Consider the following 57,671-nt stretch of genomic DNA (forward strand, 5'->3'; position numbering starts at 1 on the left):
CGGGTGGACGAGCCCGGCACAACCCGTTCCGGGCGCGCCCCGATTCAGTACATCGAAGCGCTCCACCGGACGCCAAAGCCCGCCCCGAGCCCGACCACCCGCCGTCGATCCGTCACGCGAGATCGCCTGCCCGGAGCTTGCGGACCTGCCGCCGCATCCCGTCGAAGATCGCATCCGCCACGTCCACCGGAAATTCCGCCGGGATCTGCGCCGCCGCTTCCGCGATCGCGGGTTCCGTACGAGCGACGACGGCCGCCATCGCGGCGTGCACGTCGTCTTCGGTCAGGCCGACGCGTCGGCCCTGTGCGATCCAGTGGCGCGGCTGGATCTCGCCGATCACGTAGTGCCGGTTCTTCCCGCACACGGCCATCGCGAGCCGCGCGCGGCGCGGCGGAAGCTGGTTGCGGCGCGTGCCGATGATCGGATGCGCGGACAGCACGTCGTACAGCGGCGTGCTGCGGTACGTGTTGCCGGGCAGGTGCGCGATGCTGAAGTTCTTCGCATGCCCGTCGATCGCCGCCAGCACCCAGAACACGAGCTGCGCGACGAAGAAATTCATCCGGTCGGGCGCGGCGTCGGCCGAATTGGCGAGGATGCCCATGATCGTGTCGATGCCCGGGCCGCCGTCGGATTCGTATTTCGCGCCCGACGGCGTGCCGGTCGCCTGGCACATGTCCTCCTGCGGCAACCGCAGGATCCACGTGCGGTCGCGCGAAGCACGCCGGTCGAAGCGCTCGACGATCAACGCCTTCTGGTCGTCGAACCGGCCGATGTCGCACGCCGCGACCGGCAAGCCGTACGCGGCGACGAGCTTCGCGCACAGCCATTCGTTTTCGACGGACGTCCGCATGTCGGCCTGCATGTTCCCGACACGCCCGAGCGGCAGCTTGAAGATGTGCGTCGTCGGCGTGCTGCCCGACGGCCGCAGCCAGCGGTTTCCCTGGCGCAGCAATGCCGTCTTTTCCTGCGCGCCGGCAATCGACAGGCGCAGGTCGCCTTCCGGCTCCGCATGGCCGGGCAGCGGCGCGGCGGTCGCGTGACGCAGCACCTCGGCGACGGCCGCATCGTCGAGCGTCACGCCGTCGATCGTCTCGAGATCGATGGGCGTTTCGCCGGGCGGCAGCATCTGGATCGCGCCGACGCAATCGCGGCCGATCGACGCGAGCAGATCGAACGGCGCCGTCGACCGGAGCCGGTAACGCTGCGCGATGCGGCGCCGGATCGGCTCGCTGTCCGGCAGCAGGTTGTCGAAATAATCGGCGACGATCGCGCCCTGGTGCGGCTGGTTGCCGGGCGTGAAGGGCAGCGACAGCGACAGCGGCCGCCCCTGTGGATCGTCGAGCCAGGCCGGCAGGTAGACGAGACGCTCGACGCCGCGCCGGACTTCCCAGTAGCCCACCGGAATGCCGTTCATCCACAGGTCGAGCCGGTCGTGACGGGCACGCGTGGCCATCGTCACCAGTCCTCCCGCTTCGAAACCCGTGGCTTGCCGGGTGTTGCCGTCGCGGGCTGCTTGCGCGCGGCGCCGGCCGCAGGCCGGGCTGGATTTTTGGCGGCCGTGGTGCCGCGCGCCGCATCCGGCTTGCGTTTGCTCGCGGCGGGTTGGCGGACCGCCGGCGCGGCATCGGCATCGGCATCGGCATCGGGCGCAGGATCGGCCGATGCCGCCGAAGCGTCCTGCGTGCCCGGCGCGAGCGTCATGCGCACGCCGAGTGTGTTCAGCACCTTGAAGAGCCGCTCGATGCTGACCGCCGACGGGTTGGCTTCGAGCTGCGCGTAGGATTGCTGCGTGACGCCCAGGCGGGCGGCCAATTGCGCCTGCGTGAGCCCCGCGGATTTCCGGAAGCCGACGAGTATCGGGCGCAGCTGGGTCAGGGTCTGGACAGGAAAGGCCATCGGGCGCTCCGCGGAATGACAGGCGATCGTTTGTAATCGGAAAATACAATCTACAGCATGTATTGTCAAAATACAAACCAAAGACTGTATCCAACGAAAACAAACGATAGCCTGTCAAGCGGGCAACCCGCCGACCATTCCGCGGCAACGCATCACGCCGCCCGCAGCGGGTTCGCATGCGCGCTTCGCGCGCTTTCCGGATCGTCGTCGCCGAGCGGAATGAACGCCATGATCTCCAGGTCGTGTCCCGACAGCGCGGGCAACCGGAACGGGCTCGACAGCACGTTCAGCCGCCGCACGCCGAGCTCGCGCAGGATCTGCGAGCCGATTCCCGTCACGCGTCCGTCGCGGCGCGCATGGCCGGCCGGCATCCGCATCGCGTCGCGGCGCATATCGCAGTCGAGCAGCACCGCGACCCCGCAGCCGGCCGCGTCGATCCGTTGCAGCGCGGCATGCAGCGGCCACGAATGCGCGGACGGCTCCGCATCGAGCAGTTCGAGCAGCGAATGGCATTCGTGCACGCGCGTCAGCACCGGCGTCGACGGATCGGGCTCGCCGCGCACGAGCGCGAGATGCGGCGCGCCGTGCACGGTGTCGCGATACTCGATCGCACGGAATCGCCCCCACGGCGTATGCAGCGGCCGCTCGCCGACGCGTTCGACGAGCGATTCGTGTTCGCGCCGGTAATGGATCAGGTCGGCAATGGTGCCGATCTTCAGCCCGTGATGCGCGGCGAACGCCTTCAGCTCGGGCAGCCGCGCCATCGTGCCGTCGTCGTTCATCACCTCGCAGATCACCGATGCGGGCGTGAGCCCCGCGAGCGCCGCGAGATCGCAGCCGGCCTCGGTGTGCCCCGCGCGCACGAGCACGCCGCCCGGGCGCGCGACGATCGGGAACACGTGGCCCGGCTGGACGAGGTCGTCGGGGCGGGCGCCGGCCCGCACCGCCGCGCGAATCGTATGCGCGCGATCGGCCGCCGAAATGCCGGTCGTCACGCCTTCGGCCGCCTCGATGCTGACGGTGAACGCGGTGCCGAACGGCGTACCGTTGTGATCGGCCATCGGCGGCAGGCGCAACTGCTCGCAACGCTCGGCGGTCAGCGTCAGGCAGATCAGCCCGCGCCCGAAGCGCGCCATGAAATTGATCGCTTCCGGCGTCACGTGATCGGCCGCGATCACGAGATCGCCTTCGTTCTCGCGATCCTCTTCGTCGACGAGCAGGACCATGCGGCCCGCACGCAGCTCGTCGACGATCTCCCGCGTGCCGGCGATGCTCATGGCGCCTCCGTCGCGTCGAACGCGCGGCGCAGCGCGTCGGCGCCGAAGGTCAGCACGCGGTCGGCCGCATCGATCGCGCCGAGCATGCTGGCGAAACCGTGAAGCTGGCCCGGCCAGCGCACGACGGTCACCGGCGTGCCGGCCTGTGCGAGACGCAGCGCATACGCTTCGGCCTCGTCGCGCAGCGGATCGAATTCGGCGCTGACGATCGTCGCCGGCGCCGCGCCCGCGACGTCCGGCGCGGCAAGCGGGCTTGCAAGCGGCGATGCGCGATCGGCGCCGTCGTCGAAATAGTGGCGCTTGAACCAGCGCATCATGTCCGCCGTCAGGAAATAGCCGTTGCCGAGCGATTCGTACGACGGATGCTCGGTCGCGCAATCGACGACCGGATACAGCAGCAGCTGGTGCGCGATCGCGATGCCCGAGCCGCGCAACTGCAGCGCGGCGACTGCCGCAAGATTGCCGCCGGCGCTGTCGCCGGCGACCGCCAGCGCGCCGGTGCGTGCGCCGAGATCGCGCGCGCTGGCGGCGGCCCAGCGCACGGCGTCGCACGCATCGTGCGCGGCGGCCGGGAAACGCGCCTCGGGCGCGAGCCGGTAGTCGACCGACAGCACGAGCGTGCGCGCACGGGCCGCGAGGCTGCGGCACAGGTTCGCGTGCGAATCGATGCCGCACGCGACGAAGCCGCCGCCGTGGAAGAACACCGTCAGCGGCAACGGCCCGTCGGCAGCGGGCCGATACAGCCGTGCGGACAACTGACGGCCCGATGCGGGAATCTGCCAGTCCTCTTCGGCGGCGACGGCATCGCCCGGGGCGAACGCGCCGCCGGCGGCGAGACTCGCGCGATACGCGGGAACGGTGAGCTGCGCGAAATCGATCGCGGGTGCCTGGGCGAACGCGGCGAGCAGCGCCTGCGCCTGTGGGTCGAGCGGCATGGGGGCTCCTGTCTGAATCGGATGCGGTTTGAATCAGGTAAACCCGTGTCGCGGTTTTCCCTGAGTCCGTGCCGGACGCTTGCCGGCACGGCCTGACGGGCATTCCAGCGTAGCGGGCAGGGCGCCACATCATCCGATCGGACGATGGTTGGTTCGCCCGGATGGCCAATTCTCACCATTCAGTAAATCTCCCGATGACGCCGGAATTTAGACGCGTCTTAATCATGGCGGCGCGGTTGGGTCGCGTCGGAAACATGTCGTATGGAGGATGGAGCGTGCTGATGGAGACGAGATGGGCTCCGCAAGAGAGCCAGGCAACCAGTGACGAGGCCGACATCGGCGTCGCCGATTTCAGCGAGCTGATGGCGCGCATCTACCAGGGCCCGCTGGAAACGCCGCCGTGGGCGGGCGCGCTCGAACTGGTTCGCCGGTTGCTGCAGGCCAACTACGTGACGCTGATCCTGCGCGCGGCCGCGAGCGACCGCCGCGCGCCGCTGTCCGTGCACGCATCGGAATACGGCCCGGTCGTGCCGGGTGACGGCGAAGCGTCGTACAACAACTACTACTATTCGCTCGATCCGTTCGTCGGCCTGCCGGCCGATCGCGTGGTCACGGTCGACGACGTGTTCGGCGACACGGGCTGGCTGTCGAGCGAACTGTACAAGCAGTTCCTGAAGCCGCAGGACGTGCGCTACATCCTCGGCGCGGATCTCCGCACGCCGTCGGGCGTCGAGTGCCGGTTCCGCGTATGCCGCAACCATGCTTCGAAACAGTTCTCCGCGCGCGACAAGGCGATCTGCGCGCTGCTGCTGCCGCACCTGAAGCGTGCGGTCGAGCTGCATTCGCGGCTCGACACGGCCGAAGTCGAGCGCTCGATCTACGCGAACGCGATCAACCGGATGCAGATCGGCACGATCACGCTCGACGAGAACGGCACGATCATCGACATGAACAGCGTCGCCGACGAGATCCTGAAGCAGAACAACGGTCTGACGATTGCGCGCGGCACGATCGAGGCGACCGACGCGCAGGAGAACCGCACGCTCAAGCGGCTGATCCGCCACGCGGTGATGGGGCATCACGGCACGGCCGCGGCGACCGTCGAGGCGATGCCGATCACGCGCAGCTTCGACAAGCCGCGCCTCGGGCTGCTGGTGCGCACGGTGCTGCTGTCCGACTGGTCGGAGGACAACAAGCGGCGGCCGGCCGTCACGCTGTTCCTGCGCGACCCCGACCGCAAGCCGCAGGGCGCACAGGAAATCATCCGCAAGCTGTTCGACCTGACGCCGGCCGAGACGTCGCTCGCTCTGCTGCTGACGAACGGGCTGACGCTCGAGGAGGCCGCGGAGGAATCGGGGATCAGCAAGAACACGGCGCGCACGCACCTGCGCGCGATCTTCTCGAAGACGGGCGTCACGCGCCAGGCGACGCTCGTACGGATTCTGCTCGGGAGCGTCGTGCCGCTCGGGTAAGCGGCAGCCGACGCCGATTCATCGGAACCGGCCGCATTCGTCCGGCGATACATCGGCAACGATCGACGTGGCACGTGTCACGGTAGCGACGACATCACGCGAAAGAGGCTCGCACCCGCGCGAACCGCTCCTTCATTCAGCGCAGCCGCTCGCGGAGACCGGATGCCCGACGCCGGCGCTGCCGGGCGCGTTCACGACCCGCGCGTGGAACGACCCGCCCACGACGCCAGCGCCGGCCACTGCGCGCAACCGCGCCGGATGAAACCGGCGCCCGTGCGGATCACGAGCGCGCCGATCGCGAGCGCGGCCAGGTCGTCGAGACGGCCGAAGCCGATCCGTGCCGCGCCCATCGCGAGCGCCGCCAGCAGCGACGCCAGCGCATCGGTCCGGACATGCCAGCCGCTCGCCTCGAGCAGCGCGGAGCCCGTCTCGCGCGCCTTGCGCAGCATCCAGTGCGACAGCGCGGCCTTGCCGGCGAGCGTGACGGCGACGAGCGCGAGCGTCGTCATGCCCGGCTGTACGACGGGCGGCGCAACGAACCGGTTCGTCGCGTGCCAGATCATCTGCGCGCCGGTCGCCACGAGCAATGCGCCGAGGCCCGCGAGCGCAAGCGGCTCGCAGGTCGGGCGCCGTTCCGGCGGCAGGCGCGCGTCGAGCCGGCATGCAACGAGGATCAGCGCATCGGCTGCGAGATCGATCGCCGCGTGCGCGACGTCCGCGAGCAACCCCGACGAATGCGCGGACCATGCCGCGACCGTCTCGACGACGAGCAGCAGCAGGTTGATCGCAAGGCTGGCGGCGAGGGCACGGGACGTGGCCGCATAAACGTGGGGCGTGGCGCGCGACGTGCGCTGCATGGCGGATTCGTCTGTCGAAAGCGTGGGTCAGACCCGAACGCTACCGGGCGACGGTGGCAGATCAATGACAGGCGACGGTCGCGACGCGACCAGTCAGCGATGCGCATCCGGCGGTCTCCGCGGCCCACACAGATGCGAGACAAGTTGCCGGCGTGCGCCGGGTCGGCCGAACAGGCGCTCACCGGGCATCGCGATAGTGATCCCTGATGAATACGGGAAGATCGTTTGACGGTGGCGCGAAAGGCACCTGATACATCATGTCGCCGACAAATCCGCGGTGATAGGTGGCGTGATTGACGACATGCAGCACGATTTGCTCGCGGGTCATGACGCCTTCTCCTCCGCCAACAAACTCGAAATGAACGGCTTTCGCGAGATCCGCGTCCGACCAGGTGTCGACAAGATTGATGTACCAGCGGTCCATTTCCTGAACCGCTTTCCAAAGATCGGAAACGGCAGGCGTGTGGTCGGTGTTGCGCGAGGTGTAGGTGTGCTTCTTTCCTTGCAGATGATGTCTGAAAATGTCGTCGACCACGTAGACATGATTCAAGGTATGCACCATGTTTCCGAACCGCGTCGGTCTCTGCCGAAGGGCTTCGCCAGCCGGCAGGTCCATCACGCTCTTGAACGTCAGTCCATTCGCCCAGGACTTGTAGCGCACCAGCATTCTTAAGGTGTCTGCCGCCGAGGCGGGCAGTGTGATGCGATCGGTGGTTACGGATGGAGCAATCGGGTTCTGCGGGGGGGCAGACATGCTGAACTCCTTGCGTGTTTTCGAGCGTCAGAACAGTGCTCAGGTTGATCCGGTGCTGTCGCGTCACGCCGGCAAGCAGTCTTGCGAGCAAGCTGTTCAGCGTATGGGGCGACCCGGACAGGCGTTATGTGCGCCAGTTCGCCCGAACATCAGGTTGCAGCTTTCTCGTTTGCCTTTTCAAAGGCCGTGAAGCCGGCCTTCGACGTGCGTGCGAGTCTTGCCGCCGACCCAGATTTGGCCAGCCTCGTCGCGGGTCAAATGAATGCGGCCATGGCGGCCGAGGCGTGTCCCCTGGGCGGCGACATAGTCGTCCTCAACCACACCTGTCGCGAACAGCCACTGCGCCATTGAAGCATTGAGGCTTCCAGTAACTGGATCTTCGACGATAGCGCCCAGATGGTCGCTGAAGAAGGCGCGAACCTCGAAGGCCGCGTTGCCGCCTGTTGCATGAGGGCCAATAACGCCGACATCGATCCGGCCGGGCCAACTGCGGAGCGGATTGAGGGCAAGCACCGTCTCCGCCGACACCAGCCTGATGCCCAGCCATCCGGGGCCGTTATCGATCCAGGCGGCATCGAGGACATCGCCCGATTCGATCCCCAGCAGTCGCCGAGCCTGATCCAATTCATCCTGTGTTGGCGCACCGGAGCGGATCAGCGGCGGGGCGGCGAAGGAAAGCCGCTCGTGATTGCGTCGGATCGGAACCAGCCCGGCGCCGCATTCCTGGACGATTTCCGCTTCGCTCTTCGGCACGCGGCCCGTCGAGAGCCACGCATGACAACTGCCGAGCGTCGGGTGCCCGGCAAAAGGCATCTCCCTGTCCAGCGTGAAGATCCTGACCCGGTAGTCAGCCTCAGGATGCGTGGGTGGCAAGAGAAAAGCGGTCTCGGACAGGTTGAACCACCGCGTCAACCGCTGCATGTCATCCGTTGCCAGGGCATCGGCACCGATAACGACCGCCAGCGGATTGCCCGAAGACGGCCCGGCGCCGAAGACATCGATCATATGGATCGCAAAGGTCATGACATCGCTCTTTCAATTCAGATCAGTTCGTGAGGGCGCCGACAAGCCGGGATATCAACGTTGCCAGGCAAGCAGCCGGACTCCCGCAACGGCGAACACCGCGGATAGCGTGCCTTCAATCCAGCGCCGGGGGCGGGTATACAGGGCGATCATCCGAGCGGTCGAGAAGAGGACCGCATAACCACCAAACACGATGACGGCGAGGAACGCGCAACCACCGATGATCGCCGGCAAGGTACCGCCGGAGGCATGCTCCGGAAGCCCAAGTGACATGATTGCCATCCAGGCCAGAACCGCCTTCGGGTTTCCGATATGCATGAGAATGCCCTGGCGGTAGAGCCGCCGATAGCGAGGTGTCGAGCGTCCCGGTTCCATCTTCGCGAAGTCGGAGCCCGGTTTCAGCGCCGACCTCCCCGTGCGGAACGCCAGGTAGAGCAGGTAGACACCACCCACCATCTTGATGACGAAAAGCGCCTCGGCATAGGCCGCCAGCACGGCGGAAACACCGGTCGCCGCCAGGATCGCCCAGAAGAGTGAGCCCGTGATGACGCCTGCCGCCAGAACGAGGGCAGGCAGGCGGCCGTCACGCATCGCTGTTCCCATGATCGCCATGTTGCTCGGCCCGGGGCTGGCGGTGGCGATGAGATAGGTGCCGTAGGCGAGTGCGATCTGACTGGCGATCATTCGAGTTTCTCCAGAGATGCGGGGCGTCTCCAGCGTTATGGCTGGAGGTCTCCGCGATGAACGATATGGATCTTGTTCCCGTCAGGGTCGCGCAGATACGCGCCGAAGTAGCCGTCACCGTAGCGGGGGCGTAACCCGGGTGCACCGTCGTCCGTCCCGCCGTGCTCAAGACCCTTCGCGTAGGCCGTGTTCACGGCTTCTTGCGACGGGGCCAGAAAGGCGACCATGCTGCCGTTGCCGATGGTCGCCGGCTCTCCATCGTAAGGAATGTAGACATAGAAGCGCGGCAGCGGCGTTTGACCGGTTACCCAGCAAAGCGCCGGAGGCCCGCCATCGGACGTGACGACGCGACGCTTCAGTCCGAGCGGAGCGAGTACAGCGTCATAGAAACGGCCTGCCCGCCCAAGATCACGCGCCCCAACAGTTACATGGCTGAACATTTGACTCTCCACGCGCCCGTCGTGGCGATCAGGCGCCTCCAGAAATGCATGACTTCATCCAATCACATCGCACATGTTACGCTTGTTGTTTATATAAATAGTGTCACGTGACACTAATATCTAGGCGGCGAACATGCTCCTGCAATCTCCCTGGTCACCACGGCTTGCCGACATCGAGGCGAATACCGCCGAGCGGTTGGTCCTCGCCCTGGCCGACGACATCGTCGAGGGGCGGCTGACGGGAGGCGACCGCCTGCCCGCTCATCGCGATCTCGCGTTGAAACTGGGGATTGGCCTTGGTACGGTGACGAAAGCCTATGCCGCGCTTGAACGGCGCGGCCTGACGCGCAGCATCAAGGGCCGGGGAACCTTCGTGGCGATTCGCCAGGCGCATCAGGATCGACAGATCGACCTTTCGTCCAATGTGCCGCCAGCCATGCTCAACGCTCGCTTGCTGGCGCGAACATTGACGGGGATCGCACGCAAGATCGATGCGGACCACCTCAATCTCTATGCCCCGCCCGCTGGGCATATGGAGCACCGACGTGTGCTGGCTCGCTGGCTCGAAACGCTGGGCCTGATGGTGGAACCGTCTCATCTGGTGCTAACGAGCGGCGCCCGCCAGGCGCTATCGTTGGCGTTCGATCTTGCCTGCGGCTCGCAAGGGCTGCTTCTGACCGAGCGGATTACCTATCCGGGCGCGATCGCGCTGGCTCGGCGCAACGGATATCGGATGCAAGGCGTCGAGACCGACGCGCAAGGGATGGTGCCGGGGGCACTGGCGGACGCACTCGACGGCACCGCATCGACCGGCAGCAAGGCGGTCTATCTCACGCCGACGCTGCACAACCCGACCACTGCGACGATGGGCACGGAACGAAGGCAGGCCATCGTGGATATATGCCGCCGGGTGGGCGCGTGGATCATCGAGGACGGCGTCTATGCGTCGGCAGAGCAGGCTTCGCCACCGCTTGCGGCATTGGCGCCCGAGATCGCCTTTCATGTGAACGGACTGTCCAAATCGCTTGGCCCCGGTTTGCAGATCGGCGTGCTCGCGCTGCCGGCCGGACTCAACGACGCAGCGGAGGACGCGCTGCGGGACCTGCCAATGGCGCCGTCGCCGCTCTCTTGCGCAGTGGTTGAGGAATGGCTGGCCACCGACGTCATCTCCTCGATCCAGCGGGATCTGCACCATGAGGCGCGGCGTCGATCCAATCTGGCCATCTCTCTGCTCGGCGCGAGCGAACTGGTCTCGCATCCCGGCGCCTACAACGCCTGGCTGCCGATGGAGCGCGATGCTGCCAATCGTGTCGCATCCGTCGCTGCAGCGATGCATATCAAGTTGACCCCTCCGGAATCCATGATGGTGAACCCGGAAGATCGGGCGAGCGGAATCCGACTTTGCCTCGGCGGCCCGTCGTTCGACGATCTGACGGAAGCACTGACCCTTCTGGCAGGGCTGCTGAAGCAGCGCGCTTGACGCCACCGGGCGAGCACCGTACTGGCCGACGGCCGCGCGCCGCATACCGGCGGGGACATACCGATATTCCACGATCTCGACATTATAGAAATAATGTCAAATCCATAAATCGACATAATTGTATTTTTAACGGTTTACGTTATATTATTGACGAAATTGCCACCGAAACCCGCCATGTCCGATCTCGCCGCCGACGAATCCCGCCTGACCGCCGAAATCGAGCGCCTCAAGGCCGACTTCCCGAAAACCCGCGAGCTGTATCGCGAAGCCTGCGCGCTGCTGTTCTTCCGCTTCGGCATCACGCCCACCGCGAACCGCCTGTACCAGCTCGTTCGCAAGGGCAGCATGAGCACGCCGACGGCCGTGCTCGGCGAGTTCTGGGCCGAGCTGCGGGAAAAGAGCCGCGTCCGCATCGAGCATCCCGACCTGCCGGCCGATCTGCAGGCGGCCGCCGGCGAACTCGTCGCGGCGCTATGGAATCGGTCGAGCGCCGACGCGGCCGCCGCGCTCGACGCATTGCGCGCGGAAGTCGAAGCCGAACGAACGGCGGCGAAGGCGGAAGTCGCGGCACTGCAGGCTGAGCTGGCCCGCACCGAAACCGCGCTGGAGCAACGCACGGCCGCGCTGCTGGCCGCACAGGTGCGCATTCAGGAACTGGAGCAGACGAGGGCGGCCGACGAGGCATCGCGGCAAGCGCTGCAAGCGGACATCGAGCGCCTGACAGCCGACAACGCGGAAGGCGACCGTGCACTCGTGCAGGCCCGTGCGGATTTCACCACCCAGCTTGACCGGTTACGCGACGACGCCGGCCGGGCCGAGGAACGCTTGCGTGCGTCGGAGAAGCGGGCGCTCCAGGAGATCGATCGAGAGCGGCTCGCCGCCGCGCGACTGCAAAAGGAGCTCGATGCCGTGACATCGCGCACGGAGCAACGCGATGCGCAGCAGCGGAAAGATGTTGCCGCGCTGCAGGCGCAACTGGGCGACGCGCTGCATCGATGCGGCGTGCTTCAGGGGCAGCTCGATGCTGCGCAGGCGGCCGATGCGGCGCGCGGCAAGGAACTCGATGCACTGCGGCGCGAGATGACGGTGCTCGTGCGCCGCGCGCCGCTGCGTGGCGCGAAGGCGGCACCGGCCGCGCAACGGGACGAGCAACGGGCACGCACGAGAAAGCGTGCTGACGAAGCGCCGCGCTGACGGCGCGGCCGCGAGCGTGCATCAGCCGATGGCGATGCACGCCAACAGCCGGCAAGCAGGCAATCGAGACGGCTGCACGCCCGATCGCCCACCCACCCAACGTTACCGGTCAACTTGCCATATACCGCGACGGCAGCGTCGGCTCTGGTGGACAAAATCTGTTCATGGGAACAACAAAATCGTGGTCTGACCACTGGATTATTCCGGTAGAGAAATGAGTTTGAACATCATGGATCAGGATATTCGGAATATGCTCTGTCGCTACCGTAATCGAGATATCGGTTTGCAACAGCTTCGCGCGTGGTTGGACAGCCAGGGAGCGCGTGTCGAGGCCCAAATTCCACGAGTTATGCGGAAGCTCGATGAATCGCCCGCGACGAAACCGGGTCGTGCGCGTGACGCCGCGTGCGCGGCAACGCGGAGCGAGGAAAGGAAGGTCGGCGCAACGTTTGGGGGCCCGGCGCGGATCGGGTAAAGTGCCGCTCAACATACCGGATCGACGCCGCTAGACGACCGGTCTAATCGTTGCTAACATACGCCACCATGAATGCATCTTCAGGCGCCGAAGTCCGCCAGCACATCCTGAATATCGCCAAGCCGATCATGCTCCACAAGGGGTTTTCGGCGGTCGGCCTGAACGAGATTCTCGCTGCGGCGGGCATCCCGAAGGGCTCGTTCTACCATTACTTCGGCTCGAAAGAGGCATTCGGCGAAGCGCTGCTCGAAGCGTATTTCGACAGCTATCACGCGCATCTCGACAACCTGTTCAAGCATCAGGCCGGCACCGGCGCCGAGCGCCTGATGACGTACTGGCGCAACTGGCTGCACACGCAATGCGCGGACGATCCGCAAGGCAAGTGCCTCGCGGTGAAGCTCGGCGCGGAAGTGTCGGATCTGTCGGAAGCGATGCGCGCGGTGCTGCGGCAGGGCACGAGCCAGATCATCGAGCGGCTCGCAGGCGGCATCGAGGCCGGACTGGCCGATGGCTCGCTGAGCGGGATCGCCGATCCGTCGCACACGGCCGCGATCCTCTACGAAATGTGGCTGGGCGCGACGCTGCTGGAAAAGATTCACCGCGACCGCAAGCCGCTCGAAAGGGCGATGGTCGAAACGCGGCGCATGCTGAACCTGCCGCCGGCCGAGCATGGCGGCGCACAGTCGTAACCCGGGCGCGCATCGGCGCGCCTTGTTTTTGTCCTGACTCTAGACGACTGGTCTACTCAAGCAAGTATGACGAACGTGCCACGCCGCGTTACGCTGTTCCCCATTGTTTCAAGCGCCCGCACGCAGCCGCGACGGCCCGACCGCCGACGTTGCAGCATGCAGGCGTCTCCGCTGCTCCACCCTTGATCCGATCGTGCCCACGAAGCACGTCCATTCCTGTTGACGGAGGCTCACATGCCGCAAAGCAAGACCGCAAACCGCCAGATCGTCCTGAATTCGCGCCCGGTCGGCGCGCCGACGCCGGGCAACTTCCGCACCGAATCCGGTGCCGTGCCGACGCCCGGTGCCGGCCAGGTGCTGCTGCGCACGGTCTGGTTGTCGCTCGACCCGTACATGCGCGGCCGGATGAGCGATGCGCCGTCCTATGCGCCGCCGGCCCAACTCGGGCAGCCGATGGTCGGCGGCACCGTCAGCCAGGTCGTGTCGTCGAACCTGCCCGCGTTCCGCGAAGGCGACCTCGTGGTCGCGGGCGCCGGGTGGCAGGACTATGCGCTGTCCGACGGCCGCGACCTGATTCCGCTCGGCCGCGACGTCGCGCATCCGTCGTACGCACTCGGCGTGCTCGGCATGCCGGGCTTCACCGCCTACACGGGGCTGCTGAAAATCGGCGAGCCGAAGGCCGGCGAAACCGTGGTCGTCGCGGCGGCAAGCGGCGCGGTCGGCGCGGTGGTCGGCCAGATCGCCAAGCTGAAGGGCTGCCGCGTGATCGGTGTCGCGGGCGGCGCCGACAAGTGCGCCTACGTGACCGATACGCTCGGTTTCGACGCGTGCGTCGATCACCGCGACCCGGCATTCGCCGCGAAGCTGAAGGACGCATGCCCGAACGGCATCGACGTCTATTTCGAGAACGTCGGCGGGGCCGTGTTCGACGCGGTGTGGCCGCTGCTCAACGATCACGCGCGCGTGCCGGTATGCGGGATCATCGCGCACTACAACGACGCGGCGTATGACGACACCGCGGTGTCGACCGGCCGCGATCGCGTGCCGGCACTGATGGGCACGATCCTGCGCAAGCGCATCCGGATGCAGGGGTTCATCATCCTCGACCACTATGCGACCGGTTATGCACCGTTCCTGAAAGAGATGAGCGAATGGGTTGCGCAGGACAAGGTGAAGACGCTCGAGGACGTCGTCCCCGACCTGGCCGACGCGCCGGAAGCGCTGATCGGCTTGCTGGCCGGCAAGAACTTCGGCAAGGTCGTCGTGCGCGTGGGCCCGGACGAACTGGCCTGATATCGCGGCACGGCAAACCACGACGATTGCACGCTGGCGTCGCGCGACGCCGGCTTGTGGCATGCTCGATTTCGATTCAAAAGGAGTGACAAGATGGCGCTTCACGTGATTGCGTCCCTGTACCTGAAACCCGAACACGCGGAGGCCGCCGAAGCCGAGCTGCGCAGCATGGTCGCGAAAACGCGCGCCGAGCCGGGCAACCGGCGCTACGACCTGTTCCGCGAACAGGACGGTTCGCCCAACCTGCACCTGTACGAGATCTACGACGACCAGGCTGCGTTCGACGCACACCTCGCGAGCCCGTATTTCGGCGAATTCCGAGTGAAATCGGCCGACTGGTTCGCGGCGCCGGCGGTCATCAAGGTGCTGTCCGGCATCGACGTGGCCGAGTAACGAAGCAGCACCCACGCCGCGGCCCGCTCCGCCCCGGGCCGCGCGGCAGCCGTCTCGCCCGGCAACGGCGAAGACAGCGACGAAATCGAAAACCCCGCGCGGCGCGCGATGCGCGTCGTTTCCCCAATACACCGGCCCCGGAGGCTGAATGGTCACCCTCAACATCAACGGCGAAACCCGCACGGTCGACGCCCCCGACGACATGCCCTTGCTCTGGGTGCTGCGCGACGTCGTCGGCCTCACCGGCACGAAATTCGGCTGCGGGATCGCGCAATGCGGCGCGTGCACCGTGCATCTCGACGGCGTCGCCGCGCGCTCGTGCGTGCTGCCGGTCGCGGCCGTCGCGGGCCGCAAGATCACGACGATCGAAGCCGTCGGCGCGACGCCGGCCGGCCACAAGGTCCAGCAGGCGTGGCGCGAGCTCGACGTCGTCCAGTGCGGCTATTGCCAGTCGGGGCAGGTGATGGCCGCTACCGCGCTGATCGCATCGAACCCGAACCCGAGCGATGCCGACATCGACGCGGCAATGGCCGGCAACATCTGCCGCTGCGGCACGTACAACCGGATTCGCGCGGCCGTGAAGCAAGCCGCGAAGGAGGCATGACATGTCGCGAGGACTGATCGAAGCAGGCAAGGCCGCTGGACAAGCCGCCGGCGCGGGCGTGTCGCGCCGTTCGTTCCTCAAGCTCGGCATGTCGCTGGGCGCGGCGGCGGGCGGTGGCCTGCTGCTCGGTTTCAGCCTGCCGGCGGCAGGCGACGATGCGCGCCGGTCGGTGATCGGTGGCGACGGCGATGAAACCGCGCGGGCAGGCGTGTTCGCACCGAACGCGTTCGTGCAGATCGACCGCGCCGGCAAGGTCACGCTGGTGATGCCGAAAGTCGAGATGGGGCAGGGCGTCTACACGGCGCTGCCGATGCTGATCGCCGAGGAACTCGAAGTGCCGCTGTCGAGCGTGACGCTCGACCATGCGCCGCCGAACGAGAAGCTCTTTCTCGATCCGCTGCTCGGCGGCCAGCTCACCGGCGGCTCGACGTCGGTACGCTACGCATGGGAGCCGCTGCGCCGCGCGGGCGCGACCGCGCGCACGCTGCTGGTCGCGGCCGCCGCGAAGCAATGGAACGTCGATCCGGCATCCTGCCGTGCGGTGAACGGCGAAGTGCAGCATCCGCCGAGCGGCCGGCGCGTGTCGTACGGCCAGCTCGCCGACGCCGCCGCGAAGCTGCCGGTGCCGAAGGACGTCGCGCTGAAGAAGCCGGCGGATTTCAAGCTGATCGGCACGCCCGCGAAGCGGCTCGATTCGCCGGAGAAGGTCGACGGCACCGCGCAGTTTGGGCTCGACGTGCGGCTGCCCGGCATGCTGTACGCGGTGATCGTGAACAGCCCGGTGTTCGGCGGCACGGTCGCGAGCATCGACGATACGGCCGCGAAGAAGATTCCGGGCGTGCGCCAGGTCGTGCGCGCGGACAACGCGGTCGCGGTCGTCGGCGATCACACCTGGGCCGCGAAGCGCGGCGCATCGGCGCTGGTCGTGAAGTGGAACGAAGGCGCGGGCGCGAAGGTATCGACGAAGGACATCGTCGCCGATCTCGCACAGGCCGCGGCGAACGGCAAGGGTGCCGTCGCACGCAAGGACGGCGACGTCGGCAAGGGTTTCGCGGATGCGAAGACGCGCGTCGACGCCGTGTACGAGCAGCCGCTCCTCGCGCACGCGACGATGGAGCCCGTGAACTGCACGGTGCACGTGCGCGCCGACGGCTGCGAGATCTGGGTCGGCACCCAGGTGCCGACGCGGGCGGTCGACACCGTGCAGAAGCTCACGAGCTTTCCGCCGGAGAAGATCGTCGTGCACAACCACCTGCTCGGCGGCGGCTTCGGCCGGCGCCTCGAGACGGACATGATCGGCCAGGCGGTGAAGATCGCGAAGCAGGTCAACGCGCCGGTGAAGGTGATCTGGACGCGCGAGGAAGACATCCAGCACGACATGTACCGCCCGTACTACTACGACCGGATCTCGGCCGGCCTCGACGCGAACGGCAAGCCGATCGCGTGGCAGCACCGGATCGTCGGCTCGTCGATCCTCGCGCGCTTCGCGCCGCCCGCGTTCCAGCACGGTGTCGATCCCGACGCGGTCGAGGTGGCCACCGACCTGCCGTACGACCTGCCGAACCAGCTGATCGACTACGTGCGCCAGGAGCCGCGCCACGTACCGACCGCGTTCTGGCGCGGCGTCGGGCCGACGCGCAGCACGTTCGTCGTCGAGAGCTTCATCGACGAACTGGCCGCGCAGACCAAGACCGACCCCGTGCAATACCGCCGCGCGCTGCTCGGCAAGACGCCGCGCGCGCTCAACGTGCTCGACGTCGCGACGAAGGCGGCCGGCTGGGGCCCGTCGCTGCCGACGGGGCAAGGGCGCGGCGTGTCCGTGATGCACGCGTTCGGCAGCTTCTTCTCGATCGTCATCGACGTCGCGGTGGACAACGGCGAGGTGCAGGTCAAGCGCGTCGTGTGCGCGGTCGATTGCGGCATGTCCGTCAACCCGAACACGATCGAGGCACAAGTGCAGGGCGGCATCATCTTCGGGATCACCGGCGCGCTGTACGGCGAGATCACGATCGAGGACGGCCGTGTCGTGCAGAGCAATTTCACCGATTACCGGATGCTGCGGATCAACGAGACACCGCCGATCGAGGTGCATCTGGTGAAAAGCGGCGAAGCGCCGGGCGGGATCGGCGAACCGGGCACGGCCGCGACGGCCGCGGCATTGTCGAACGCGATCTTCGCGGCGACCGGCAAGCGGCTGCGCAAGCTGCCGGTCGGCGACCAGCTGAAGACGGCTTGAGGGGAGGCGACGATCATGCGAAACCTCACCCTGAATACGTTCCGTGCATCGCTGCTCGCGCTGTCCGCCATGCTGGCCGGCCCGGCCGCTCAGGCCGCTCAGGCCGCGCAGACGGCACCGGCCGACAGCGCGCTCGTCGCGCGCGGCGCGTACCTCGCGAAAGCGGGCGACTGCGTTGCGTGCCACACCGCGCCGCGCGGCACGCCGTTCGCCGGCGGCCTGAAGATGGTCACGCCGATGGGCGCGATCTACACGACCAACATCACGCCCGATCCGGAAACGGGCATCGGCGGCTACACGGAAGCCGAGTTCGCCGGCGCGCTGCGCAAGGGCGTCGCGAAGGACGGCCACAACCTGTATCCGGCGATGCCGTATCCGTCGTACGCGAAGCTGAAGGACGAGGACGTGAAGGCGCTGTACGCGTACTTCATGCACGGCGTCGAACCGGTGAAGCAGGCGAACCGGCCGTCCGACATCCCGTGGCCGCTCAACATGCGCTGGCCGCTCGCGTTGTGGAACATGGTGTTCCTCGACACGACGCCTTACGCCGACAAGCCGGCCAAGGACGCGATGTGGAACCGCGGCGCGTATCTCGTGCAGGGGCTCGGGCACTGCGGGTCGTGCCACACGCCGCGCGGCGTCGGCTTCCAGGAGAAGGCGCTCGACGAAGGCGGCGCGGCGTTCCTGTCGGGTGCGCCGATCGACAACTGGTTCGCATCGAACCTGACCGCCGAGCCCAACACGGGGCTCGGCCGCTGGAACGAGGCCGAGGTCGCGCAGTTCCTGAAGACCGGCGCGAACCGCCATGCGACCGCGTTCGGTTCGATGGTCAGCGTGATCAACCACAGCACGCAGGCCCTCACGGACGACGATCTGGCGGCCATCTCCCGTTACCTGAAATCGCTGCCGGCGGCAGGCGGCACGGGCGCGCCGCCGTACCGCTACGATCCGAAGGCGACGCAGGTCGCGCTGGGCCGGCCGGCAGCCGATCCGGGCGCGAAGGTGTATAACGCTTACTGCCTGCATTGCCACGGCGCGGACGGGCGCGGCTACGCGCCGCTGCTCGCGCCGCTCGCCGGCAACCCGAACGTCCTCGAAGGCGATGCCGCGTCGCTGATCAACGTGACGCTGAACGGCAGCGAGACGCTCGTGATCGATGGCGTGCCGTCCGCTTATCCGATGCCGGCGTTCTCGAATCAGTTGAACGACCGGCAGATCGCCGACGTGCTGACCTTCATGCGCGCCGGATGGAACAACGGCGCGCCGGCCGTGCAGGCGGCGGACGTCGCGAAACTCCGCAAGGCGACGGCGGCCGCGCGCTGAGCGCGACTCCATGCGGAACGATGGCGGGCCGGCGTGCCTGCCGTCGACGCCGCCGGGTGCGTGCCAGCCCCGGCGGCCTGGCTTTTTCTGTCAACCGGCGCGCGGCCGTTCGCGGCAGCGCGCGTTTATCGACGCAATGTAGGGGTGTCTGGATGGCTAACGTGACTTATACGGATACGCAACTGCTGATCGACGGCGAATGGGTCGACGCCGCGAGCGGCAAGACGATCGACGTCGTGAACCCGGCGACCGGCAAGCCGATCGGCAAGGTGGCCCACGCGGGCATCGCCGATCTCGACCGTGCGCTCGCCGCCGCGCAACGCGGCTTCGAGGCCTGGCGCAAGGTGCCCGCGCACGAGCGCGCGGCGACGATGCGCAAGGCGGCCGCGCTGGTGCGCGAACGTGCCGACGCGATCGCGCAGCTGATGACGCAGGAACAGGGCAAGCCGCTCACCGAGGCGCGCGTCGAAGTGCTGTCGGCGGCGGACATCATCGAATGGTTCGCGGACGAAGGCCGCCGCGTGTACGGCCGGATCGTGCCGCCGCGCAACCTCGGCGCGCAGCAGACCGTCGTGAAGGAGCCGGTCGGCCCGGTCGCCGCGTTCACGCCGTGGAATTTCCCGGTCAACCAGGTCGTGCGCAAGCTGAGCGCCGCGCTGGCAACCGGCTGCTCGTTCCTCGTGAAGGCGCCGGAAGAAACCCCGGCGTCGCCGGCCGCGCTGCTGCGCGCGTTCGTCGACGCGGGCGTGCCGAACGGCGTGATCGGCCTCGTGTACGGCGATCCGGCGGAAATCTCGTCGTACCTGATCCCGCACCCGGTGATCCGCAAGGTCACGTTCACGGGTTCGACGCCGGTCGGCAAGCAGCTCGCCTCGATGGCCGGCCTGCACATGAAGCGCGCGACGATGGAGCTGGGCGGTCACGCGCCGGTGATCGTCGCCGAGGACGCCGACGTCGCGCTCGCGGTGAAGGCCGCCGGCGGCGCGAAGTTCCGCAACGCGGGGCAGGTCTGCATTTCGCCGACGCGCTTTCTCGTGCACAACAGCATCCGCGACGAATTCACGCGCGCGCTGGTCAAGCATGCCGAAGGGCTGAAGGTCGGCAACGGCCTCGAGGAAGGCACGACGCTCGGTGCGCTCGCGAACCCGCGCCGGCTCACCGCGATGGCATCCGTCGTCGACAACGCGCGCAAGGTCGGCGCGCGCATCGAAACCGGCGGCGAGCGGATCGGCTCGGAAGGCAACTTCTTCGCGCCGACCGTGATCGCGGACGTGCCGCTCGAAGCGGACGTGTTCAACAACGAGCCGTTCGGCCCGGTCGCGGCGATCCGCGGTTTCGACAAGCTCGAAGACGCGATCGCGGAAGCGAACCGTCTGCCGTTCGGGCTCGCCGGCTACGCGTTCACGCGTTCGTTCGCGAACGTGCACCTGCTCACGCAGCGCCTCGAAGTCGGGATGCTGTGGATCAACCAGCCCGCGACGCCGTGGCCGGAAATGCCGTTCGGCGGCGTGAAGGACTCGGGCTACGGCTCGGAAGGCGGGCCGGAAGCGCTCGAACCGTACCTCGTCACGAAGTCGGTGACGGTGATGGCCGTCTGACGACCGTCTGACCGCCGACCGATCGCGTGCGCGGCGCCGCCGGCGCGGCGCGCGCCGGGCGGCACTCGCGTTGCGCACTGCGCAACGGCACGCCCGGTCTCCCGCCGGCTTTCCCGCCGGCCGTGCATTCGCATGGCAACCTCACGGCAATTTCAACACGCGTACCACTGCGGACGGATTGTTTCGATTCCGTCATCGGCAGCACCACACGCCACACTACGCGACGCCCCTCGGTGAATGAGCGCCGGCACCCGGTGCCGGCCCGAGCGGAACACGATCCGCCCGATACCGCTCAGGTCACGTCGTACGCAACCCGGCAAGTCAGGACTGCACCTCGTACCCGGAAGTCGTACTTTTTGGTATAGGTTATTCAGAACAAATCATAACGACCGGTGCGTCGGCGCCGGGCCAATCTGAGAGGACACGGATGCATCCGCGGTCGGCAGCGCCGTACTACGTTGTGCTGGCGGGGACCTTGATAGCGTGCGCGCTGATGGGCCTCTGCGTGTTGCAGTTGTTTCAGAGCCGTCACGATGCGCTCGATCGCGCGCGCGAGACGTCGCGAAATCTGGCGCTCGTCGCCGAGCGCGACATCGAACGCAACATCGAGCTGTACGGCCTGTCGCTCGAGGCGGTGATCCAGGGCCTCCGGCGGCCGGACGTCATGGCCGCCCCGCCGGCGCTGCGGCGCGGCATCCTGTTCGATCACGCGATGACGGCGAATTTTCTCGGCTCGATGCTCGTGCTGGATTCGGCCGGCAACATCATCCTGGATTCGGCGAACGAAGTGCCGCGCCACGGCAATTTCGGCGACCGCAAGTACTTTACGGTGCACCGCGACAATCCGGACGTCGGGCTTTACATCAGCGATCCCTATGCGTCCCGCCTGCGCAGCGGCTCGCTCAGCGTCGCGCTGACGCGCCGCGTGTCGAACCCGGACGGCTCGTTCGCCGGCATCGTGATGATCGCGGTCAATCTCGAGTATTTCCACACGCTGTTCGCCGGCCTCGCGCTCGGCTCGCACGGCGCGATTTCGCTGATCGGCACGAACGGCATCATGTTCATGCGCCAGCCGTTCGACGTGCGCACCATCGGTCGCGACATCAGCAAGGCGGCAACGTTTCGCCACTTCATGACGGCACCGGAAGGCTCGTTCGTCGAAACCTCGACGATCGACAACGTGCGCCGCCTGTACTACTTCAAGACGCTGCCGCACCTGCCGCTGATCATCATGGTCGCCGAGGCGGAGCAGGACATCTACGCCGCGTGGCGGCACCGTGCCATCACGATCGGCGCGCTGGTCGCCACCTTCGGCGTGGCGTTCATCGTGCTGTCCTTCATGCTGGGCTCGCAGCTGCGGCGCAGGATGCGCGCCGAATCCGAACTGGTCATGCTCGCGCGCACCGACGGCCTCACCGGGCTCAACAATCGCCGCTCGTTCGGGGAGGTGCTGGATCTCGAATGGCGCCGCGCGCGCCGTGCCCGATCGGTGTTTTCGCTGCTGTTCGTCGACGTCGACCGCTTCAAGGCCTACAACGACACGTATGGCCACCAGGCCGGCGACGACGCGCTGGCGGCGGTCGCACGGTGCATCGGCGACAACATCCGGCGCCCGGCGGACACCGCGGCCCGCTATGGCGGCGAGGAGTTCGTCGTGATCCTGCCCGATACGCCGGCGACGGGTGCGACGGAGATCGCCGAAAGGATTCGCGCAGCCATCGACGGACTGGCGATCGAACATGCGGAAAGCGAATTCGGGCGCGTCACCGCGAGCATCGGCGTGGCAAGCTGGGCGCCCGGGCAGGAAGGGGAGGTCGAGTCGGTGATCAAGGCAGCCGACGAGGCGTTGTACGTCGCGAAGGAAACGGGGCGAAACAAGGTCGCGTCGTGTGGTGCGGCCACCTGACGCCTCCGCCGGCACCCATCGCCCGCGACCGGTGGCGGGTGCGCGGTACGTCGCTCAATGCCTGCCGCTGCCGCGATAGCTTTCCACTTCCGCGTCGTACGCCGCCAGAAACGCCTTGCCGAACACCGACGCGAAATCGTCCTCGATCGCGAACACCGTGTCGCGATGGGTCGCCGCGTAGCGATCCCACATCCTCGCCTTGTACAGCACGGGCACGCGCTTCTCGTACCAGCGCATCGCGTCGTCGCGCTCGCGCAGGCGCTGCGGTGAAAAGCGCGTCAGCAGGTCCATCAACGCCGCGCGCATGCCCGCGACCATGCCGATCTGGTGCGCGTGCAGATCCTGGAACGCGTCGCTGACCGCGCTCTGCGGCGACATGAAACCCGGCAGCGGCAGCCCGAACATCTGCCGCAGCACGGCGCCGCCGTCGGGCAGCAGCTTCAGCGGATTGTTCTCGCGATCGAGCAGCATCGTCATGTGCGCCTTCACCTCGCGCTTCAGGATGCTGCGCGACGACAGCAGCTCGACCGTGCCGTTCGCGAACAGCGCCAGCAACTGGCCCGCGATGTACAGCTGCTCGGCCGACCACTGATGCGATTCGGCCGCGGTGTCGAGCCCCGCGCCTTCGAAGAACGCGCTCAGCAGTTCGTCGGGGGTCGGCGCGCGCGCAGCATGCGGCGCCGGTTCGTCGGCCGGCCGCGTATCGGTGTGCGCGGCGGCCGGTTGCACGCGCACGTGCTGCGTCCACTCGGGCGCGTGATCCGCCTGCGTCGCGGATGACGCATCGCGATCCGCGTTGCCGCGATCGGCGTGCGCCGCCGTGCCCGCTGCGCCGAGGTCGCCCGACGACTGCGCGAACAGGTCGAGCGGATCGGTCGACAGCTGGTGCAGGTCGCGCTGCGAAGGCGCGGGCGGTGCGGCCTGCTGCGCCGCGCCCGCACCTGCGGGGCCGCCTGGCCGCGCAGCGGCGTCCGCCGCCTTGCCGCGCGGCGCGAGACGATCCTGGAGGAGCCCCCACAGCCGGTTGCCGGCGCCTTTCGTATCGACCCGCGATGACGACGGTTGCGCGGGCGCCGCTGCCGCCCGGGCCTGCGCTTGCGCCTGCATATCGACACGCGTGCCGGAATCGGTCTCCATGTCGATGACCGGTGCATGGCCGCCATCGACGCCGTCGCCGCCGTCGTCACGTTCGGCGCGCAGCACGTACGGCCCGATGCGGATGATGTCGCCGGTGTTGAGCGTGCGCTCCTGCGCATAACCGACCGGCTCGCGGTTCACCTCGATCGTCGAGACGCTGCTCAGGTTCTTCAGCAGGCAGGCGTCGTCGCCCACCTGCAGTAGCGCCTGCAGCCGCGAAATCTGCCGCGTGTCGTCGCGCAACACGAGATGGTTGTCGCTGGCCCGGCCAATGGTGCCGCCCGGCGGATGAAACACGACGGCGTCGTAGGAGTCGTTTTCGACCGGCTCGCCGGCATGTTCGATCACGATCAGTTGCATGTCATACGTCGCTCGGTGAAGTGCTCGCGCGCAGGCCGGTTCGTTCAGGACGACGACGCATGCCTGCGGCGCGCGAATTCGAACGCAGGCCCCCAGACCGGATGTCCCTTCTCCGCAGGGGACAAGTCGAAGCGCGGGTTGAGGTCGAGAATTTTCGAGAACTCGGCGCGGCACGGCGTGATGCGGTTCGTCACGCAATAGCTGAACGCGAGGAGCTTGTGCGCGGCAACCTGCGTGTCGGTGTCGGCGCCGTCGATTTCCTTCGCGTGGCTCAGCAGCGCGATCGTGCGCCCGTAGTCGCCGCTGTCGTACGCGGCGCGCGCGCTGTCGACCGTCGCGCGTGCAGCCGACTGGGTCGGGGACGTACTGCACCCGCCGGCCCCCAGCAACAATGCGCCGAGGAAAAGAACGAGCGATGAACGACCTTTCATTATTGAAATTAAGAATTGGCGTAATTGGAAGGTGGCACACAAGCGCTGTTGGATTCTAGTGCCAATCATCGGCACCGAATCGCCTGTTACGTTTTGTTTCATTTCACCAATCCATTTCCACCTGAATGCAGAATCGACTACGAATTTCAGTGCTTGTGAATCCAGAAAAACGGCCTATAGTTCGCTGTGTTTTTCGGATTCGTCAGTTGTTTGGTCAGCGCACGTCAATGCACGAAAAAACGGGCCGTCCGTTCGTGCGAAACGAATAGCCTGGCACACCGTCAGCGCCGCGAGCGTTCGTTGCCCGGTGGCCGGCGGCTTGCGCCCGAGCCCATCCGACAGGTGTCCACGCCACAGAACCGGGCCGCGACGGCGAACCGGTCGGATTGATTTTTGCCATTAATTCATCAACCCCAATTCTCAATTGACCACCATCTCGCCAAATCGACTTTCAAAATCCATGAATGATATGACCCGGCTTTTTACAAGAACAATTTGCCGATACGGATTGCGATGGATGGATATACGGATTACACAATTACCGATCAATTAATTGTCCCTTTTTCAATCGGATCAACCGGTTTCGCGGTCGAAAACCGGCGAACGGCTATTGGGTGGCGAGGGTGGAATATGCAATGGCGGTCGAGCAGTTTCATCGTATGGGGATGCGTGATGCTGTTGCCGGGATGCGGCGCGACGGAGCACGCCGCTGCGGTGCCGTATGCGATCACGGTCGACGTTGCACCCGACGTCAACCCTGACCCGAACCGCAAGCCTGCGCCGATCGTTCTGAAGGTGTTCCAGCTCCGCGCGGCATCGTCGTTCGACAGCGCGGATTTCTTCTCGCTGCAGGACAAGCCGGAGAACGTGCTCGGCACGGACCTGCTCGGCACCGATCGCGTGATCCTGCGGCCGGGCGAGTCGCGCACGCTGCACTATCGCGGCAACGTCGAGGCCGGCGCGATCGGCGTGGTCGCCGAATACCGGATGCTCGAAAAGAACCGCTGGCGGCTGACGGTGCCGCTGCCGCGCGCGAAGCAGCTCAATCTCTACAAGTTCTGGCAGACGTCGCCGGGCGAGCTGAAGCTGTCGATCGCGGTGCGCAACGGCGGCCTCGCGCTGAACGATGCGAAGGGGCGCCCATGACCGAACCGACGATGTCCGCGACACCGGTCGCGGCGCTCCGCCAGCGGGTGGTGTGGACCGAGGGGATGTTCCTGCGGCCGCAGCATTTCCAGCAGCTCGAACGGCACTGGGAACGCTACGTCGCGCTGCGCTGCCTCCCGCTGCAAGGCTTCTTCTGGGGCTTCGACACGCTGGAGCTCGACCGCGAGCAACTGGCGCTCGGCAAGGTCGCGCTGCGCACCGCGTCGGGCGTGATGCGCGACGGCACGCCGTTCGACCTGTCCCATCCGGACGATCTTCCCGAACCGCTCGACGTGCCGGCCGACGCGAAGGACCAGCTCGTCGTGCTCGCGCTGCCGTTGTGGCGCGGCGGCGGCGAGGAGGTGTCGTTCGGTGCAGGCGGAGGCCATGCCGCGAGCGGCGCGAACGGCACGAACGGCGGCGCCGATGTCGCGCGCTACGTCGTGCGCGAATACGAAGTGGCCGACGCGAACGCGGTCGCGCTCGGTCCCGCACTGCTGCAGACGGGGCGCCTGAACGTGCGGCTGATGCTCGAAGCCGAGCTCACCGGCGACTGGCACGCACTCGGCGTCGCCCGGATCGTCGAGCGGCGCACCGATGCACGGCTGCTCGTCGACGACGGCTACATCCCGCCGCGCCTCGTCGCGCAGCACGACGCCGTGCTGCTGGCCTACGCGCGCGAGCTGCACGGGCTGCTCACGCAACGCAGCGAAGCGCTCGCGGAACGGCTGTCGGAGCCCGGGCGCGGCGGCGTGTCGGAAGTCGCGGACTTCCTGCTGCTGCAGCTCGTGAACCGCTATCTCGCGCTGACCTGGCATGCGCAGCAGCACGTGTCGACGCATCCGGAGGCGCTGTTCTGCGACTGGCTGAAGCTCGCGTGCGACCTGAGCACGTTCACGGCGGCCGGCCGGCGCCCGCAGTCGCTCGCCGTCTACGTGCACGACGACCTGCGCACGAGCTTCGCGGAGCTGATGACCGAACTGCGGCGGTCGCTGTCGACGGTGCTCGAGCAAAACGCGATCCAGATCGAGCTGCGCGATGCGGGCAACGGCATCCGCGTCGCGACGCTGGCCGACCCGGTGCTGCGCGACACGGCCGGCTTCGTGCTCGCGGTGCGCGCGGACGTACCGGCCGACAGCCTGCGCGCGCGTTTTCCCGCGCAGGCCAAGCTCGGGCCAGTCGAGCGGATCCGCGATCTCGTGCAACTGCAACTGCCGGGCATCACGATGCGCCAGTTGCCGGTCGCGCCGCGGCAGATCCCGTATCACGCGGGCCATACGTACTTCGAGATCGACAAGGGCAGCGACCTGTGGAAGCAGCTGGCGCGCTCCGGCGGTCTCGCTTTTCATTTCGCCGGCGAATTCCCTGGACTCTCGATGGAGTTCTGGGCGATACGCGGGTGAGGGCGGGGCGACGCGATGAATTCCTCCTCCGATTCGATCTCCCCCGGCGCAGGCGGATTCGTGCCGCCGAATCCGGGCGGCATGCATCCGGCCGCGGCGGGCGCGGCCGGCCCGACCGCCACGCAGCCGCGCCCCGGGCGCTGGGCCGCGAGCGGCACGAACCCGCTCGTCGCGGCCGCAAATCCGCTGCTCAACCTCGTGCCGCAGATCCGTTCGACCGTCCATCACCCGAATCCCGCGTGGCTGCGCGAGCATCTCGTCGTCGAGATCCGGCAGTTCGAGGCGCGCGCGCAGGAGGCCGGCGTGCCGTCGGAAGCGATCATCGGCGCGCGCTACTGCCTGTGCACGGCGCTCGACGAGGCGGCCGCGCTGACGCCGTGGGGCGGCAGCGTGTGGTCGTCGCACAGCCTGCTCGTGTCGTTCCACAACGAGACCTGGGGCGGCGAGAAATTCTTCCACCTGCTCGAACGCCTGTCGCAGCAGCCGCGCCAGCATCTCGACCTGCTCGAGCTGCTGTATTTCTGTCTCGCGCTCGGCTTCGAGGGCCGTTATCGCGTGCTCGACAACGGCCATGCGCAGCTCGACGCGCTGCGCCACCAGCTCGCGCTCACGATCCGCTCGGTGCGCGGCGAATTCGAGCCGGCGCTGTCGCCGCACTGGCGCGACGTCGTCACGCGCGATGTCGCGCGCCGGTTCGTCGTGCCGCTGTGGGTGTGCGTGGCGCTCGCGCTGCTGATCGGCTTCGGCGTGTTCGTCGGGCTGCGGATCGCGCTCGCCGGGCATTCGGACCGGCTGTTCGCGTCGATCGACGCGCTGCACGTGCCGAAGCTGCAGCCCGCGCAGGCGCCGCCGCGCCCGGCACCGGCCCCGCGCATCGCGAAGTTCCTGGAACCGGAGATCGCGGCCGGCCTCGTGTCGGTGCGCGACGCCGCCGATCGCAGCGTGATCGTGCTGCGCGGCGACGGGTTGTTCAAGTCGGGTTCGACGTCGGTGATCGACCGCTACGTGCCGGTGCTCGCCCGTGTGGCCGATGCGCTGGACAAGGTGCCCGGCAACGTGCGCGTGACCGGTTATACGGACGACACGCCCGTGCATACGGCGCGCTTCGCGTCGAACTGGGATCTGTCGCGCGAACGCGCGGAAGCCGTGCGCGGCATGATCGCCGCGCGGCTCGATCATCCGGAACGGCTCGCGGCGGAAGGGCGCGGCACGCTCGACCCGGTCGCGCCGAACGATACGCCCGCGAATCGCGCGCTGAACCGGCGCGTCGAGATCACGCTGCTGCCGGCGCCCGGCAGTGCCGCCGTCGGCGCGAGCGCAACGCAGGGGGACAACTGACATGAACCAGGCTGTCGCGCGTTTCGTCCGGCCGTTGCCGTCGCGGGAGATCTGGACCTTCGCCGGTCTCGTCGTGCTCGCGTGCTTCGTGTGGCTCGCGGGCCCGCTGTTCGCGTTCGCCGAGGTCCGCCCGCTCGAAAGCGGCTGGGCGCGCGGGCTGACGATCGCGGTGCTGTTCGTCGCGTGGGGGGCGCGCGTCGCGTGGCGCAGCTGGCGCGCCGGCCGGCTCAACGCGCAGTTGCTGAACCAGCTGCGCGAAGCGGCGCCCGGGCCGGCCACCGCCGACGATCCGGCGAAAGCGCAGCTCGACGAGTTGCGCAGCCGCTTCGACGAAGCCGCGACGCTGCTGAAGAAGGTCCGCTTCGGGCAGGCCGACACCGTGCGCAAGGGCCTGCCGCGCTGGTTCGACCGGATGTCGCGCCAGTATCTGTACCAGTTGCCGTGGTACGTGTTCATCGGCGCGCCAGGCTCGGGCAAGACCACCGCGCTCGTGAATTCCGGGCTCAGTTTTCCGCTCGCCGAGCAGTTCGGCCGCGCGGCGATTCGCGGCGTGGGCGGCACGCGGCATTGCGACTGGTGGTTCACGAACGACGCGGTGCTGATCGACACGGCCGGCCGCTATACGACGCACGAAGGCAACCGTGCGCTCGACGAGGCCGAATGGAAAGGTTTCGTCGACCTGCTGAAGAAGTACCGCACGCGCCAGCCGCTGAACGGCGCGATGCTGACGATCAGCGTGGCCGACCTGCTCGGCGCGTCGGAGGCCGAGCGCACGCAGCACGCGATGGTGCTGCGCAAGCGGCTGCTCGAACTGCGTGCGCAGCTCGGCATCCGCTTTCCCGTCTACCTGCTCGTGACGAAGGCCGACCTGCTCGCGGGCTTCGCCGAGTATTTCGGCAACTACGGCCGCGCGGAATGCGCGCAGGTGTGGGGTTTCACGTTCCCGCTCGCGCAAAGCGAGGCGCCGGGTTTCGACCTGCGTGCGGCATTCGACCGCGAATACCGGCTGCTGCACCAGCGGCTGAACGACGGGCTGCCCGAACTGCTCGCCGCGCAGACCGACGCGCGCCAGCGCGAGATGACGTACCTGCTGCCGCAGCAGATCGCGGACCTGCAGGACATGCTCGGCCAGTTCGTCGCCGAGGTGTTTTCCGTGTCGAGCTACGAACCGATGCCGATGCTGCGCGGCGTCTACCTGACGAGCGGCACGCAGGAGGGCACCGCGTTCGATCGCGTGATGAGCGGCATCAAGCGCTTCCTGAAGATCGAGGGCGTGCCGCCGGTCGCGCAGGTCGGCTCGACCGGCCGCAGCTTCTTCCTGAAGTCGCTGCTGCAGGAGCACATCTTCCGCGAAGCGTCGCTCGCCGGCAGCGACCTGCGCTGGCATCAGAAACGGCGCGTGCTGCAGATCGCCGGCTACGTGCTGCTCGCGCTGGTGTGCGTGGCCGTGCTGGTCGCCTGGCTGCGCAGCTATTCGAACAATCGCGCGTATCTCGACCAGATCGGCGCGCGCGTGCCGGCCGTCGATGCGCAGATTGCCGGCGCGAAATTCTCCGATGCGGCCGACGTCGCCCGCCTGCTGCCCGTGCTCGACGCGCTCGGCGGCCTCGCGAATACCGGCGGCGTCGACCTGCAGCATCCGCCGCTCGCGTACCGGTGGGGGCTGTTCCAGGGCGAGAAGATCGACGAGGCCGTCGACGCCGTGTACCGGCGCGCGCTCGAGGACGTGCTGCTGCCGATCGCCGCGAGCCGGATGGAGGCCGCGCTGCACGACGCGCGGCCCGACGAGACCGAATTCGCGTATGCGGCGCTGAAGGCGTACCTGATGCTGTACGACAGCGCGCACTACGATCCCGCGTTCGTGCAGGCCGTCGTCGATCTCGAAATGGAACGCGCGCTGCCGCCCGATTTCTCGCCGGCCGAACGCACCGCGCTGCGTGCGCATCTCGCCGCGCTGTTCGGCGGCCGCGTCGCGGTGTCGCCGTATCCGATGAACGAGCGGCTCGTGGCCGACGTGCGCGACCGGCTGCGGCAGGTGCCGTTCTCGCAGCGGCTGTACCGGCAGCTCACAATGACGCTGCGGCCGGCCACCGCCGCGTTCGACTTCAGCGTCGCGCGCGCGGTCGGCCCGGACGCGTCGCTGGTGTTCCGCCGCCAGGGCGGCAAGCCGCTGTCGGAAGGCGTGCCGGGCCTCTATACGCGCAACGGTTATCGCAACGTGTTCGCGCCGCGCCTGGCCGGCGAGGTCGAGGCCTACGGGCGCGAGGAAGTGTGGGTGCTGAACCTCGGGCTCTCCGAGATTCCCGGGCCGAACGACGCGGCCGCGTGGGCCCGCGATATCCGCCAGCTGTACCTGAACGACTACCTGAAGATCTGGGACGACTATCTCGCCGACATCAAGCTGCAGCGCACCGCGACGCTCGCGCAGAGCATCCAGGTGGCACGCGCGCTGTCGTCCGCCGATTCACCGCTCACGCGGCTGATGGTCGCGCTCGCGCGCGACACGGCGCTCGGCGATGCACCGGGCGGCGGGGCGCGCAATCTCGCCACGCGCGCGCAGGACAAGGTCGACGAGGCGCGCAGCTCGCTGTCGCAGATCTTCGCGAGCAAGGGAAGCGATGCGAACACGTCCGCGGCAGCGCCCGCGAGCGCCGAGCAGATCGTCGACAGCCACTTCGCCGGGTTGCGCGCGTTCGCGCCGGGCAGCGGCGACCAGGCCCAGGCGTTCAACGACGTGCTGAAGTCGATCGACGCGCTGTACACCTACCTGACGGCCACCGACGACGCATTGAGGAGCGGCGCGCAGCCGCCGCCGTCCGACGCGCCGGCGAAGCTGCGCGCGCAGGCCGGCCGCCTGCCGACGCCGTTCCGCGATGTGCTCGACGACCTGTCGAACGTCGCGAACGGCAGCGTGGCGACCGTCGAGCAGCGCAGCGTCGCGACGCGGGCCGGCGCGAACGTCGGCGACTTCTGCCGGCAGGCGATCGCGGGGCGTTATCCGTTCGCGCGCGGATCGTCGCGCGACGTCGCGCCAGCGGATTTCGCGCAGATGTTCGCACCCGGCGGCCTGATGGACGACTTCTTCCAGAAGAACCTGCAGTCGATCGTCGATACGACGTCGCACCCGTGGCGCTTCGCGAACCGCAATGCGGACGCCGATCCGTCGGCCGCCGCGATGCTGGCGTCGTTCGAGAAGGCGGCGGTGATCCGCGACGCCTATTTCGGCGGCGGTGCGCGCACCGCGCAGTTGAAGGTGCAGATCCAGCCGCTCGAAATGGACCCGTCGATCACGGAGATGGTGCTCGACGTCGACGGGCAGATCGTCCGCTACGCGCACGGCCCGCTCGTGCAGAGCGCGGTGGACTGGCCGGGCCCGCGCGGCAGCAACCAGGTGCGGCTGCAGGTGTCGGGGCAGGCCGGCGCGACCGACGGCTTCTCGACCGACGGGCCGTGGGCGCTGCACCGGCTGTTCGACCGCGCGGCCGTATCGGCCGGGCGCGGCTCCGACCAGATGATTGCGCGCTTCACGGTCGACGGCAAACCGGTCGTGCTGCAAGTGAATGCGGGCAGTGTCCGCAACCCGTTCAGGCTGCCCCAGATGGAGTCCTTTACATGCCCTCCGAAGCCATGAGCCCGACACCGCCGTTCACGCGTACCGACGGCGATGCGCCGGCCTGGTACGGGAAGATTCCCGGCGCCGGCGACTTCGTGAACAGCCGGCTGCCGCATGCGCTCGCGCTGTGGTGGGAGCGCTGGCTCCAGCAGGGGATGGCCGCGATGCGCCAGCGCGGCGCGGACGAGATCGAGCGCCATTACACGGTCGCGCCGGTCTGGAATTTCCTGATCCCGGCGGGCGCCGGCGCGTCGTGCGTGCAGCCGGGCTGCCTCGCGCCGAGCTGCGACCGCGTGGGGCGCTACTACCCGGTGATCGTCACGCTGCCGATGCGTGCGGCCGATTACTGGAACGGGCTGCCGGACGCCGCCGACGCGTTCTACTGGCAGGTCGGACAGGCGCTGCTCGACGCGATCCGCCATGCCCGCGCGCCGGGCGATCTCGAGCGGACGCTCGAACGCGTGCGGCTCGCGCCGGGCGTCGACAGGCACGCGGACATCGTCGACGGCACGCCGGCGCCGCTGCCGGAGCGGCCGGCACCGGCCGCGTGGCCGGGGCTGTCCGGTTACTTCGATCCGCACGGCGGCACCAGCTTCTGGTGGACCAACCGCGCGGACGGATCGCCGCTGCGCACGCACGCGCACACGGGCACGCCCGACAACGCGCTGTTCCTGACGCTGTTCGGCGGCGGTTAGCGGCCGGACAGAAGGACGGCGGGCCGCCGGGCGCGGCGGCGGGCGGAAAGGACGCGGTTTCGAGAGGTGGTGGAGATGAAGGACGCTGGATCGAGAGACAACGAGCACGACACGGCGACACGCGGCGACGCATCCGAATTCACGGTGCGGCCGCTGCCGCTCGGCCATCGCCTCGGCGAATTGCAGCTCGACGAGGTGCTGGGCATCGGCGGCTTCGGGATCGTCTATCGCGCGTTCGACCGCACGTTGCGGCGCGCGGTCGCGATCAAGGAGTACATGCCGTCGATGCTGGCCACGCGCGGCGGCGACTATACGGTGTCGCTGCGCTCCGAGCGGTTCGCGCAGGCATTCGACGCGGGGCGCGGCGCGTTCCTCAACGAAGCGCGCCTGCTCGCGCAATTCGACCATCCGGGGCTCGTCAAGGTTCTGCATTTCTGGGAAAGCCACGGCACCGCGTACATGGTGATGCCGTTCTACGAGGGGCGCACGCTCAAGCAGCTGCTCGACGGCGGGATGCGGATCAGCGAGACGCAGCTGCGCAACATCGTCGGCGCGCTGCTCGGCGCGCTCGACACGCTGCATCGCGCGCAGTGCTTTCATCGCGACGTCGCGCTCGACAACGTGCTGATCCGCCCGAACGGCAGCGCGATCCTGCTCGACTTCGGCGCGGCGCGCAAACGGATCGGCGATCTGGTCGACGACGGCGCGATGATGATCAAGCCCGGCTACGCGCCGATCGAGCAATACACCGACGATCCCGCGTTCAGCCAGGGGCCGTGGACGGATCTCTATGCGCTCGGCGCGGTGATGCACGCGATGATCACCGGCGAGTTGCCGCCCGCGGCCGTCGTGCGCAGCATCAAGGACACCTACCGGCCGCTCGCGTCGCGTGAACTGCCGGCCGGCGAGGTGTACAGCCCGGCTTTTCTCGCGGCCGTCGATCATGCGCTGCAGTTGCGGATTCCGGACCGGCCGGAATCGGTCGCGGCATTCGCGGCGGAACTCGGGTTGCGGGACTTCGACCGGACGGGCAGCGGGTATGGCGCGCCCGCCGTGCCGCCCGTGGGCGATGCGGGCAGGGGCGGGGGAGACAAGGGGGCGGCTTCTGTCGAGGCCGGGACCGCGTCGGCTGCCGCCGCGACTTCGATCGGTGCGGGTGGGGCCGCTTCGGGTGGCGCTGCGCCGCCGACGCAGGCGGGTGCAGGCCCTGTGTCGACGCCTACGGACACGGTATCCGCATCGCCCGGTGTGTCGGACGGCAAGCCGGAAACCGATGATGTGTCTCCAACGTTGAAAGCGGCCACGCACGGCGCAGCCGCCACGGCGGCTGCGGGAGCGCTCGCAGCGTCCGCATCGCATGCGTCCCGGCCGGCCGCGAAACCGGTTGAATCCGATGCGCCGAATGGAGACGTCGAACGCGCGAAAGAACCGGCCGCTGCACGCACCGACCCGCACGACGAAACCGGCGCGCGATCCGCAAGACGCGATACGGACATCGGCGCGCGTGGTGCGGCGGGTTCTGGGAAGGCGGACGCGTTCGCGGCTGAAGGCGCTGGTGCCGGTGCCGGTGCCGGTGCCGCCAGTACGACCGCGCCGTATCCCGCCGCATCGTCGTCAGCGTCGTCAGGCGGCGCTTCCGTACCGCCCGGCGCCCAGCACGGCCAGGCCCCCGCCGGATCGCGCAAGCGCCGGCTGCCTGTCTACGCAGGTGGCGCGGTCGTCGCGCTGATCGCCGTCGGGCTCGCCGCGACCTATCTGTCGCGTCCCGCCCGCGTGGCCGACGAGCCCGCGCCCGTCGCGAGCCAGCCGCAGGCCGGCACGTCACCGCCCGCGAGCACGCCGGCTGCCACACTGGCCCAGCAGGGGCCGACGCCGATCGTCGTGCCGCCGTCCAGCCTGCCGGCCGGATCGTCTGCCCAGGTTCCGCCGCCACGCGTCGCCGCCGAGCCTGCCAGCACGCCGGCCGTCGAGGCCGCCGCGCCCGCGCCGCAGGTTGCGACCACGGTGACCAACACGGCCCCGCCGCCGGCCGGCGCCAGCCCCGCCATCGCGCCCGCCGGCAGCCTCGACGCGTCGGAGCGCGTCGTCAACGTACCGCCGTCGGAAGCCGCCGTACCGCCGGTGACGACGCCATCCCCGGCACCGAAACCGCCGGACAGCCAGACGGCCGTCGCCGCCGTGACCGCGCTGCCCGCCGAGCAACAGCCGCGTGCGCCGAAGGCGCAGGAAACCGTGCAGGTGCGTTTCAACGTGCGGCCATGGGGCGATGTCTACGTGAACGGCGCGCGGCGCGGCGCGAGCCCGCCGCTGCGTTCGGTATCGCTGACGCCGGGCGTCTACGTGATCGAAATCCGCAACGGCTCGCTGCCGCCGTTGCACCGCACCGTGGCGATCGATTTCGGCAGCAAACCGGTCAACATCGACTATGCATTCGAATGACGTCAGCCAGGCGGCGCTGGCCGCCGCCGCATTTTCCGCGGTGCCGCCCGGCATCCCGGCGACGCCGCGCGCGGGCCTGATCGGCCCGTTGCTCGCGGATGTCGCGCCCGATGCGCCGTGCGGCGCGAACCTCGAATACGACGCCGAGTTCCTGCAGTTGCAGGAGCGTGCGACGCCGCGCGCCGAGCAGCAATACGGCGACACCGTGATCCCGGCCGAGGCGCCCGACTGGCGCGCGGTCGAGCGGCTCGCGCTGGCGCTGTCCGCGCGCACGAAGGACCTGCGCGTGATCGCCTGTCTCGCGCGAAGCTGGACCGAGCAGCACGGTATCCCCGGTTATGCGGACGCGCTCGCGCTCGTCGCGAACCTGCTCGAGCGCCGCTGGGACGCCCTGCATCCGCGGCTCGACGCGGACGGCGAACCGGACCCGACACCGCGGATGAACGCGCTCGCCGACGTGGCCGGCGCACACGACTGCGCGCGCGCGGCGCGCCGCCAGCCGCTGTTCGAAGGCGGGCCGAGCGTGCGCGACGCCGAACGGCTGCTGGACGGCCGCGACGATACCGGCAGCCCCGTAGCCGGCAGCCGCGAAAGCCTGCTGGTCGCGCTGTCGGCCGCGTCGGGCGACGGCACGACGCCGCTCGACGCGGCGCGCGCGGCACTGCACGCGCTGGATGCGATCCGCGCGTGCGTGACCGACAAGCTGGGCCGCGAATGGGCACCCGACGAAGGCGACGCGGAGAGGGCGCTGCGGCGGATCGTACGCGAGGTGCCGCTACCCGAGCCGCAACCGGTGTCGCCCGACACGCAGCAGGCCGTTCCCGGCGACGCATCGCAGGCCGTCTCGGCACCCGCCGCGTCGACGCCGATGCCGAACGCCCACGCGTGGCGCGAAGCCGACATCACGAGCCGCGACGACGTGCGCATCGGTCTCGACAAGATGTGCCGCTATTTCGAACAGCACGAACCGAGCCACCCGGCGCCGCTGCTGCTGCGGCGCGCGCAGCGGCTGCTCGCGCTCGACTTCTACGAAATCATCCGCGATCTCGCGCCGGAGAGCCTCGCGAAGCTGGACCTGCTGAGCGGCGAGCGAAGCGAATGAAAAGAATCAAACGAATGAACCGAACGAAAGGAACCGCCATGCGGGCGGCAACGACGGACTGCGCAACCTGATCGATGTGAAGGAGTGGACGATGACGGACAGAACCAAGGCGGCGGGCAGCGGACAGAAGTTCATCGCGCGCAATCGGGCGCCGCGCGTGCAGATCGAGTACGACGTCGAGACCTACGGCGCCGAACGCAAGGTGCAGCTGCCGTTCGTGATGGGCGTGATTTCGGACCTGGCGGGCAAGCGTGCCGAGCCGCTGCCGGACCTGCCGGAGCGCAAGTTTCTCGAGATCGACGTCGACAACTTCGACGAGCGGATGAAATCGGTCGCGCCGCGCGTCGCGTTCCAGGTGCCGAACACGCTGACGGGCGAAGGGATGCTCAACGTCGACATGACGTTCGAGCAGATCGACGATTTCTCGCCGGCCGCGATCGCACGCAACGTCGACGCGCTGCGCCGGCTGCTGGAGGCGCGCACCGAGCTGTCGAACCTGCTGTCGTACATGGACGGCAAGCACGGTGCCGAGCAACTGATCGAACGCGCGATCAACGATCCCGACCTGCTGAAGACGCTCGTGCGCGAACCGCACGCGAGCACGCAGAGCGGCGACGCGACCCAACCGGAGGCCCGCGATGAATGATCCTGTCCAGTCCCGCGTCGACGCGCGCGATGCCGCGCGACCCGCCGTCGCGCACGACGAATTCGCGGCGCTGCTGCAGAAGGAGTTCAAGCCGAAGACGGCCGAGGCGCGCGAATCGGTCGAGCGCGCGGTGCGCACGCTCGCGCAGCAGGCGCTCGAACATACGGTCGGCATGACGACCGACGCGTACGGCAGCGTGAAGCAGATCATCGCGGAGATCGACCGCAAGCTGTCCGAGCAGATCAACCAGATCCTGCATCACAACGAGTTCCAGACGCTCGAAGGCGCGTGGCGCGGGCTGCATTACCTCGTCACGCACACCGAGACCGACGAGCTGCTGAAGATCAAGGCGCTGCCGGCGTCGCGCAACGAAGTCGCGCGGACGCTGAAACGCTACAAGGGCGTCGCGTGGGACCAGAGCCCGCTGTTCCGCAAGATCTACGAAGAGGAATACGGGCAGTTCGGCGGCGAGCCGTTCGGCTGCCTGGTCGGCGATTTCCATTTCAACCACAGCCCGCCCGACGTCGAGATGCTCGGCGAGCTGTCGAAGATCGCGGCGGCCGCGCACGCGCCGTTCATCGCCGGCGCGTCGCCCGAGCTGATGCAGATGGATTCGTGGCAGGAGCTGTCGAACCCGCGCGACCTGACGAAGATCTTCCAGAACACCGAATATGCGGCGTGGCGCAGCCTGCGGCAATCGGAGGATTCGCGCTACATCGGGCTCGCGATGCCGCGCTTTCTCGCGCGGCTGCCGTACGGCGCGCGCACCAACCCGGTCGACGAATTCGACTTCGAGGAAGACACCGACGCCGCGAACCACGACCGCTACACGTGGGCGAACTCGGCGTACGCGATGGCCGCGAACATCAACCGCTCGTTCAAGCAGTACGGCTGGTGTTCGTCGATCCGCGGCGTCGAATCGGGCGGGGCGGTCGAAGGGCTGCCGAGCCACACGTTCCCGACCGACGACGGCGGCGTCGACCAGAAGTGCCCGACCGAGATCGCGATCAGCGACCGCCGCGAGGCCGAACTCGCGAAGAACGGCTTCATGCCGTTCGTGCACCGGAAGAACTCGGATTTCGCGGCGTTCATCGGCGCGCAGTCGCTGTACCAGCCGGCCGAGTATCACGATCCCGACGCAACCGCGAACGCGCGCCTGTCCGGCCGCCTGCCGTACCTGTTCGCGTGCTGCCGCTTCGCGCATTACCTGAAGTGCATCGTGCGCGACAAGATCGGCTCGTTCCGCGAACGCGACGACATGGAGCGCTGGCTGAACGACTGGATCATGAACTACGTCGACGGCGACCCCGTCAATTCGTCGCAGGAAACCAAGGCGCGCAAGCCGCTCGCGGCCGCGCAGGTGGTCGTCGACGAGGTCGAGGACAACCCCGGCTACTACACGTCGAAATTCTTCCTGCGGCCGCATTACCAGCTGGAAGGGCTCACCGTGTCGCTGCGGCTCATCTCGCGGCTGCCGACCGCGAAGGCGGCCAACGAATGAGCGGCGGCGCATGCAACGATCGGACTTCAACGCGGCATTCATCCTGACATCGCACTGAAACGGAGACGGTTATGGGCGTGGCAATGTTTATGAAGGTGGACGGCGTGACCGGCGAATCGGCGGACGCGCAGCACAAGGGCTGGACCGACATCCAGTCGTTCACGTGGGGCGCGAGCCAGCCTGGCGCCATGGCGAGCGGCAGCGGCGGCAACGCGGGCAAGGCGAGCTTCAACGATCTGGTCGTCGCCGCGTACATGGACAAGGGGGCACCCGCGATCATCAAGAATTGCGCGAACGGCAAGCATTTGTCGTCGGTCGAGATCTCCGCGTGCAAGACGGGCGGCACGCAGGTCGAGTTCATGCGCGTGACGCTGCAGGAGGTGCTCGTCACGTCCGCGCAGGTCGCGGGGATCGATCCGGGCGACGTCGCCGACCGGCTGATGATGCACTACGGCTTCCAGGCCGCGAAGGTGAAGAAGCAGTACTGGCAGCAGAACGACAACGGCGGCAAGGGCGCGGAGGTGACCGTCGGCTGGAACATCAAGGAAAACACCGAGATGTGACGGCGCGGAGACGACCATGGACGACCCGCGAACCCGCGACGGCCGGGAGGGCAACCTGCGCGACCGGCTTCAGCCCGCGCTGCTCGACCGGCTCACCGACGACACGCCGCAGCGCGCGAGCGAAGCGCCCGGCGCGCAGTGGATCGGCACCGAACGCCTGCGTGCGGCCGTGCTGCGCGATCTCGCGTGGCTGCTCAACACGCGCAACGCCGAGGACGGTTTCGTCGACTGGTCGGCGTTCGCGCACGCGCAGGCGTCGGTGCTCAACTACGGGATGCGGCCGCTCGTCGGCAAGCCGATGTCGGGTGTCGAGCGGATGTCGGTCGAGGCGTCGATCCGCGACGCGATCGTGCGCTTCGAGCCGCGCATCGCGCCCGACAGCATCGACGTCCGCAGCGTGACCGATGCGCCGGGCGGCCGCGCCGGCGAACGGCGTCACAACGTGCTGCTGTTCGAGATTCGCGGCACGCTGTGGTCGATCCCGCATCCGCTCGAATTCGTGCTGCGCTCCGACCTCGATCTCGAGACGGGCGCGATGTCGCTGCAATCCGTGGCGGGAGCCTGACGCGATGGATACGCGCCTGCTCGACTACTACAACCGTGAACTCGCGTACCTGCGCGAGCTCGGCGGCGAATTCGCGCAGCAGTTCCCGAAGGTGGCCGCGCGGCTGCGGCTCAATGAATCGGGACCGCCCGACCCATACGTCGAGCGGCTGCTCGAAGGCTTCAGCTTCCTCACCGCGCGCGTGCAGTTGAAGATGGACGCCGAGTTTCCGCGCTTCACGCAGGCGCTGCTCGATGCCGTGTATCCCGGTTATGTCGCGCCGCTGCCGTCGATGGCGATCGTGCGGTTCGCGCCGATGCTGAACGAAGGCAGCCTCGCGCAAGGCTGGCGGCTGCCGGCCGGCACGGCGCTGCGTGCACGGCCGGCCGCGTCCGAGCAGACCGCGTGCGAATTCCGTACCGCGCACGACCTGACGCTGTGGCCGCTCGAACTGACCGATGCGAGCGTCACCGGCGCACCGTCGTGGCTGCCGCGCGGTGTCGTCGCCGCACGGCAGGACGTGCGCGGTGCGCTGCGCATCCGGCTGAAGGCGCGCGGCGGCGCCAGATTGTCGCAACTGCCGCTCGACCGGCTGACGTTCCATCTCGCGGGCCCCGAGCGCGACGCGCTGCACCTGCTCGAACTGATCGCCGCGCATGCGCTCGGCGTCGTGTGCCACGATCCGGCGCAGCCGCCGCGCTGGCTGCATACGCTCGATGCCGACGCGATCGTCCACGAGGGTTTCGATCCCGCGCAGGCGATCCTGCCCGACGACGGCCGCAGCTTCCACGGCTACCGGCTCCTGCGCGAGTATTTCGCGTTTCCGGCGCGTTTCCTGTTCTTCAGCATCGGCGGGCTGCGTGCCGCGCTCGCTCGCGCGACCGGCGACGAGTTCGAACTGACCGTGCTGTTCGACCGCCACGACGCGGCGCTCGAGGCGGCCGTCAGCGCGCGCCACCTCGCGCTGAACTGCACGCCGGCCGTGAACCTGTTCGCGCGCCGCGCCGATCGCATTCAGTTGCAGCCGGGGGCGCGCGAACACCATGTCGTCGTCGATCGCAGCCGGCCGCTCGACTACGAGGTCTATGCGGTGCAGCGCCTCGCGAGCGAGCAGCGCGACGACGGCCAGTCGCGTGAATTCCGGCCGTTTCACGCGTCGTTCGCCGGCGACGACGGCAACCACGGCGCGTACTACACGGTGCGGCGCGAACCACGGCTCGTCTCCGCCCAGGCGCGCGCGAACGGCACGCGCACCGGTTACGTCGGCAGCGAGACCTACGTGTCGCTCGTCGACAGCCAGTGCGCGCCGTACGACGAGACGATGCGCTACCTGGCGGCCGACACGCTGTGCACGAACCGCGACCTCGTGCTGCTGCAGCCGCCCGGCGATGCGAACACGTTCACGCTGCGCGTGTCGGCCCCGGTCGACAGCATCGTCGCGATCCGCGGGCCGTCGCGGCCGCGCCCGCCAATCGCCGACGCGCAAACTGCGTGGCGGCTGATCCGCCATCTCGGGCTCGCACGTCACACGCTGACCGATCTCGACGACGACGAGGGCGCGCATGCGCTGCGCGAACTGCTCGGCCTGCATGCCGACCCGGCCGATGCCGCGATGCGCCGGCAGATCGACGGCGTGCTGCGCGTGGCGTTCTCGCCGGTGTTCCGCCGGCTGCCGGCGTCCGGCCCCCTGATGTTCGGGCGTGGCGTGCAGGTCGACGTGACCGTCGACGACCATGCGTTCTCCGGCGACAGCCCGTTCCTGCTCGGCGCGGTGCTCGAACAGTTCTTCGCGCGCCACGTGTCGATCAACGCGTTCGCCGAATGCGTGCTGACCAGCGCGCAGCGCGGCACGCTCGCGCACTGGCCGGCGCGTGTCGGCAGGCGGCCCGCGATATGACGCGCGACATGTCTCCGCGTGCCGGAACGGCCACCGAAGCCGCACGCCGCGACGCGTGGTGGGCGCGCCTGCGTGCCGCGCCGCACGGTTACGACCTGTTCCAGGCGTTGCGCTGGCTCGATGCGCTGTCGCCCGGCCGCGCGCCGCTCGGTCATGCCACGCGGCCGCGCGACGAGCCGGTGCGGCTCGGGCAGCAACCGTCGCTCGCGTTCGCGGCGTCGATGCTCGCCGGCGTGACCGACGACGGCACCGTGCCGCCGCGCATTGCGATTCACGGATTCGGGCTGTTCGGCCCGAACGGGCCGTTGCCGACACACCTGACCGAATACGCGTACGAACGCGCCGCACAGCACGACGACCCGACGTTTGCCGCGTTCGCCGACCTGTTTCATCACCGGCTGATCCTGCTGTTCTACCGCGCGTGGGCCGACGCGCAGCCGACGGTGAGCCTCGATCGCCCGGAACGCGCGCGCTTCGACGGGTATGTCGCGAGCCTGATCGGGCGCGCGGCGCACGACGACAAGCCCGCCGCGCATGCCGACGCCGACACGCTCGCGCCGCATGCGCGTTATTTCCATGCCGGCCATCTCGTCCGGCACACGCGCAACCCGGAAGGGCTCGTGCAGATCCTGCGCCGGCATTTCGGTGTCGAGGCCCGCATCGTCGAGCACGTGCCGCAATGGGTCGCGATCGAGCGGTCGCAGCGCTGCACGATCCGCGCGACGCGGCCGACCTTGCGGCTGGGCGCCGTCGCGCTCGGCATCGCGGTGCGCGATGCGCAGTCGCGCTTCCGGATCGTGCTCGGCCCGCTGTCGCTCGACGCGTACCGCCGCTTCCTGCCGGGCGGCCCGCATGCCCGGCAGCTCGCGTCATGGGTGCGCGAATACGTCGGCATCGAGTTCGACTGGGACGTGCAGCTCGAACTGGCGGCCGACGCAGTGCCGGCGATCGCGCTCGGCGCGCCGCAGGGCATCGGCCGCACCGCGTGGCTCGGGCAGCGGCTCGAACCGGGCCCCGCGCGCGACCTCGTCGTCCGCTACGACGTGCGGCGCGCCGGCGCACTCCTTCATCGCGAAACCGCCTAAACGGGAACCGTCATGTCCGATATCGGCCGCGTCAACCTGTTCGGAAAACTGAATCCGTTCCTCTACGAGACGCTCGAGCAGGCGACCGGCTTCTGCCGGTTGCGCGGCAATCCGTACGTCGAGCTCGCGCACTGGTTCAAGCAGATGCTGCAACGGCCCGACGGCGACCTGCAGCGCGTGCTGCGCCACTTCGCGATCGACGACGCCGCGATCGACCGCGGGCTCGTCGCCGCGCTCGACAAGCTGCCGCGCGGCGCGGGCTCGGTGTCGGATCTGTCCGTGCATATCGACGACGCCGTCGAACGTGCGTGGGTATACGCGACGCTGAAGTACGACGCGACCCGCATTCGCGGCGCGGTGCTGCTGCTCGCCATCCTGAAGACGCCGCAGTTGCGCAACGTGCTGCTGGCGATCACGCGCGAATTCGAGCGCATCGTGCCGGACGTGCTCGCCGACGCGCTCGAATCGATCGTCGAAGGCTCGCCCGAGGCGCCGCCGGCCGGGCAAGCGACGCCGGGCGGCGGCACGGCGATGCGCGGCGCGGCCGGTGCTTCGGACGGCCCGGCGCTCGCACGCTTCGCCGTCGACCTGACCGCCCGCGCGCGCGCCGGCGAGATCGACCCGGTCATCGGGCGCGACGCCGAGATTCGCCAGATCGTCGACATCCTGCTGCGGCGCCGGCAGAACAACCCGCTGCTGGTCGGCGAGGCCGGCGTCGGCAAGACGGCCGTTGCGGAAGGCTTCGCGCTGCGGATCGCCGCCGGCGACGTGCCGCCGTCGCTGCGCGACGTCGCGCTGTACCTGCTCGACATCGGGCTGCTGCAGGCCGGCGCGAGCGTGAAGGGCGAGTTCGAGAGCCGGCTGCGCGGCGTGATCGACGAGGCGATGTCGTCCGAGCGGCCGGCGATCCTGTTCATCGATGAAGTCCACACGCTCGTCGGCGCGGGCGGGGCCGCCGGCACCGGCGACGCCGCGAACCTGCTGAAGCCCGCGCTCGCGCGCGGCCTGCTGCGCACGATCGGCGCAACCACGTGGTCCGAGTACAAGCAATACATCGAGAAGGACCCGGCGCTGACGCGACGCTTCCAGCTCGTGCACGTGCACGAACCGGAAGAGGCGGCCGCGCTGACGATGCTGCGCGGCCTGGCCGGAAAGCTCGAGGCGCATCACCGCGTGCTCGTGCTCGACGACGCGCTGCAGGCCGCCGTCACGCTGTCGCACCGTTACATTCCCGCCCGCCAGTTGCCCGACAAGGCGATCAGCCTGCTCGACACGGCCTGCGCGCGCGTCGCCGTCAGCCAGCACGCGGTGCCCGCGCCGATCGAGGATGCGCGCCGCCGCATCGACAGCCTGCGCGTCGAGCAGGAGCGGATCGGACGCGAATGCGCGCTCGGCACCGGCGACACCGCGCGGCGCGATGCGATCGATCACGACATCGCCACCGCCCGGGCCGAACTCGACCGGCTCGACACGCGCTGGCAGACCGAACGCGACGCGTTGACGGCGATCGTCGATGCCCGCGCGTTGCTGCTCGACGACGACCCGTCGCACGTGCTCGACGCCGACGCGCGCGGCGCCGCTCAAGCCCGCCTGTCGGCCGCCCAGCAGGCGCTGGCCGACCTGCAGGGCGATGCGCCGCTCGTGCTGCCCGCCGTCGACACGCACGCTGTGGCCGCCGTCGTCGCCGACTGGACCGGCATTCCGCTCGGCCGGATGGTGCGCGACGAAACGCAGGCCGTGCTGAAGCTCGCCGATACGCTCGGCGAACGCGTCGTCGGCCAGAAGCATGCGGTCGAACTGATCGCCGAGCGCATCCAGACCGCGCGCGCCAGGCTGGACGACCCGAAGAAACCGCATGGCGTGTTCCTGCTGTGCGGGCCGTCCGGCGTCGGCAAGACCGAAACCGCGCTCGCGCTGGCCGACACGTTGTACGGCGGCGAACACAACGCGATCACCATCAACATGAGCGAGTTCCAGGAGGCGCATACCGTGTCGACGCTGAAGGGCGCGCCACCCGGCTATGTCGGCTACGGGCAGGGTGGCGTGCTCACCGAGGCCGTGCGCCGGCGCCCGTACAGCGTCGTGCTGCTCGACGAGATCGAGAAGGCGCACCGCGACGTGCACGAGATTTTCTTCCAGGTATTCGACAAGGGCTGGATGGAGGACGGCGAGGGGCGCGACATCGATTTCCGGCATACGGTGATCCTGCTGACGTCGAACGTCGGCGCCGATCGCGTGATGCAGCTGTGCCGCGATTCCGAGCGCCTGCCCGACGTGCAGACGCTCGCCGATGCACTGCGCGCGCCGCTGCTCGACGTGTTTCCCGCCGCGCTGCTCGGCCGGCTGACCGTCGTGCCGTACTACCCGCTCACCGACGCGACGCTTGCGCGGATCGTCGCCCTGCAGTTGCGGCGGATCGAGCAACGGATCGACGCGCATCACGGCATCCGGCTGCGCTGCACCGACGCGGCGACCGCGCTGGTCGTCGAGCGCTGCCGGACGATCGAGTCCGGCGGCCGGATGGTCGACGCGATCCTCACGCATACCGTGATGCCGCGCATCGGCCGCGCGATCCTGCAGGCGACGCTCGAGGGCCGCACGCTGTCGTCAATCGAGCTGGGCGCGGCCGACGGCGAATTCGCATACCGGTTCGACGAGGAGGAGGCGATTTGAATCGCGTATTCACACTCGACAGCCCGCACGGCGACGACCTCAAGTTCCATACGCTCGACGGCAGCGACGAACTCGGCCGGCTGTTCGAATTCCGGATCGAGGCGCTCGCCGACAGTCACAGCCTGTCGCTGAAGGACATGCTCGGCAAGCCCGTGACGGTCCGGATCGAACAGCAGGACCTGTCGACGCGCTACCTGAACGGCATCGTGGCGCGCGCGTCGCTCGCCGGCCGGCGCGCCGAGCGGTACTACGGCTACGAGCTGATCGTGCGGCCCTGGTTGTGGCTCGCGACGCGCCGCTCCGATTGCCGGATCTTCCAGAACAAGACCGTGCCGGAGATCGTGCAGGAGGTCCTGTCGACGTACGGCTTTCCGATCGAGAGCCACCTGGCGGAGACGTACGTGCCGCGCGATTACTGCGTGCAGTACAACGAGACCGACGCCGCGTTCGTGTCGCGGCTGATGGAGTTCGAGGGGATCTACTTCTGGTTCAGGCATGCCGAGGATACGCATACGCTGATGCTGGGCGACGCGATGTCGTCGCACACGGCGCTGCCCGGCTACGAGACGATTCCGTACATTGCGCGCGACCGCACCGCGATCGCCGACGAGGAGCGCATCGACGGATGGCTGCCCGCGCAGGAAGTGAGCGTCGGCCGGCACCAGACCACCGACTACGACTATACGAAGCCGCGCGCCGACCTTTCGTCGCAGAAGGTCGATCCGCGTGGGCACGATCACGACAGTTTTGCGTCGTTCGAGTGGCCGGGCGGCTATCGCGACGATGCGCCGGGCGCACATTACAGCCGCGTTCGGCTCGAGGAGCAGCAGGCCGAGCATGAGCGGGCGAGCGCCGATACCGATGTGCGCGGTGTCGCGCCCGGTTACCTGTTCACGCTCGAACGATGCCCGCGCGCCGACCAGAACCGCGAATACCTGATCGTGCGGTGCCAGTACCGCTTCCAGGAGAACGCGTATGCGAGCGATCAGGGCGCAGAGGCCGTGGTGCATCAGACGATGATGCTCGTGCAACCGTCGAGCCTGCCTTACCGGTCGCCGCGCGACACGCCGCGGCCGCGCACCAACGGGCCGCAGACGGCCACCGTGGTCGGGCCGCCGGGGGAGGAAATCTGGACCGATCAATACGGGCGCGTGAAGCTGCAGTTCCGGTGGGATCGGTATGGGCAAAGCAATCAGGATTCGTCGTGCTGGGTGCGGGTGTCGAGCCCTTGGGCGGGTGGTGGATTCGGTGGTGTGCAGATTCCGCGGGTGGGCGACGAGGTCGTCGTGGATTTCCTGAACGGCGATCCGGACGAGCCGATCGTGACCGGGCGGGTTTACAACGGCGAAAAAATGCCGCCGTGGGGGCTGCCGGGGAGCGCGACGCAGAGCGGGTTGCTGTCGCGCTCGTCACCGGGCGGGACGACCGAGCATGCGAATGCGTTCCGGTTCGAGGACAAGAAGGGCGCCGAGCAGCTCTGGATGCACGCGGAACGGAATTTCGATGCGGAGACGGAACTCGATCATTCGCTTTCCGTCGGGAACAACCATACGCATACGGTCGGGAACGACGAAACGATGCAGGTGAAGAACAACCGGCAACGGAGCGTGGGGCAGAACGAGACGGTGAATATCGGGCAGAACCGGGTCGCGCAGATCGGGGCGAACGAGACGCATGGGGTGACGGGGAACCGCAGCGTGTCGGTCGATGGCAACAGTTCGCATACGGTGACGAAGGGGAATCACAACCTCGCCGTTGTCACCGGTACGCATGACGTCTTCGTCGAGGGGAACAGCACGCATGTCGTCGGTACCGGGTCGTATGCGACGAAGGTCAATACGGGGAGCCATTCTGTCGACGTAGCCAAAGTCTCGTCATTGGCAGCAGGCCAATACATCGACATGGGTTCAGGAAAGAGTGGCATGTCGATCAACAAGGACAACGTCGGAGTCTCCATCGGCGGAACAGGAGGCGATACCGGTGTTGGGATCAGCGGCCAGGGTGGCGGCGTGGCCATCGCCGGATACGGCAAGGGCGTCAACATTGCGGGCTATGCCCCGGGTGTGACGATTTACGGCGAAAACGATCTCAATCTTTCCGGAAAGTCGACCGCCAATCTACAGGCGCCGACGGTCAACATCGACAACGGCAAGGCCAGTTGCAACGTCAATGTCACCGCGACGAGGATTGTCCTGTCGACCGGCGGCGGTTCCATCACGCTCGACGGATCCGGCGTGACGATCCAGGGAACGATTGCCCACATCAATTGATTTCGACCGGCAGCCTGCCGGCTGCCCGATTGCATTCGGAGCATGGGAGACATTCGATGGAAAACGAATCGGACCAGATGATGGTCGACGAAGCGCTCGAAGCGGAGACGGTCGAGGCGTTGCGCAGGCTGTTCGCCAACGATGCAACGCCGGATCGCACACCGCTTGCCGAAAGTCGCGAATCGTCGACGATGATCGGCGAAGTGACCGATACGCATCATCCCGACGCGATGGGGCTCATTCGCGTGAAGTGGACATTGCAGGACGACACCACACACGAACGCTGGCTCGAATGTGTGGCCGACGTGAAGCCGCGCATCGGCGATCGCGTGTTACTGCAATCGCCTGCGAACTGGCCCGAGTACCTGATCGCCGGGCTGCTGACGCGCAAAGGGCACGGTGAACCGGTCGAACCGGCGGTCGAACCCGCGATGACACTTTCGCTTGAAACCGACAAGTGCGTGCAGATCGAGGATGCATCGGGCTGCCCGCTGCTGCAGGTACGGGCATCGCCTGACGGGCCTGTCGTGACGCTGCTGAACCGGAATGTGAATATCGAAGTTGCCGGCAAGCTGCGGCTGAGCGCGCAAACCCTCGAACTGGAGGGCGGGCGAGGTGGTGTCGATATCCGGACCGAAGCGGACACCGTCGTGCGCAGCCGGTACGTTCGCCTGAACTGAGAGGCGACCTGACGTCATGCATCGTGAATTCTCCGCCATCGAGTCGTCGATCGAAGCGTTCATCGATCAACCCGACGATCCGACATTGTTGATCGAAGCGACCGACAACGACGTCGTGCCGGTTCTCAAGATGATGCAATCGCTCGACGAAAGAGTCGGCGATGCGGTTTTTTTGAATTTTCCGTTTCCGTGCGACTCCGCCGATGCGTATTTGCGGACATGCATGGAGGCGCTTGCACGTCAGATCGACGAAGCGAGCGCCGCGCGCATCGAGCGTGGCGAAACAGGCTGGCCGCCATTGCCGCTGACTTGCACCGATCCGAGGCGCGCGTCGGCGACACGGCTGCGCGATGCCGTCATGCACGTTCGCACGCTGATGCCGGAAGGCACCAAGGTCGTATGGGCATGGTTGCCGTCGCCGATGGGCGACTTCGGCGGCTTCGCGAAGCTGGTGCTGCAATGCCTGGCGCTGAACGGCTTTGAGGAATGGATGGAAGGACATCGATTCTGCATCCGCGATGACCGGAAGCATCCGTGCCTGATTCCGCTTGCGCGCGACAGAAAGGCCGAGCATGTACTGATTCTTCCGGTCGATTTCTCGTCAGAGAAGGCGACCCGCCATCTGGTCGACATTGCAAACGATGCGGCCCATCCGATCGAGCAGCGCATGGGCGCCTTGATGCAGATTGCCGGGATCGACCTTGCGCACGGCAGGCTGCCCGACGCGCAGCGCAAGTACTACGCGCTCTTTTCATTTCATGCGGAGCGGAAGGATTCGACCGGTTGCGCGGTCGCGTTGCACGGACTGGGTGACGTGGCGTTGCGCCACGGGTCGCCGCGTGATGCGAAGGACTGGTACCTGCGCGCATTGCCGGCAGCGCTCGATGGCCGGAATCTGATGGTTGTGCTCAACGCGTTGATGGCGACGGGGGGCTGTTGCAACACGCTCGGCGAGCACGCAAAGGCGGCGACTTATTTCGATCTGGCGAGCGGCGCAGCCGGCAGGCTGATGCTCGTGCACACGAAGATCGAGGCGATGGAGAAGGGCGGTGTCGCGTTGCTGGCATGTGGGCAGGCGGCGGAAGCCGCGAAAAGCTGGATCGCCGCGAAGGGATTGTGCGAGCAGTTCGGCTGCGAACGGCAGCGCATCAACCTCCTCGATCGGCTCGTATCGCTTTATGGAAACGCCGGACTGAAAACCGAGGCGAGGGCGTACGAACTCGAAAAGGATCCGCAGCACATGGCCCGGTTGCGGGGCGCCATGACGCCGGGCATGCGCGACACAATGGCGGGAAACGAGAGGGCACGACCGTGAGTGAAACGGCAAGCCGTTTGACGCGTGCGTCCGAGCCCACCGAGAGCCATACCGCGCCTTCTGAATCCAGGACCGACACCGCGTGCGATTCGCTGCTCGGTACGGTCAAGTCGACCTTCGATCCGTTCAAGCAGACGTTCTCGTCGGAAGGCGGCGCAATCCACCATGTCAGCGAGGCGGTGAATGCGCTTGCCTCCGTCCAGAGCATGCCGTCGCAGTTGCTCAATACGGGTATTGCGCAGATCCCGCTGCTCGACAAAATGCCGGGGATGCCGGCTGCGACGATCGGCGTTCCTCATCTCGGCACGCCGCATGCGCATGCCCATCCGCCGAGCAACGGCTTTCCGTTGCCCAGCGTCGGCCTGACGATCGGTAGCGGTTGTTTGAGCGTGTTGATCGGCGGTATTCCGGCCGCCCGCGTGCTGGATATCGGCTATGCGCCGACTTGCGGCGGATTGACACCTTACTTCGACATTCAGACCGGGTCGAGCAATACGTTCATCGGCGGAATGCGTGCCGCGCGCATGGGAATCGACATGACGCGGCACTGCAACCCGATGGGGCATATCGGAAAGTCCGGTGGGAAGGCTGCGAGCGCTGCGGAGAAAAGCGAAGAGGTGGCGAGCGAGGCGGCGCAGGTGACGGGTCGGGCAAAAGCGTTGGGGAGAGCAGGGAAGGCGTGGTCGGTTGGTAACGCGGCGCTCGGGCCGGCGTCAGGGGCGGCGACTGCTGCTGATGACGCGTCTCAAGGGGAGATCGGCGCGGCGGCAATGATGGCCGCGCAGACCGCCGCGGATCTCGCGTTCATGATGCTCAGCAACCTGATGGGCAAGGACCCTGGTATCGAACCAAGCATGGGGACATTGCTGCTGGGGAACCCGACGGTGTTGATCGGCGGGTTTCCGCTGCCAGACTCGCAGATGATGTGGCATGGGGCGAAGCATGGGATCGGGAAGAAGGTCCGAGCTCGAATGGCAGCCAAGCGGAAAGGAGCCGCTCCGTGCAGGGATGGACATCCCATCGACGTGGTTAGGGGCACCGCAGAGAATGAGTTTGTCGACTTCGAAACGAGGATTGCGCCCGCGTTCAAATGGGAACGCTACTACTGCAGCGGCTGGAATGAGCAGGATGGAGCACTTGGCTTTGGATTCCGGCATAACTTTCAGCACGAGTTGCGTCTGCTGCGCACACGAGCAATCTATGTCGACGCGCTCAACCGGGAATATCCGATTCGCCGGAATGCAGCCGGCCGTTACGAAGGCATCTTCGCCGGCTACGAACTGAAGCAGCAAGACGAGCGTCGCCTCGTGCTCCGTCACGGCCGGCTCGGTGACATGACTTTCGAGCGTGCGAACGAAGGTGACCGCGTGGCCAGGGTCGTGAACCATGTCCGGGATGGTGTCGAGAGCACGCTGGAATATGCCCGCAACGGCGCACTCATGCGCATCGTCCAGGTGGAAGGCCCTGGCCGTCGTCGGCAGTTGATCGACTTCAGCTACGATGACCGCGGTCGTATCGTTGAGGTTTACCACACGGCCCCGCACGGAGAGACGAAGCGTATCGTTCGCTACCGTTACGACATGGCCGGATGTCTGGCGGCATTTACCGATTCCCTCGGCGCGGTGACGTCGCACGGGTATGACGACCGGTGTCGGATGGTCCGGGAAACGGACGCGAATGGTTACTCATTCTTTTACCGATACGACAGCCAGGACCGCTGCGTTGAGAGTAGTGGCCAGGACGGGCTGTGGCACGTAGTGCTCGACTACCAGCCAGGCCGCACCATGGTGACGCGTGCCGATGGCGGCAAGTGGACGTTCCTGTACGACGGGGCGCGGACGGTGACGCGCATTATGGATCCTTATGGGGGGGCAACCGAGCGCGTGACTGGCGACGACGGCCGAATCATTCGCGAGGTCGATTCGGGCGGACGCGTGATGCGCTGGCTCTATGACGGGCGCGGGAATAACACGGGACGCATCGACCGCTGGGGAAATCGCTGGCCGACGAGAGACGAAGCGCCGACCTTACCCAACCCATTGGCGCACACCGTACCGGCTACGCCGCTCGGTCTGCAATGGGGAGAGGCCAAGCCTACTGAGCTGACAGATTCGGTTCTGCTTCCGCCAGAAATACAGAAAGTTGCGGAATCGCTATTTCAGAAAAACGCATTTTCTCCCAGCGAGCAGCATGATGCCAGGGGCCGAGTCGTTGCTCGTACAGACGAACGCGGTGGAGTTGAGCGGTTCCGGCGCGACGCCGCCGGAAATATTGTGCAACTCTGCGACAAAGACGGACGCGAGCACCACTATGGCATCGCGTCATGGAGCCTGCGCGATAGCGAGACCGATCCATTAGGTAACACCGTGCGATACCGGTATTCGCACAAGCAGGAAATCACGGCTATCGTCGATGCGAACGGCAACGAAAGCACCTATGCGTATGACCTCAAAGGTCGAATGATCAGCGTCACGCGGCACGGTGTGGTGCGTGAGACTTACCTGCACGACGTAGGCGACCGGCTGATCGAAAAACGCGATGGGGCCGGCAACGCATTGCTGCGTTACGAGGTGGGCGAGGACGGTTTGCAAAACAAGCGCATCCTTGCGAGCGGCGAAACGCATACCTACGCGTACGACCATAGCGGCAACTTTACCAAGGCGTCGACGGAAAAATTCGATGTCACGCTCACATACGACGCATACGGTCACCGCACATGCGACAAGCGTGATGGACGTGGTATCGAGCACAGCTTCGTTGGTGGACGTCTCGAGAGCACGACCTATTTCGGACGCTTCGTCGTGCGTTACGAAGCGAGTTCAGCAGGCGAAGTCGTGATTCATACGCCGGGTGGACGCGTGCATCGTCTTCAGCGCGCAGCTGACGGCACGGTACTGCTTCGACTTGGCAATCTCACCAATGTGCTGTGTGGGTTTGATGCGGACGGTCGATGCACCGGGAGGCTGAGTTGGCCAGAGGGCGGCACGACAAAGATCCATAGCGTGCAATACCGGTACAGCGCGATGGGCGAGTTGCGGTCCGTGATCGATAGCACGCGCGGCACAACGGAATACCAATACGATGCCACTCACCGGTTGGTCGGCGAGACTTGCGATGGACGGACCGTTCGACGCTTTGAGTACGACCGCGGGGGTAACCTCTTGTCGATGCCGACGTGCCAATGGATGCGCTATGCCGAGGGCAACCGCCTTCTAAGCACCGCGTGCGGTTCGTTTCGCTACAACAGCCGTAATCACGTTGCCGAGCAGATAGACGAACATAACCGTCGTACGACCTATCACTACAATAGCCTCGATCTGCTGACGCGGGTCGAATGGAGCGATCGCCAGGAGATCTGGAGCGCCGAGTATGACGGCCTGTGCCGGCGTATCGTAAAAACGATGGGGCAAGCGCGCACCCAGTACTTCTGGGACAGCGACCGTCTGGCCGCGGAGGTTGCCCCAGACGGCAGATTGAGGATCTACGTCTATGTGAATGAGCTGTCGTATCTGCCGTTCATGTTCATCGATTTCCCGAGCTGCGACGCCGATCCGGAATCCGGCGACGCATACTACGTTTTCGGCAATCAGGTCGGGCTGCCTGAGTGGATCGAGGACGACAAGGCGCGGATTGTCTGGCGCGCCGAAGAGATCGAGCCTTACGGCTCGATTCGCGTAGTAACGGGTAATGCGATCGAGTACGATCCTCGTTGGCCGGGGCATTGGTTCGACGTTGAAACCGGATTGCACTACAACCGGTTCCGATCATACCGTCCAGCCCTCGGGCGCTATCTGCAATCCGATCCCGCCGGACAATCGGGAGGGCTCAACCTGTATGCGTACACGTCGAATCCGCTCGTCGCAGTAGACGTCCTGGGGCTGGACGCGTGTCCAGAACATGGGGGGCAGCCATCCAGCGAGTGCCCCGATTGCGAGAGTAAAGAGAATCCGGGTACGACGGATCGAGATAAAGCTCAGGAAAGGAAGAACAAGGAGATCCGAGCGCTCAACGAACAGATCGCGGACCTGCAGGTGAAGCTCGCCAAACTGGATGCCCACATTCAAGACGAACACGGGAACATGTGGGAAGCACCGCATATCGTGGAGCGCGACAGCATAAATAGCGGGATCGCACGAAGGCAAAAGGATATATCGGAACTGCAGACCGACTTACGCACGCGCACCCCTACAACCGCCCTGACCAACAAGGTGAATAAAGGCGTCAGATTCGGGATGGACGACCCGGCTTTCCCGGCTTCATCGGGAATGAAGATCACTCAAAGACTCCATGCCGATCATATCGTCAGCTATAAGGCAATCACCAACATGGACGGCTTCTGGGACTTGACCGTTGAGAACCAGATAAAGGTATTGAACTACGAGGACAATTTTGTTGGCCTCAGTGCGCCGGCAAATGAGTCGAAGGGGAGCAAAAGCTTTGAAGAGTGGACAAGGTACGAGAAGGGCAAGGTTGATGTTGACCCGGAGTTTCGCGAAAAGATGATGGAGCAGGAAAAGAAATTGCGTCCTAGGTTGCAACAATACATCCATCAATTGCTTGGCGAACAGCGTGCCCAGTAGCATTTGCCATACATATACCAATCCGGGACTGAGCAGGGAGCGCGCTCATGCTCGACGCCGCAATGCCGTAGCGACCGTTGTGGAAACCCAAAGCGCAGCAAAGCAGAAGACGATGGGCATAGAAAGGAGCGTTCGAGAAATGGACAAGAAAGCGGTGCTCGCCAAACTGGAATGGTTCATCGACTCACCGAAGCTTGCGACTACGCCGAACGAAGTGCCGTCGCGAGCCAACGTGCCCGAGTCGTGGTTGAACATCCTGCAGTGCAATCCTCGTACCAAGCGAGACGCTGTGCTTGAAGGTTTGAGGGGATTCGTGGCCAATGTCCCGTCAGTCGAGCACTTCGTGCGAACCCGGTTGCAAGATGTGCTGATCCTGTTCCAGAGCGAATCACCATCTCTTCTGTACGTCTATACCGCCGATCGAGGAGATATCAACTTCTTCGAAGGTCGCCTTCCAGCCCAAGAGGCCGTACCCGAGCAGCTTTGTGGCGTTTGGCAATCGGTGCCACGAGACCTGCGGCGGTTTTACTCTGAGGTCCACGATGGCTGGACTTTTCTCGCTTCTAACGCAATGGGACCGCTACCGCTACGCGATTGGTGTCCGCTTTCGGCGAATCAGTTCGATCTGAGCCTCGACACCATAGCCCGGATGCCAGTTGATCCTCAACAGGTCATCACGGTTTTCCACAACGGGGCGGGTGACTATTTGTGCTTGAACTTTGCTGCTCGCAGCAACGACGGCATTGCGTCCGGGCTTATCTATTGGCATGAAAGGCCTACGGAGCCTGATTTTGTGGACTTTTGGCCAGCCATGAACACTTGGCTCGGCATTTTTCTGGAGAATGCCGATCCGTACCCGTGAGGGCCGCAGGGCAAGGTCACCACGCGGGCCAAGTCCGGAAGCGAAGCCAGTCGAACAAGTTCAGAACGGCTTGGAATGCAACTAGACGTGACCATGTGGAACCAATTCGATCGGTTGACGTGCTCGAATGGGCAACAAATTGGGAGTTCAAGATCGTCGCGAACCTTCTTAGGGCGGCGGGCGATTCTTTAATTTTACATAACGTGAATTATCGGTAGTTTGTGTGTAGGTCCCAAGTTCAGATGTCGCGTTTGGGGCCGCGTAAGCTATTCGACCTCCGCTCACCATCCAGCCGGTAAACGCAACCGCACACGGCCGCCTGTCCAATTCCCGCAAGTATCCAGAAGCCGTTACTGGCCGTTTTATTGACCTTGCTGCAAACGTGTACAGTGGACGTGACCCGGAACACCGCGGCGATCGTCCGACATCGCGCCCCGGGTTTCCCCGCATACGCAAAGAAGATTCGCCATGTCCAATGCTTCCTTGCCGATCGAGCCGACCCAGCTCCGTCGATACCGCTATTTCGAGTCGGTCGATATCGACGACACGCGGGAACGGATCGCCGCGGTGCTGCAGCCGCATCGACTCATCCCGGGCAGCTCGCGCGGCGGCTATTCCGCGTACATGGACTACGTGCGGATCGACAGTGTCGGGTTCGGCACGATCGGTTACGACGTCGCGATGGGCGTCGATGCCGGCGAAATCGAGGATTACTATCTCGCGATCCTGAGCCTCGGCGGCTATGCGGACGTGAGCGTCGGCGGCCGGCGCATGATCGTCGGGCCGGCGCAGGGTGTCATCGTGAGCCCGGCCAGCCATTTCGGTGCCACGTTCTCTCGCGACTGCGAGCAGTTCTTCGTGCGCGTCGACAAGCACGCGATCCTGTCTCACACCGGCTACGACCATCTGCAGATCGAGCCGGTGCTCGACCTTTCCCGCTCCGAACTCTTGCCGTGGCTGATGCAGTTGCGCGTCATGACATCGTCGCCGGAGACCGTCGCGCTCGCGCAGCGCGACCGCCGCATCGCGCTCGAATTCGAGCGGCTCGTGATCTCGCTCCTGCTCGCCGGCCAGCCGCATCACTGCCAGGCGCGATCCGGCGGAACGGCGCTCGTGCCGCGCACGGTCAAGCGCGCGGAAGCCTATATCGCCGAGCACGCGTGCGAGCCGATCACGCTGGCTGATATCGCGCTGGCGGCCGGCGTGCCCGTGCGCACGCTGCTCGACGGGTTTCAACGCTTTTCGCGCGGCAGCCCGATGCAGCTGGTCCGCGAACGTCGTCTCGAACACGCACGCGACCGATTGCGGCAAGGCCGCGACACCGATCGCGTGGCCGACGTGGCGCTCTGTTGCGGCTTCGCGAATCTGGGCCGATTCGCCGCCCTGTACCGCGAAACGTTCGGAGAATCGCCGTCGGATACGTTGCGGCGCGCGCGCCAGTCCGCCGCCTGAGCGAAAATTCTGCGCGCGCCGGACAGGCGCTGCGATCGCCGGATATTCTCGGCACATTCGCCCGCATACAGTGGACTCCTCTGAATTCAACGGAGCCGCTGGATGTCCCTGCTCAGAATCCGCGTCGAGCGCATCGATGCACTGACGCCCGCAATCCGCCGATTGCATCTCGTCGCCGCCGATGGCGGCCCGCTACCCGGGTTCGCCGCCGGCGCGCACATCGGCGTGCACGTGCCGCTCTCCCCTCGTTCGCGACGGCGCGCGTATTCGCTCGTGAACGCCGGCGGCAGCGCCGATTCGATTGACCGTTACGAAATCGCGGTGCTGCGCGAAGCAGCCGGAAGCGGCGGTTCGCAGTGGATGCACGCCTGTGCGCCCGGCGACGAATTCGACATCGATCCGCCCCGGAACGATTTTCCGCTCGTCACGGACGCACGCCGGCACTTGCTCGTGGCCGGCGGCATCGGCATTACGCCGATTCTCGCAATGACGCGCGAACTGACGAGCAGCGGGCGGCGGTTCACGCTGCACTACGCCGCGCGCGACGCGATGTCGATGGCCTATCGCGACGAGGTCGCCGCGCTACCGGGTGCGACATGCTGGTTCGACGACGGCGAACCGTCGCGCGGCCTGCCGCTGGCCGACGCGATCGGCGCGCCCGAGAGCGGTACGCATCTGTACGTGTGCGGCCCCGCCGGGCTCATCGAGGCGACGCTCGCGGCCGCGCGGCATCTCGGCTGGGGCGACGACGCGCTGCATTGCGAACGCTTTGCCGCGCCGGTCGCGACGGTGGAAGACGCCACGGTCGAAGTGCGTCTCGCCGGTTCGGGGCACGTGCTGAACGTGCCACCCGGCACGTCGATTCTCGACGCGATGATCGAAGCCGGCCTCAATCCGCTCTACGACTGCCGGCGCGGCGATTGCGGCGTGTGCGCGGTGCGCTTGCTCGACGGCGACCCCGATCACCGCGACATCTGCCTGAGCGACGACGACCACGCGAGCGGCACGTTCTGTCCATGCGTGTCGCGCGCGCATGGCGCGCATCTCGTGCTGGATCTTTGACCCTTCCCTTCGAGGTACCCCCATGAGCGTTACCAACGAGACACTGGCCGGGCTGGTGCGGCCCGACAGCGTGCACAAGCGCCTCTATACCGATCCGGCGATCTTCGCGCTGGAAATGGAGCGGATCTACGGCCGCGTGTGGATCTACGTCGGCCACGAGAGCCAGGTCAAGACGGCCGGCGACTATCACACGACGCGCATCGGCGACCAGGACGTCGTGATGGTGCGCGCATCCGACGGCACGATCCACGTGATCTACAACCGGTGTCCGCACAAGGGGGCGAAAGTCGTACCCGACGGCGACGGCTCGGTCGGGAAGTTCTTCCGGTGTCCATATCATGCATGGAC

The 57,671-nt window shown here is 67.0% G+C and carries 44 protein-coding genes (1 of these 44 only partly in view); 33 read left to right on the forward strand and 11 right to left on the reverse strand.

Annotation, left to right across the window (positions count from 1 at the left end):
- Nucleotides 1-112: 112 nt before the first annotated feature.
- The 4 genes from ACTJLD_RS12300 to ACTJLD_RS12315 all read right to left on the reverse strand — a co-directional run bounded on the left by ACTJLD_RS12300 (nt 113) and on the right by ACTJLD_RS12315 (nt 4,108).
- Nucleotides 113-1,453: a type II toxin-antitoxin system HipA family toxin gene (locus ACTJLD_RS12300; RefSeq protein ID WP_440658861.1), complete on the reverse strand. Its 1,341-nt coding sequence runs from the start codon at nt 1,451-1,453 to the stop codon at nt 113-115.
- 2 nt (nt 1,454-1,455) lie between these two features.
- Nucleotides 1,456-1,896, reverse strand: a complete 441-nt coding sequence (locus ACTJLD_RS12305; protein ID WP_440658862.1) for a helix-turn-helix domain-containing protein — start codon at nt 1,894-1,896, stop codon at nt 1,456-1,458.
- Nucleotides 1,897-2,048: 152 nt separating this feature from the next.
- Complete coding sequence (ribBA, locus tag ACTJLD_RS12310) at nt 2,049-3,173, reverse strand: bifunctional 3,4-dihydroxy-2-butanone-4-phosphate synthase/GTP cyclohydrolase II (protein WP_440658863.1); 1,125 nt, start codon at nt 3,171-3,173, stop codon at nt 2,049-2,051.
- Nucleotides 3,170-4,108, reverse strand: coding sequence for an alpha/beta hydrolase (locus tag ACTJLD_RS12315; protein ID WP_124544655.1), 939 nt, complete (start codon nt 4,106-4,108; stop codon nt 3,170-3,172). Before ACTJLD_RS12315 ends, ribBA begins: the two co-directional genes overlap by 4 nt.
- 281 nt (nt 4,109-4,389) lie before the next feature.
- On the opposite strand from ACTJLD_RS12315, the gene ACTJLD_RS12320 reads away from it, so the two are divergent.
- Nucleotides 4,390-5,580, forward strand: coding sequence for a helix-turn-helix transcriptional regulator (locus ACTJLD_RS12320; RefSeq protein ID WP_021162732.1), 1,191 nt, complete (start codon nt 4,390-4,392; stop codon nt 5,578-5,580).
- 191 nt (nt 5,581-5,771) lie between these two features.
- On the opposite strand, the gene ACTJLD_RS12325 is transcribed toward ACTJLD_RS12320, so the two are convergent.
- From ACTJLD_RS12325 to ACTJLD_RS12345, 5 genes are all read right to left on the reverse strand, one after another.
- Nucleotides 5,772-6,437 carry a cation diffusion facilitator family transporter gene (locus ACTJLD_RS12325; RefSeq protein WP_440658865.1) on the reverse strand — a complete coding sequence of 222 codons (666 nt, stop codon included), beginning with the start codon at nt 6,435-6,437 and terminating at the stop codon, nt 5,772-5,774.
- 178 nt (nt 6,438-6,615) lie between these two features.
- Nucleotides 6,616-7,191: a DinB family protein gene (locus ACTJLD_RS12330; RefSeq protein ID WP_027791594.1), complete on the reverse strand. Its 576-nt coding sequence runs from the start codon at nt 7,189-7,191 to the stop codon at nt 6,616-6,618.
- A 177-nt stretch (nt 7,192-7,368) separates the two neighbouring features.
- Entirely contained in the window at nt 7,369-8,214 is an 846-nt protein-coding gene (locus ACTJLD_RS12335) for a PhzF family phenazine biosynthesis protein (RefSeq protein ID WP_321840185.1), read from the reverse strand.
- Between the two features lie 54 nt (nt 8,215-8,268).
- Complete coding sequence (locus tag ACTJLD_RS12340; RefSeq protein WP_321840184.1) at nt 8,269-8,898, reverse strand: LysE family translocator; 630 nt, start codon at nt 8,896-8,898, stop codon at nt 8,269-8,271.
- A 35-nt stretch (nt 8,899-8,933) separates the two neighbouring features.
- Nucleotides 8,934-9,338 (reverse strand): VOC family protein, encoded by a 405-nt coding sequence (locus ACTJLD_RS12345; protein WP_027791597.1) that lies wholly within the window; start codon nt 9,336-9,338, stop codon nt 8,934-8,936.
- A gap of 133 nt (nt 9,339-9,471) precedes the next feature.
- On the opposite strand from ACTJLD_RS12345, the gene ACTJLD_RS12350 reads away from it, so the two are divergent.
- From ACTJLD_RS12350 to ACTJLD_RS12395, 10 genes are all read left to right on the forward strand, one after another.
- Complete coding sequence (locus tag ACTJLD_RS12350) at nt 9,472-10,818, forward strand: aminotransferase-like domain-containing protein (protein WP_060170907.1); 1,347 nt, start codon at nt 9,472-9,474, stop codon at nt 10,816-10,818.
- 174 nt (nt 10,819-10,992) lie between these two features.
- Nucleotides 10,993-12,012 carry a DNA-binding protein gene (locus tag ACTJLD_RS12355; protein WP_440658866.1) on the forward strand — a complete coding sequence of 340 codons (1,020 nt, stop codon included), beginning with the start codon at nt 10,993-10,995 and terminating at the stop codon, nt 12,010-12,012.
- Between the two features lie 543 nt (nt 12,013-12,555).
- The gene (locus ACTJLD_RS12360; RefSeq protein WP_440658868.1) at nt 12,556-13,176 is read left to right on the forward strand and encodes a TetR/AcrR family transcriptional regulator; all 621 of its coding nucleotides are present in this window, start codon (nt 12,556-12,558) and stop codon (nt 13,174-13,176) included.
- 234 nt (nt 13,177-13,410) lie between these two features.
- A complete protein-coding gene (locus ACTJLD_RS12365; protein WP_440658869.1) occupies nt 13,411-14,469 on the forward strand; it encodes an NADP-dependent oxidoreductase in 1,059 nt (352 codons plus the stop codon).
- A gap of 93 nt (nt 14,470-14,562) precedes the next feature.
- Nucleotides 14,563-14,862, forward strand: a complete 300-nt coding sequence (locus ACTJLD_RS12370; RefSeq protein ID WP_059694835.1) for a putative quinol monooxygenase — start codon at nt 14,563-14,565, stop codon at nt 14,860-14,862.
- Nucleotides 14,863-15,010: 148 nt separating this feature from the next.
- Nucleotides 15,011-15,466 (forward strand): (2Fe-2S)-binding protein, encoded by a 456-nt coding sequence (locus tag ACTJLD_RS12375; protein ID WP_021162722.1) that lies wholly within the window; start codon nt 15,011-15,013, stop codon nt 15,464-15,466.
- Nucleotide 15,467: 1 nt separating this feature from the next.
- Nucleotides 15,468-17,702, forward strand: coding sequence for a molybdopterin cofactor-binding domain-containing protein (locus tag ACTJLD_RS12380; protein WP_440658872.1), 2,235 nt, complete (start codon nt 15,468-15,470; stop codon nt 17,700-17,702).
- Between the two features lie 15 nt (nt 17,703-17,717).
- On the forward strand, nt 17,718-19,025 hold the full coding sequence (locus tag ACTJLD_RS12385; RefSeq protein ID WP_440658873.1) for a c-type cytochrome: 1,308 nt from the start codon (nt 17,718-17,720) through the stop codon (nt 19,023-19,025).
- Between the two features lie 152 nt (nt 19,026-19,177).
- Complete coding sequence (locus ACTJLD_RS12390; protein ID WP_060207320.1) at nt 19,178-20,623, forward strand: NAD-dependent succinate-semialdehyde dehydrogenase; 1,446 nt, start codon at nt 19,178-19,180, stop codon at nt 20,621-20,623.
- Between the two features lie 427 nt (nt 20,624-21,050).
- A complete protein-coding gene (locus tag ACTJLD_RS12395; RefSeq protein ID WP_440658875.1) occupies nt 21,051-22,529 on the forward strand; it encodes a sensor domain-containing diguanylate cyclase in 1,479 nt (492 codons plus the stop codon).
- 54 nt (nt 22,530-22,583) lie between these two features.
- On the opposite strand, the gene tagH is transcribed toward ACTJLD_RS12395, so the two are convergent.
- Nucleotides 22,584-24,026 carry a type VI secretion system-associated FHA domain protein TagH gene (tagH, locus tag ACTJLD_RS12400; RefSeq protein WP_440658876.1) on the reverse strand — a complete coding sequence of 481 codons (1,443 nt, stop codon included), beginning with the start codon at nt 24,024-24,026 and terminating at the stop codon, nt 22,584-22,586.
- Nucleotides 24,027-24,070: 44 nt separating this feature from the next.
- The gene (locus ACTJLD_RS12405) at nt 24,071-24,457 is read right to left on the reverse strand and encodes a TssQ family T6SS-associated lipoprotein (RefSeq protein WP_060371998.1); all 387 of its coding nucleotides are present in this window, start codon (nt 24,455-24,457) and stop codon (nt 24,071-24,073) included.
- 630 nt (nt 24,458-25,087) lie between these two features.
- On the opposite strand from ACTJLD_RS12405, the gene tssJ reads away from it, so the two are divergent.
- The 22 genes from tssJ to ACTJLD_RS12515 form a co-directional block, all read left to right on the forward strand.
- Nucleotides 25,088-25,603 carry a type VI secretion system lipoprotein TssJ gene (gene tssJ / locus ACTJLD_RS12410; RefSeq protein WP_027791609.1) on the forward strand — a complete coding sequence of 172 codons (516 nt, stop codon included), beginning with the start codon at nt 25,088-25,090 and terminating at the stop codon, nt 25,601-25,603.
- Complete coding sequence (tssK, locus tag ACTJLD_RS12415; protein ID WP_440658877.1) at nt 25,600-27,006, forward strand: type VI secretion system baseplate subunit TssK; 1,407 nt, start codon at nt 25,600-25,602, stop codon at nt 27,004-27,006. Before tssJ ends, tssK begins: the two co-directional genes overlap by 4 nt.
- Before the next feature lie 15 nt (nt 27,007-27,021).
- On the forward strand, nt 27,022-28,344 hold the full coding sequence (locus tag ACTJLD_RS12420; protein WP_440658878.1) for a DotU family type VI secretion system protein: 1,323 nt from the start codon (nt 27,022-27,024) through the stop codon (nt 28,342-28,344).
- A 1-nt stretch (nt 28,345) separates the two neighbouring features.
- On the forward strand, nt 28,346-31,975 hold the full coding sequence (tssM, locus tag ACTJLD_RS12425; protein ID WP_440658879.1) for a type VI secretion system membrane subunit TssM: 3,630 nt from the start codon (nt 28,346-28,348) through the stop codon (nt 31,973-31,975).
- Entirely contained in the window at nt 31,957-32,652 is a 696-nt protein-coding gene (gene tagF, locus ACTJLD_RS12430; protein ID WP_063623160.1) for a type VI secretion system-associated protein TagF, read from the forward strand. The genes tssM and tagF overlap by 19 nt, the downstream gene beginning before the upstream one ends.
- A gap of 75 nt (nt 32,653-32,727) precedes the next feature.
- Nucleotides 32,728-35,091, forward strand: a complete 2,364-nt coding sequence (locus ACTJLD_RS12435) for a protein kinase domain-containing protein (RefSeq protein WP_440658880.1) — start codon at nt 32,728-32,730, stop codon at nt 35,089-35,091.
- Complete coding sequence (gene tssA / locus ACTJLD_RS12440) at nt 35,078-36,193, forward strand: type VI secretion system protein TssA (protein WP_440658881.1); 1,116 nt, start codon at nt 35,078-35,080, stop codon at nt 36,191-36,193. Before ACTJLD_RS12435 ends, tssA begins: the two co-directional genes overlap by 14 nt.
- Nucleotides 36,194-36,284: 91 nt before the next feature.
- Nucleotides 36,285-36,839, forward strand: a complete 555-nt coding sequence (tssB, locus tag ACTJLD_RS12445) for a type VI secretion system contractile sheath small subunit (protein WP_059694813.1) — start codon at nt 36,285-36,287, stop codon at nt 36,837-36,839.
- Nucleotides 36,832-38,340 (forward strand): type VI secretion system contractile sheath large subunit, encoded by a 1,509-nt coding sequence (tssC, locus tag ACTJLD_RS12450; RefSeq protein WP_060085286.1) that lies wholly within the window; start codon nt 36,832-36,834, stop codon nt 38,338-38,340. Before tssB ends, tssC begins: the two co-directional genes overlap by 8 nt.
- A 71-nt stretch (nt 38,341-38,411) precedes the next feature.
- Nucleotides 38,412-38,903, forward strand: coding sequence for an Hcp family type VI secretion system effector (locus ACTJLD_RS12455; protein WP_027791618.1), 492 nt, complete (start codon nt 38,412-38,414; stop codon nt 38,901-38,903).
- 16 nt (nt 38,904-38,919) lie between these two features.
- A complete protein-coding gene (tssE, locus tag ACTJLD_RS12460) occupies nt 38,920-39,468 on the forward strand; it encodes a type VI secretion system baseplate subunit TssE (RefSeq protein WP_060085287.1) in 549 nt (182 codons plus the stop codon).
- Between the two features lie 4 nt (nt 39,469-39,472).
- Nucleotides 39,473-41,344: a type VI secretion system baseplate subunit TssF gene (gene tssF, locus ACTJLD_RS12465; RefSeq protein WP_124838467.1), complete on the forward strand. Its 1,872-nt coding sequence runs from the start codon at nt 39,473-39,475 to the stop codon at nt 41,342-41,344.
- A gap of 8 nt (nt 41,345-41,352) precedes the next feature.
- Nucleotides 41,353-42,429 (forward strand): type VI secretion system baseplate subunit TssG, encoded by a 1,077-nt coding sequence (tssG, locus tag ACTJLD_RS12470; RefSeq protein ID WP_440658883.1) that lies wholly within the window; start codon nt 41,353-41,355, stop codon nt 42,427-42,429.
- A gap of 12 nt (nt 42,430-42,441) precedes the next feature.
- Nucleotides 42,442-45,102, forward strand: coding sequence for a type VI secretion system ATPase TssH (gene tssH / locus ACTJLD_RS12475; RefSeq protein WP_440658884.1), 2,661 nt, complete (start codon nt 42,442-42,444; stop codon nt 45,100-45,102).
- Entirely contained in the window at nt 45,099-47,372 is a 2,274-nt protein-coding gene (gene tssI / locus ACTJLD_RS12480; protein WP_334003370.1) for a type VI secretion system Vgr family protein, read from the forward strand. Before tssH ends, tssI begins: the two co-directional genes overlap by 4 nt.
- Nucleotides 47,373-47,428: 56 nt before the next feature.
- Nucleotides 47,429-48,052: a hypothetical protein gene (locus ACTJLD_RS12485; protein ID WP_059484905.1), complete on the forward strand. Its 624-nt coding sequence runs from the start codon at nt 47,429-47,431 to the stop codon at nt 48,050-48,052.
- A gap of 88 nt (nt 48,053-48,140) precedes the next feature.
- On the forward strand, nt 48,141-49,367 hold the full coding sequence (locus ACTJLD_RS12490) for a hypothetical protein (RefSeq protein WP_440658886.1): 1,227 nt from the start codon (nt 48,141-48,143) through the stop codon (nt 49,365-49,367).
- Nucleotides 49,364-53,947 (forward strand): RHS repeat-associated core domain-containing protein, encoded by a 4,584-nt coding sequence (locus ACTJLD_RS12495; protein WP_440658888.1) that lies wholly within the window; start codon nt 49,364-49,366, stop codon nt 53,945-53,947. Before ACTJLD_RS12490 ends, ACTJLD_RS12495 begins: the two co-directional genes overlap by 4 nt.
- Nucleotides 53,948-54,086: 139 nt before the next feature.
- Entirely contained in the window at nt 54,087-54,809 is a 723-nt protein-coding gene (locus tag ACTJLD_RS12500) for an SMI1/KNR4 family protein (protein ID WP_060170869.1), read from the forward strand.
- Nucleotides 54,810-55,277: 468 nt separating this feature from the next.
- A complete protein-coding gene (andR, locus tag ACTJLD_RS12505) occupies nt 55,278-56,261 on the forward strand; it encodes an anthranilate 1,2-dioxygenase regulatory protein AndR (protein WP_059694801.1) in 984 nt (327 codons plus the stop codon).
- Between the two features lie 102 nt (nt 56,262-56,363).
- Nucleotides 56,364-57,323: a PDR/VanB family oxidoreductase gene (locus tag ACTJLD_RS12510; RefSeq protein ID WP_440658889.1), complete on the forward strand. Its 960-nt coding sequence runs from the start codon at nt 56,364-56,366 to the stop codon at nt 57,321-57,323.
- Nucleotides 57,324-57,345: 22 nt separating this feature from the next.
- Nucleotides 57,346-57,671: the start of an aromatic ring-hydroxylating dioxygenase subunit alpha gene (locus tag ACTJLD_RS12515; protein WP_440658890.1), read on the forward strand. It continues 1,012 nt past the right edge of the window; only the first 326 of its 1,338 coding nucleotides appear in the window; its start codon is at nt 57,346-57,348; the stop codon falls past the right edge of the window.

It is taken from the genome of Burkholderia sp. 22088 (genome assembly GCF_052045915.1).
GTDB classification, from domain to species: Bacteria; Pseudomonadota; Gammaproteobacteria; order Burkholderiales; family Burkholderiaceae; genus Burkholderia; species Burkholderia cepacia.

Bases quoted from the DNA above. Each gene is read 5' to 3' on its own strand.
- ACTJLD_RS12300 (WP_440658861.1), bottom strand. From the start codon at position 1,453: ATGGCCACGCGTGCCCGTCACGACCGGCTCGACCTGTGGATGAACGGC.
- ACTJLD_RS12305 (WP_440658862.1), bottom strand. From the start codon at position 1,896: ATGGCCTTTCCTGTCCAGACCCTGACCCAGCTGCGCCCGATACTCGTC.
- ribBA (WP_440658863.1), bottom strand. From the start codon at position 3,173: ATGAGCATCGCCGGCACGCGGGAGATCGTCGACGAGCTGCGTGCGGGC.
- ACTJLD_RS12315 (WP_124544655.1), bottom strand. From the start codon at position 4,108: ATGCCGCTCGACCCACAGGCGCAGGCGCTGCTCGCCGCGTTCGCCCAG.
- ACTJLD_RS12320 (WP_021162732.1), top strand. From the start codon at position 4,390: ATGGAGACGAGATGGGCTCCGCAAGAGAGCCAGGCAACCAGTGACGAG.
- ACTJLD_RS12325 (WP_440658865.1), bottom strand. From the start codon at position 6,437: ATGCAGCGCACGTCGCGCGCCACGCCCCACGTTTATGCGGCCACGTCC.
- ACTJLD_RS12330 (WP_027791594.1), bottom strand. From the start codon at position 7,191: ATGTCTGCCCCCCCGCAGAACCCGATTGCTCCATCCGTAACCACCGAT.
- ACTJLD_RS12335 (WP_321840185.1), bottom strand. From the start codon at position 8,214: ATGACCTTTGCGATCCATATGATCGATGTCTTCGGCGCCGGGCCGTCT.
- ACTJLD_RS12340 (WP_321840184.1), bottom strand. From the start codon at position 8,898: ATGATCGCCAGTCAGATCGCACTCGCCTACGGCACCTATCTCATCGCC.
- ACTJLD_RS12345 (WP_027791597.1), bottom strand. From the start codon at position 9,338: ATGTTCAGCCATGTAACTGTTGGGGCGCGTGATCTTGGGCGGGCAGGC.
- ACTJLD_RS12350 (WP_060170907.1), top strand. From the start codon at position 9,472: ATGCTCCTGCAATCTCCCTGGTCACCACGGCTTGCCGACATCGAGGCG.
- ACTJLD_RS12355 (WP_440658866.1), top strand. From the start codon at position 10,993: ATGTCCGATCTCGCCGCCGACGAATCCCGCCTGACCGCCGAAATCGAG.
- ACTJLD_RS12360 (WP_440658868.1), top strand. From the start codon at position 12,556: ATGAATGCATCTTCAGGCGCCGAAGTCCGCCAGCACATCCTGAATATC.
- ACTJLD_RS12365 (WP_440658869.1), top strand. From the start codon at position 13,411: ATGCCGCAAAGCAAGACCGCAAACCGCCAGATCGTCCTGAATTCGCGC.
- ACTJLD_RS12370 (WP_059694835.1), top strand. From the start codon at position 14,563: ATGGCGCTTCACGTGATTGCGTCCCTGTACCTGAAACCCGAACACGCG.
- ACTJLD_RS12375 (WP_021162722.1), top strand. From the start codon at position 15,011: ATGGTCACCCTCAACATCAACGGCGAAACCCGCACGGTCGACGCCCCC.
- ACTJLD_RS12380 (WP_440658872.1), top strand. From the start codon at position 15,468: ATGTCGCGAGGACTGATCGAAGCAGGCAAGGCCGCTGGACAAGCCGCC.
- ACTJLD_RS12385 (WP_440658873.1), top strand. From the start codon at position 17,718: ATGCGAAACCTCACCCTGAATACGTTCCGTGCATCGCTGCTCGCGCTG.
- ACTJLD_RS12390 (WP_060207320.1), top strand. From the start codon at position 19,178: ATGGCTAACGTGACTTATACGGATACGCAACTGCTGATCGACGGCGAA.
- ACTJLD_RS12395 (WP_440658875.1), top strand. From the start codon at position 21,051: ATGCATCCGCGGTCGGCAGCGCCGTACTACGTTGTGCTGGCGGGGACC.
- tagH (WP_440658876.1), bottom strand. From the start codon at position 24,026: ATGCAACTGATCGTGATCGAACATGCCGGCGAGCCGGTCGAAAACGAC.
- ACTJLD_RS12405 (WP_060371998.1), bottom strand. From the start codon at position 24,457: ATGAAAGGTCGTTCATCGCTCGTTCTTTTCCTCGGCGCATTGTTGCTG.
- tssJ (WP_027791609.1), top strand. From the start codon at position 25,088: ATGCAATGGCGGTCGAGCAGTTTCATCGTATGGGGATGCGTGATGCTG.
- tssK (WP_440658877.1), top strand. From the start codon at position 25,600: ATGACCGAACCGACGATGTCCGCGACACCGGTCGCGGCGCTCCGCCAG.
- ACTJLD_RS12420 (WP_440658878.1), top strand. From the start codon at position 27,022: ATGAATTCCTCCTCCGATTCGATCTCCCCCGGCGCAGGCGGATTCGTG.
- tssM (WP_440658879.1), top strand. From the start codon at position 28,346: ATGAACCAGGCTGTCGCGCGTTTCGTCCGGCCGTTGCCGTCGCGGGAG.
- tagF (WP_063623160.1), top strand. From the start codon at position 31,957: ATGCCCTCCGAAGCCATGAGCCCGACACCGCCGTTCACGCGTACCGAC.
- ACTJLD_RS12435 (WP_440658880.1), top strand. From the start codon at position 32,728: ATGAAGGACGCTGGATCGAGAGACAACGAGCACGACACGGCGACACGC.
- tssA (WP_440658881.1), top strand. From the start codon at position 35,078: ATGCATTCGAATGACGTCAGCCAGGCGGCGCTGGCCGCCGCCGCATTT.
- tssB (WP_059694813.1), top strand. From the start codon at position 36,285: ATGACGGACAGAACCAAGGCGGCGGGCAGCGGACAGAAGTTCATCGCG.
- tssC (WP_060085286.1), top strand. From the start codon at position 36,832: ATGAATGATCCTGTCCAGTCCCGCGTCGACGCGCGCGATGCCGCGCGA.
- ACTJLD_RS12455 (WP_027791618.1), top strand. From the start codon at position 38,412: ATGGGCGTGGCAATGTTTATGAAGGTGGACGGCGTGACCGGCGAATCG.
- tssE (WP_060085287.1), top strand. From the start codon at position 38,920: ATGGACGACCCGCGAACCCGCGACGGCCGGGAGGGCAACCTGCGCGAC.
- tssF (WP_124838467.1), top strand. From the start codon at position 39,473: ATGGATACGCGCCTGCTCGACTACTACAACCGTGAACTCGCGTACCTG.
- tssG (WP_440658883.1), top strand. From the start codon at position 41,353: ATGTCTCCGCGTGCCGGAACGGCCACCGAAGCCGCACGCCGCGACGCG.
- tssH (WP_440658884.1), top strand. From the start codon at position 42,442: ATGTCCGATATCGGCCGCGTCAACCTGTTCGGAAAACTGAATCCGTTC.
- ACTJLD_RS12485 (WP_059484905.1), top strand. From the start codon at position 47,429: ATGGAAAACGAATCGGACCAGATGATGGTCGACGAAGCGCTCGAAGCG.
- ACTJLD_RS12500 (WP_060170869.1), top strand. From the start codon at position 54,087: ATGGACAAGAAAGCGGTGCTCGCCAAACTGGAATGGTTCATCGACTCA.
- andR (WP_059694801.1), top strand. From the start codon at position 55,278: ATGTCCAATGCTTCCTTGCCGATCGAGCCGACCCAGCTCCGTCGATAC.
- ACTJLD_RS12510 (WP_440658889.1), top strand. From the start codon at position 56,364: ATGTCCCTGCTCAGAATCCGCGTCGAGCGCATCGATGCACTGACGCCC.